Here is a 56765-nt window from a genome sequence, read left to right as displayed (position 1 = left end):
GCCGACCAGGTCCTGCGGGCTGTTGATCCCCGAACCGTTGCGCGCCACGAGGGCTTCGGCACCGCCGATCTGGGTAGCAACGAGGAAGGTTTCCACCGGCACTTTGCGCGTGATCGCTGCGGTCAGCGGGCTGGAACCGAGGTAGCCGATCTGCACGTCGCCGGAGGCGATGGCGGCGATGATGTCGGCGCCATTGTCGAATTTGCGCCAGTCGATCTTGGTGTTGGTGGCTTTTTCATAAGCACCGTCGGCCTGGGCGACTTTCGCCGGGTCCACGGTGGTCTGGTAGGCGATGGTTACATCCGCCGCGTGGGCAAACAGACTGGCACCGGCCAAGGACAACGCCGCCAGGAGGCGCAGTGGGGTCAAAAGTTTCAAAGGGAAGCTCCTCAATCAGGCGGCCGAGGGTCGGCGTGTGAGGAGACTAAATGATCTAAGAATCCGAAAATAAATAACATTTTCGAATTAGCTTATGAGGAGAAGAGTGAATGCGGGTGTTGAGGGCGCATTGGCCAAATGTGCGAGCTGGCTTGCCTGCGATGCTCACGACTCGGTAGTTCAGATCTACCGGGTTGATGCTATCGCAGGCAAGCCAGCGCCCACACGGGGTGGCGTGATGCCTTAGTTACTGATCGCCAGGATACTGGCCTGGTACGACCCGACAAACACGTCAAAATCGCCCACTTCGTTCTGTTCCAGCTCCGCCTGCTGTGCCAGCGACGTGCGCGCCAGCTCTTCAAAGCGCGCCTGCTCTTCGGCTGGCAACGGCTCGCGGCGAAAATGCTCGGCGTGGACCTCGCTCTGATGCAGGGAGAACTGCGCAAAACTCTCTTTGCGCTCGGCCATTGCCGCCAGCACTTGGGCCGATGGCGTCAGGGACGGGTCCTTGACCTTGGCCAGTTGGGCGTCCAGCGCCTCGCTGTGTTCGCTGATGCCGTGGCTCGCATCCAGCAGGGCCGCCAGCGGCGCAATCTGCTCGAGCAATTCGGTGGCCCATTCCTTCATGTCCACTGCCTGGCCCTGGCGCTGCAATTGCAGGCCTGGACGCCGGCCTTCCTTGACCACGCTGAGGAAGTTGGACGTGGCGTTGCCGCATTCGTTATTGGCGAACAATGGGCTGTCGTTTAGCGCGCAGTACAGCAGGAACGCGTCGAGGAAGCGCGACTCCGGCAGGTCGATACCCATCGGCAGGAACGGGTTGATGTCCAGGCAGCGTACTTCGATGTACTGGATGCCACGCGCCATCAGCGCCTGGATCGGCCGTTCGCCGGTGTAGGTCACGCGCTTGGGGCGGATGTTGGAGTAGTACTCGTTTTCGATCTGCAGGATGTTGGTGTTGAGTTGTACCCATTCACCGTCCTTGTGCGTGCCGACTTCGACGTAGGGCGCGTAGGGCGTTGCCACCGCTTCGCGCAGGCTGTCGGTGTAGCTGGCCAGATCGTTGTAGCACGGCGTCAGGCCAGCCTGGGCGTTGCTCTGGTAACCCAGGTCGCTCATGCGCAGGCTGGTGGCGTACGGCAGGTACAGGGTGTCGGCGTCGAGCACTTCCAATTGATGCGAGCGACCGCGCAGGAAGCCCGCGTCCAGTGCTGGCGAAGCTCCGAACAGGTACATCAACAGCCAGCTGTAGCGGCGGAAGTTGCGGATCAGCGCGATATAGGCAGTGGACTGGTAGTCGCGGTCGGTGCCGACAAACCCTTCCGTCTCCTTGAGCAGCGGCCACAACTGTTCCGGCAGCGAGAAGTTGTAGTGGATACCGGCGATGCACTGCATGGTCTTGCCGTAACGCAGGGCCAGGCCCTTGCGGTACACGTACTTGAGCTGTCCGATATTGGAGGTGCCGTAGTAGGCAATCGGAATGTCTTCCTCGGCCGGCAACGGGCACGGCATCGAAGGGCTCCACAGGTATTCGCTGCCGAGCTTGGTGTAGGCAAAGCGATGGATCTTGTCCAGGCTGCTCAGGGTATCGGCCGGGTTGGGCAGGGCTGGGGTGATGAACTCCAGCAGCGATTCCGAGTAGTCGGTGGTGATCTGTTCATGGGTCAACGCGGCGCCCAGGGCTTCGGGGTGCGGCGTTTGCGCCAGGCGACCCTCACCGGTGACACGTAGGCATTCACGCTCGATGCCGTGCAAGCATTGCTCTAGCAGGGAGAGGTGTTCGCGCTTGCCGAGCAGGGCCAGGCGGCGGTTGAGAAGTTCGCTCAAGTTAGATTCCTTCACGCGTCAGTCGCCCCAATATGGGGGTGGGCAAGACGGTCTACAAGGGTGAAGTTAAAACTGGCGTTATCGCCTGGTTTTGAGTCGATTTGACTCGCTTTGGAAAAGCCTACTTCACTCCTTGAATTGGGCTATAGCGCAGCAAGAAAATTCCGACGCTGTTGTCGCAGCGCCGAAATTAACTCAAATCGAGGGCGGGGAGCTATAGGACAGCGAAGGTGCCTTGTGCTTTTGCGACCAGTTTTTCGTCCTGGTACACGTCGGCCTCGACCACCAGGGTGCGTCGACCGGCGTGAATCACGCGGCTGGTGCATAACACGTCACCGTCGGAGACCGCGCGAATGTAATTGATCTTGCATTCGATGGTCGCGCTCTGCTGGTCGAAGCCATGGGAGCTGGAACAGGCCAGCCCCATGGTGATGTCCACGAGGCTGAAAATCGCCCCGCCATGGAGCTTGCCTGCGCGGTTGCGCAGTTGCGGCTCCAGGGTCAGGGCCACCTCGGCAACGCCTTCGTCCAGGCGTTGCAGGCGGCAGCCGATCAGTTCGCTGAAGGCGCTCTGGGTCAAGCCGGCTGGGATTTCCATCAGCGCTTCTTCAACTGTTTGGCGTTGGCGAACAGCGAGGCCATGGCGTTGTTGGACGGCGCGGCGGTCGCGGTTTCCTTGCGCGGCGCGTTGTTCTGCGACTGGCGCGGCGCCGAGCCTGGGCGGGCACCGCGAGCCCCGTCGATTTTCTCGCCAGGGGTGTCGCTCATGCGCATCGACAGGCCGACGCGCTTGCGCGGGATGTCGACTTCCATGACCTTGACCTTGACCACGTCACCGGCTTTCACCGCTTCACGCGGGTCCTTGATGAACTTCTCCGAAAGCGCAGAGATGTGCACCAAACCGTCCTGATGCACGCCGATGTCCACAAAGGCACCGAAGTTGGTCACGTTGGTCACCACACCTTCGAGGATCATGCCCAGTTGCAGGTCCTTGAGGTCTTCGACGCCGTCCTGGAATTCGGCGGTCTTGAACTCGGGACGCGGGTCACGGCCGGGTTTTTCCAGCTCTTGCAGGATGTCGGTGATGGTCGGCACACCGAAGGTTTCATCGGTGTACTTTTTCGGATCCAGGCGCTTGAGGAACGCGGCGTCGCCGATCAGCGAGCGGATGTCGCGGTCGGTCTCGGCCGCAATGCGCTGCACCAGCGGGTAGGCTTCCGGGTGAACCGCCGAGGCGTCCAGCGGGTTGTCGCCATTCATCACGCGCAGGAAACCGGCGGCTTGTTCGAAGGTTTTTTCACCCAGGCGTGCGACTTTTTTCAGCGCGGCGCGGGTTTTGAACGCGCCGTTCTCGTCACGGTGGGTGACGATGTTCTGCGCCAGGGTCGAATTCAGGCCGGAGATCCGCGCCAGCAGCGCTACGGAGGCGGTGTTCACGTCCACGCCGACGGCGTTTACGCAGTCTTCCACGACCGCGTCCAGGCCGCGCGCCAGTTTCAGCTGCGACACGTCGTGCTGGTACTGGCCGACACCAATGGATTTAGGGTCGATTTTCACCAGTTCGGCCAGCGGATCCTGCAGGCGACGGGCGATGGACACCGCACCACGGATCGACACGTCGAGGTCCGGGAATTCCTTGGACGCCAGCTCCGACGCCGAGTACACCGAAGCACCGGCCTCGGAGACCATGACCTTGGTCATCTTCATGGCTGGGTATTTTTTGATCAGCTCGGCGGCCAGCTTGTCGGTTTCACGGCTGGCGGTGCCGTTGCCGATGGCGATCAGGTCCACGGCGTGCTTGGCGCACAGGGCCGCCAGGATCGCCAGGGTCTGGTCCCACTTGTTGTGTGGCACGTGCGGGTACACGGTCGCGTGGTCCAGCAGCTTGCCGGTGGCATCGACCACGGCGACCTTGCAGCCGGTACGCAGGCCCGGGTCGAGGCCCAGGGTCGCACGCGGGCCGGCCGGGGCGGCCAGCAGCAGGTCGTGCAGGTTGTGGGCGAAGACGTTTATCGCTTCGGTTTCGGCGCCGTCGCGCAACTCGCCCAGCAGGTCGGTTTCCAGGTGGGTGTAGAGCTTGACCTTCCACGTCCAGCGCACCACTTCGCCCAGCCACTTATCTGCAGGACGGTTCTGATTTTGAATGCCGAATTGTTGACCGATCATGCCTTCGCACGGGTGCATGGTGCCCGGCAGCTCGTCGCCGACTTTCAGCGCGGAGCTGAGAATGCCTTCGTTGCGGCCACGGAAAATCGCGAGCGCGCGGTGGGACGGCATGCTTTTCAGCGGTTCATCGTGTTCGAAATAATCGCGGAACTTGGCGCCTTCTTCCTCTTTGCCGGCGATGACGCGGGCGCTGAGGGTGGCTTCCTGCTTGAGGTAGGTGCGCAGTTTTTCCAGCAGGCTGGCGTTTTCGGCAAAACGCTCCATGAGGATGTACTTGGCGCCTTCGAGGGCGGCCTTGACGTCGGCGACACCTTTTTCGGCGTCGATAAAGCGCGCGGCTTCGGTTTCCGGGGTCAGCGACGGGTCGTTGAACAGGCCGTCAGCCAGCTCGCCGAGGCCGGCTTCCAGGGCAATCTGGCCCTTGGTGCGGCGCTTCTGTTTGTACGGCAGGTACAGGTCTTCGAGACGGGTCTTGGTGTCGGCGAGCTTGATGTCGCGTTCCAGTTGCGGGGTCAGCTTGCCCTGCTCCTCGATGCTGGCGAGGATGCTGATACGCCGTTCGTCGAGTTCTCGCAGGTAGCGCAGGCGCTCTTCCAGGTGTCGCAGTTGGGTGTCGTCGAGGCTGCCGGTCACTTCTTTACGGTAACGGGCGATGAAGGGCACCGTGGAGCCTTCATCCAGTAGAGCGACGGCCGCTTCGACCTGTTGTGGGCGTACACCGAGTTCCTCGGCGATGCGGCTGTTGATGCTGTCCATAAAACCACCTGAAATTCTTAGAAGCAGCCCGCAGGCCCGGAAAACAAGGCCTTGCGCAGCTGGTTGAGCGGCCCGACTGGCGCCGCTGCCTGGGTCAAGAGGCTGCCTATTGACCCTCGAAATCGAAAAAATCACGACAAGCGGGTGAAAAAAGCCCGGCAGTAAACGGTAACGATCTGACGTTGCCCTGCACGACGGCGCCGCATTATAACCAGCGTTCTGTCCTTGGGGGGTACTGCGCCCGTGGTTGTGGGACGCGGGTTCGCTGGCGGTAGAGGAAAAATCTGCTAACAATGCACACGGTGCGTATAACGGCAGCTACGCCATAATGCGCGCCGAGATAAGAGGAGCATCCAATGAGCAGCACTGCACAAACTGCTGAAGGCGAAAAAATTCTCATCGTTGATGACGATCCGGGGCTGAGCAGCCTGCTGGAGCGTTTCTTCAACTCCAAGGGCTATCGTGCCCGCGCGGTGCCGAACACCGAGCAAATGGACCGCCTGTTGGGGCGTGAAGTGTTCAACCTGGTCGTGCTCGACCTGATGTTGCCCGGCGAAGACGGCCTCACCGCCTGCAAGCGCCTGCGCAGCGCGAACAACCAGATTCCGATCATCATGCTCACCGCCAAGGGTGATGAGTTGAGCCGCATCAAGGGCCTCGAGCTGGGCGCTGATGACTACCTGGCCAAGCCGTTCAACCCTGACGAGCTGATGGCCAGGGTCAAGGCCGTGCTGCGTCGCCAGGCCGCTCCGGTACCCGGTGCCCCAGGCAGCGAAGACGAGAGCGTCACATTTGGCGACTACGAACTGTCGCTCGCCACTCGTGAGCTCAAGCGCGGCGATGAAGTGCACATGCTCACCACCGGCGAATTCGCCGTGCTCAAGGCGCTGGTGATGAACGCGCGCCAGCCGCTGACCCGCGACAAGCTGATGAACCTGGCCCGTGGCCGGGAGTGGGACGCCCTGGAGCGCTCCATCGACGTGCAGATTTCCCGTCTGCGCCGGATGATCGAGCCGGATCCGTCCAAACCACGGTACATCCAGACGGTATGGGGCGTGGGCTATGTGTTTGTGCCGGATGGCACCGCAACAAAGTGACCAATGATTTGCAGGGCGGGCATTCCAGCGTTTGACTCCATGAGGGTCGACGGGATGCCCGGCGTCTGCAATTCTGCGAGCGCCGCTCGTTCCTGCCAGGTGTCCAGCTGTCTTCTATGAAAACCCCTCTTTGGTTCCCGCAAAGTTTTTTCTCCCGCACCCTTTGGCTGGTGCTGATCGTCGTTCTGTTTTCCAAGGCGCTCACGCTGGTTTATCTGTTGATGAACGAAGACGTGCTGGTGGATCGGCAGTACAGCCACGGTGTCGCCCTGACATTACGTGGCTATTGGGCAGCCGATCCCGAGAGTCGTGAAAAAATCGCCAAGGCGTCGACATTGATTCGGGTTGACGGGGCCGGGGTGCCGGAAGGTGAGCAACATTGGCCTTACAGCGAGATCTACCAGCGCCAGATGCAGGCCGAGCTGGGCGAGGACACCGAAGTTCGATTGCGCATGCATGTATCGCCCGCGCTGTGGGTGAGGGCGCCGAGCCTGGGGGATGCCTGGATCAAGGTGCCGCTGTACCCGCATCCGCTGCGTGGGCAGAAGATCTGGAACGTGCTGGGCTGGTTCCTGGCGATCGGGCTGCTCTCAACCGCCTCGGCGTGGATTTTCGTGCGCCAGCTCAACCAGCCACTCAAGCGTCTGGTCTTTGCTGCGCGCCAGCTGGGGCAAGGTCGCAGCGTGCGCTTGCCGGTCAGCGATACGCCCAGTGAGATGACCGAGGTGTATGGCGCGTTCAACCAGATGGCGGAGGACGTCGAACAGGCCGGGCGCGAACGCGAGCTGATGCTGGCGGGCGTGTCCCATGACCTGCGCACACCGTTGACGCGCTTGCGGCTTTCTCTGGAACTGATGGGCAATCATTCCGACCTGACCGATGACATGGTTCGCGATATCGAGGACATGGACGCGATTCTCGACCAGTTCCTGGCGTTTATCCGCGATGGTCGTGACGAGGTGGTGGAGGAGGTCGACCTGACGGACCTGGTGCGTGAGGTGGTAGCGCCTTACAACCAGAACGGCGAACAGGTGCGCATGCGCCTGGAACCGATCCAGCCGTTTGCGCTGCGCCGGGTGTCCATGAAGCGTTTGTTGAACAACCTCATCGGCAACGCCTTGCACCATGCGGGCTCGGATGTGGAAGTGGCGGCGTATGTGTCCGGCGACAGCGCGGCACCTTATGTTGTGCTGAGTGTGATGGACCGTGGCACCGGCATTGACCCGGCCGAGCTGGAAGGCATCTTCAACCCTTTCACCCGTGGCGATCGTGCGCGGGGCGGCAAGGGCACCGGTCTGGGGTTGGCAATCGTCCGCCGGATCGCCTCGATGCACGGCGGCAATGTCGAGCTGCGCAACCGCGAAGGGGGCGGCCTGGAAGCGCGCGTACGGCTGCCGCTCGGCCTGATGTTGCCCCGCGACGCGGTATAGGGGCAGCTTCAAGCTTCAAGCTATAAGCTACAAGAGAAGGGCAAGCCGATTTGCTCTTTCTTGCAGCTTGAGGCTTGCAGCTTACAGCTTGAGACTAGCCTTTGCCCTTGGTCCTGGTCATGTTCGGCCCGCCATTTTTCTCCAGGTGCTGGATGATGATCCCCGCCACGTCCTTGCCGGTGGTGGTCTCGATGCCTTCCAGGCCCGGTGATGAGTTCACTTCCATCACCAGCGGACCATGGTTGGATCGCAGGATATCCACACCCGCCACGCTCAACCCCATTACCTTGGCTGCACGCAGCGCGGTCATGCGTTCTTCAGGGGTGATCTTGATCAGGCTGGCGCTGCCGCCACGGTGCAGGTTGGAGCGGAACTCACCGGGCTTGGCCTGGCGCTTCATGGCGGCAATCACCTTGTCACCCACCACGAAGCAGCGGATATCCGCGCCACCGGCTTCCTTGATGTATTCCTGCACCATGATGTTCTGCTTGAGCCCCATGAACGCCTCGATCACCGACTCTGCGGCAGTCGCGGTTTCACACAGCACCACACCGATGCCCTGGGTGCCTTCCAGTACCTTGATCACCAACGGCGCGCCGTTGACCATCTCGATCAGGTCAGGGATGTCATCGGGCGAGTGGGCAAAGCCGGTGACCGGCAGGCCAATGCCGCGACGCGAGAGCAATTGCAGCGAGCGCAGCTTGTCTCGCGAACGGGCGATGGCCACCGATTCATTGAGGGGGAACACCCCCATCATTTCAAACTGGCGCAACACTGCGCAGCCATAGAACGTCACCGAGGCGCCGATCCGCGGGATCACCGCATCAAACCCTTCCAGCGGCTTGCCCCGGTAGTGGATCTGCGGCTTGTGGCTGGCAATGTTCATGTAGGCACGCAACGTGTCGATCACCACCATTTCGTGGCCACGTTCGGTGCCGGCCTCGACCAGGCGGCGGGTGGAATACAGACGCGGGTTTCGCGACAGCACAGCAATCTTCATGCAGCACCTGGGGCAGAAATAGTAGAGACCGGGAACACCGGCTTGTCTTGAACGTACTTGACGCCGGGATTGACTACCAGGTGGCCGTCAATCAGCGCCTTGGAACCCAGCAACAGGCGATAACGCATGGCCTTGCGGCAGGCCAGGGTGAACTCCACCCGCCATACCCGATCCCCCATCGCCAGGGTGGTGCTGATCACATAGCGCACCTGCGCATGGCCGTTGGAGCTCTTGATGGTTTTCATCGTCACCAGGGGCGCTTCGCAGCGGCGGTGACGCAGTTGCACCACGCTGCCCAGGTGGGCGGTGAAGCGCACCCACTTCTCACCGTCGCGCTCAAACGGCTCGATATCGGTGGCGTGCAGGCTGGAGGTGCTGGCACCGGTGTCGATCTTCGCGCGCAGGCCTGCCACTCCCAGGTCGGGAAGTGCCACCCACTCACGCAGACCCACAACGGTCAAATGGTCAAATGTCTTCAATATGGGTAACCGGTCAATTCGCCCAGGCGCGTGGGGAAACCTCGGCCAGGGCTTTGAATGCGGGCTTGGCGAACCAATAACCCTGCATCAGAAATATTCCACAGTCGGACAGGAAATCGCGCTCGCCGGCACTTTCGATGCCTTCGGCGATGACAGTAACCCCCAACTGCTCACAGATTGTGACAATCCCCTGGACGATCACCTGACGGACACGGTCCTGGTCGACATCGCGGATCAGCGCCATGTCGAGTTTGATCAAGTCAGGTTGGAAATCGGCCAGCAGATTCAGCCCCGAATAGCCCGCGCCGAAATCGTCGATGGCGGTCTTGAAGCCGAATTCACGATATTCACGCAGAATATTGGTCAAATGGCGATAGTTATCTACATGCTCGCTTTCCAGTGTCTCGAAAATTAGTTGGTCCAGCGGAAAATTGTGCGCGCGAGCCGCCTCCAGGGTGCTACGGATGCACAACTCCGGACGGTACACGGCGTTGGGCATGAAATTGATGGAAAGGTGGGTTTGCATGCCCAGTGCGCTGGCCTGGGCAATTGCCTGGGTCCGGCAGCGCTGGTCGAAACGGTAGCGGTTGCTGTCGTTGACTTGCTCCAGTACCGACATCGCGCCTTCGCCATTGATACCGCGCACCAAGGCTTCGTTGGCAAAAATCGTATGGTCGCGCAGGTCTACGATAGGTTGGTAGGCAAAGGCAAAATCGAAACCCAAGGGCTCGCTTTGCTGGCACCCCACGCACCGTTGGTTAGGCGAGGTGAGTGAAATGGGAAAGTCGGTCACGGTGAATCCTCGCGAAATCAGGGTGCTACCTGGCGTATCTTAGGTGAGCCTTGGGGTTTATGCGTCGAAGGGTTTCAACGGTAAAGTTGCGACATTTTTCAGAGCGGGGAATTCAAGTGGCTCAAAAGCAGGAAGAGGAAGAAAAGGTCCGTCTGGACAAGTGGTTGTGGGCCGCGCGTTTCTACAAAACACGTGCCCTGGCCAAGGCTGCCATCGAGAGCGGCAAGGTGCATCATCGCGGCGAGCGCTGCAAGCCGGGCAAAGAGCCACGTGTCGGTGATGAGTTGCAGATTCGTATAGGCTTTGACGAGAAAACCGTAGTGGTCCAGGCGCTTTCGATTGTGCGCCGTGGTGCGCCCGTAGCGCAGGCGTTGTACACCGAGACCGAAGCGAGTATCGCCAAGCGCGAAAACGCGGCGGCCATGCGCAAGGCGGGCGCCACCGGCATGACCACCGATGGCAAGCCGAGCAAGAAGCAACGCCGCGATCTGTTCAAGTTTCGCGGCAGTGGCAATGACGACTAGCTCCGCCGGCGACCCCTATCTGTCCCGGTGCTGCAGCGGACTTGTCGTGGCGAGCGGGCTTGCCCCGCGTTGGGCTGCGCAGCAGCCCCATCCCACCCCCAGTGAGGCGTCTGTTTCCAGGGCTGCTTCGCCGCCCAACGCGGGACAAGCCCGCTCGCCACAGGCGGTTATTGCGGCGAGTTCATGATGCTCAGTCGCCCGATCAGCGGCACCCGCTGAAACAGCCCGAACACCGGCGCTGTCAGCCGCAGCAACCCATTCGACACCTTCGCCGCAAACGGCGTGTAATAGCCCCAGCCCAGTGCTAACAGCGCCAGCAGTACACCGCCGATGTAATCATCCTGGCCCCAATGCGCGCCTGCTACCAGTCGCGGCATCATGAACAACAGCGCCAGGCCCCAGATCACCAGGATCTGGCCGATGCGTTTGGCAAACACGGTCATGAACATCGCCCAGATCAACAACACCGAGGCATGATCCCCCGGGAAGCTCTGGCTCGAGCGGTCCTTCAATTCCCAAGTCTTCTCCAGCCCCGGGAAATAGTCACTCATATGAATCGCGCCGCTGATGACCATCGACGGGCTGCTGTGTTGCCAGCCCATCTGTGCCGCGAGTTTGGAAAACAGCATGCGGATAAACAGCAACAGCAGCAGAATGCCGACAAAACCTAACACTGCCTGGCGCACTTGCACGGCCTTGAATACCCACTCACCGCGAATCAGCAGCGTCAGCAGAATCACCCCGACCACCGCATCAAATGGCCGCAAACTGGCCACGGCCCACACATGCAGCCACGTTGAGTTGCTCGCCAGCGGATCATTGAGCAGATGAAACAGCCACTCGTCGAAAATCACACACAGCATCTGGCCCGTGGGCCACAGCCAAAAACACAGCAGTCCGATAGCGAGTAGATTGCAAAGAGCCCATCGCCGGAGGTTCCACTTGGCTTGGAACAAACCCGGATTGTTCATAAACTGTCCCTCTCGCTCAATTAAGCTCTCTGTTTCCAGGAGAAAGCCGCACCAAGATGGTGCTAAAGCGTTTAATTTTATAAACCTTGTAATCAATTTGTCATCAATTCAGATACCCAGACCTATGACTGATCTACCGGATACCGACTTCACCCAACGCTTTATCTTCGACGAGAACGACGCCCGCGGCGAACTGGTCTCGCTGGAGCGCAGCTATGCCGAAGTCCTTGCCAAGCACCCCTATCCGGAGCCGGTCGCGCAACTGCTCGGTGAGTTGATGGCGGCAGCTGCGCTGCTGGTCGGCACGATGAAATTCGATGGTTTGCTGATCCTGCAGGCCCGTTCCGAAGGCCCGGTCCCGATGCTGATGATCGAGTGCTCCAGCGAGCGCGAAATCCGTGGACTGGCCCGTTACGACGCCGACTTGATTACTCCAAACGCAACGCTTTCCGATCTGATGGCCAACGGCGTACTGGCGATCACCGTCGATCCGACTGAAGGCCAGCGCTACCAGGGCATCGTCGACCTCGACGGCGAAACCCTGTCGGACTGCTTCACCAACTATTTCGTGATGTCCCAGCAAGTCGGCACCAAGTTCTGGCTCAACGCCGACGGCAAGCGCGCCCGTGGCCTGCTGTTGCAGCAATTGCCGGCTGACCGCATCAAGGACGACGATGAGCGTACCGATAGCTGGCGCAAACTCACCGCCCTGGCCGGCACCCTGACAGCTGAAGAATTGCTCGCCCTGGACAACGAAACCATCCTGCATCGCCTGTATCACGAAGAGGCCGTGCGCCTGTTCGACGCACAGACCCTGCGCTTCCATTGCAGCTGCTCACGCGAGCGTTCGGCCAATGCCTTGGTGAGCCTGGGCCTGGAAGATGCGCAGAATCTGGTGGTGGAGCACGGTGGCCATATCGAGATCGACTGCCAGTTCTGCAACCAGCGCTACCTGTTCGATGCCGCCGATGTTGCTCAGTTGTTCGCCGGTGCAGGTATCGACACCCCTTCCGACACCCGCCACTAAAACGTTTAAGCACAGGTAAATCACCTGACGAATGCCGGATTAGCGCTGTTCTGACGGGAGGGCCCTACTCTTTTTGGGCTTTTCTGGCATAATCCGGCCCACTTTTTTCGCGGTAGTAGTGCGCAACTTTCTACTACAAAACGTTTGGAGCACTCGGCCATAGGCCGACGGGGAACCTCATGACGCAAGCCAATAACGCCGTATACACCGATCTGAGTGTTGACGATCTGGTCAAAGAAGCCCTGCAGCGCGGTGAAGGCGTGCTTGCCGATACTGGCGCGCTGGTCGTAGAAACCGGTCACCGTACCGGTCGTTCGCCAGTCGATCGTTTCATCGTTGAAGAGCCTTCCACCCAGGAATCCATCGCCTGGGGCCCGATCAACCGCAAGTTCCCGGCCGACAAGTTCGATGCCCTGTGGGCTCGCGTCGAGGCATTCAACAACGCGCAAGAGCATTTCGTTTCCCACGTTCACGTAGGGGCTGCAGAAGACCACTACCTGGCCGTCAAAATGACCACCCAGACTGCCTGGCAGAACCTGTTCGGTCGTTGCCTGTTCATCAACCCGGCCCAGTACAACCCAGCCGGTCGTGAAGAGTGGCAAGTGCTCAACGTGGCCAACTTCGAGTGCGTGCCTGAGCGTGACGGCACCAACTCCGACGGTTGCGTGATCCTCAACTTCGCCCAGAAAAAAGTCCTGATCGCCGGCATGCGCTACGCCGGTGAAATGAAAAAAGCCATGTTCTCGGTGCAGAACTACCTGCTGCCAGCTTCCGACGTACTGCCGATGCACTGCGCCGCCAACATTGGCGAAGCCGGCGACGTGACCTTGTTCTTCGGCCTGTCCGGCACCGGCAAGACCACCCTGTCCGCAGACGAAAGCCGTTACCTGATCGGTGACGACGAACACGGCTGGGGCGAGGGCGTGGTGTTCAACATCGAAGGCGGTTGCTATGCCAAGTGCATCGACCTGTCCGAGAAGAACGAGCCGGTCATCTGGAAAGCCATCAAGCACGGCGCCGTGCTGGAAAACGTGGTGATCGACGATGCCAAGCACGCCGACTACGCCGATGTCAGCCTGACCCAGAACAGCCGCGCTGCCTACCCGCTGGAGCACGTTGCCAAGCGTTCCGAGCAGAACCTGGGCGGCGAGCCAAATGCTGTGATCTTCCTGACCTGCGACCTGACTGGCGTACTGCCTCCAGTGTCGATCCTCAGCGAAGAGCAAGCGGCCTACCACTTCCTGTCCGGCTACACCGCACTGGTGGGTTCGACCGAAATGGGTTCGGGCGCCGGCATCAAGTCGACCTTCTCCACCTGCTTCGGCGCGCCGTTCTTCCCACGTCCGGCCGGTGAATACGCTGAGCTGTTGATCAAGCGTATCCGTGGCTTCGGCTCCAAGGTCTACCTGGTCAACACCGGCTGGACTGGCGGTGGCTACGGCGTCGGCAAGCGCTTCAACATCCCGACTACTCGCGGCGTGATCGCAGCGATCCAGAGCGGCGCGTTGATTGGTGCGCAAACCGAACACCTCGACACCATCAACCTCGACGTGCCACTGGCCGTACCGGGCGTTGAAACCGGCCTGCTGAACCCACGTAACACCTGGGCTGACAAGGCTGCCTACGACGAAGCAGCGAAAGCGCTGGCCGGTCTGTTCATCGAGAACTTCAAGAAGTTTGAAGTGAGCGATGCGATCAAGGCTGCGGGTCCGAAGTTGTAAGATTCGGTCGCTGAAAAAAAGCCGCCCCTCGTGGGCGGCTTTTTTGTGGGCGTTGGGTCAGTGCGCGATATGCAAAACCACCGCGCCGACCAGCACCAGCACAACCCCGAGCACCTGCAGTGCTGACAGCCGCTCCTTGAAAAACACGAACCCCAGAATCGCCGCAATCCCACCTGACAATGTACTGATCACCGTCACTACAGACACCGACCCTGCCATCGCCCCCCACGAAAATGCCGAGAACCCGCCCAGGTTCATCAAGCTCGCGCCGGTCAATGTCGCGCAGTTTTTCAGCGGCGGAATCTTCAGGCCATCCTTGATCTTCAGCACCATCACCACCAGAACGCAGAGGCCGACCAGATAGCCCAGCCAAAGCATGGTGATCGGCCCCAAGGCAGGCAGTGTATAGCGGCCTTGCAGCCAGAAGCTGGTGCCGTACAGCGTTGCGGCCAGCATGGCGTAGGCGATGGAGTGGTTAGAGCTGTTGTGAGGAACGCCGTTGTCCTTGTGGATGCTGGAGAGGACTACGCCGATCACGCACAGGCCGATGCAGCCGAGTTGGACCAGGCTGATGTGTTCACCGGTCGCCCACGACAGCAGCGTGGTGACCACACCGTAGGACGTCACCAGCGGCGCCACAATGGCGGCTTTGCCCAGCGCAAAGGCCTTGGACAACGCAAGCGCGCCGGAGACCGTGAACAGCGCGGCTGCAATGCCCAGCAGCCAGACGCTCAATGAGGCATCCAGGGATTTGACCAGCAAGGCCGGGAAGATGACCAGCAGCAGGGTCATGATCAAAAAGCCCAGTGCCTGGCCGAAATACACCGCGCGTTTAACGCCCACGGCGCGGGCATTGAGGCCCACCAGAAAATCCGTGCCGCCCCAGAGCAGGGCGGCCAGCAGGCCCATCATTACGTCCATGTAAGGTCCTTGGTATGTAGGCAGTTCACCAGGTTAGCGCATAACCAAATGTGGGAATGGGCTTGCTCGCGAAGGGGGTGTATCAGTGAGAAATACTCTACCTGACCCAGCGCATTCGCGAGCAAGCCCGCTCCCACATTTGATGTTCGGTACTCTCGGGACTAGCTCAGGTTTTCCAGGGTCTGCGTGTCCCAGCTGTTGGTTTTGATGGCCAGGTAGAGCATGCCGATGGTCAGCGGCACTTTCTCACCACGGCCCTTGGCCCGACGCTTGAGAAACACATCAAACACCGGCGGGTTGAAGTAACGATAAGTGTCGTAGTCGCCCAGGTCGAGGGCAAATTCCTGCTCCAGTGCTTCCATGAGTTGCTTGGCCTCACTGCCGTCGCAGCCCAGGTCGAAGTTGAGTGAGGTCTGCAGGCGAAGGGTCTTGTGTTTCGGCAGTCCGATCTCCTCGTGCAGCAGTTGCAGGAGTTGCCGCATGACGGGATCTTCGGGGAAGTTGGGCGCGAGGTTCATGGTGGGAGCACGCAAGAATGGGTGAGGGGAATGGTTGCGTTGGGAGCGGTGTGTGTTTCGGGTGATAAAGAGTGCCAAGCCGATTAAGAACATGAAAGCGGGTAGGAAGGGCATTCTGAGGGTGGCTGTTATGTAGGGTACTAGGAACGCCAAAATAAGGCTCGTTGCGAGGAAAATGGTCGCATAGCGTTTTCTGAGTGCCGGGTCCGCGATTTTGCAATGCAGCACCCCATAAACCACGAGAAAAAAGCTGAGTTGAAGGTACAGGGCCATATGATTATGACGCGTCCGAGTGGACATGCATCAAGAGCGTTGATCGTTGAGTTCCTCGGCCTCCTCTCGCATTGGCGTCCAGACCGAGGATCATGTTTCCCGTGTGATATCCACGAAGCTCGCCGGAAATCGTATCGCCAACTGAGAATGCCTGCCGGCAGTCAGGCAGGAAGATGACGCCGCAGTGGCCGATGTATTGAGTCCTTTCGATGTTCACAGGGGTTTGCCGAAAAAGTTGAGAGGGCGCTATTTTCTTTCAACTGCGGGTAACTTCTGTAGAGGGGCGAGCGGTTGTTTTAGGCAATTTAGGAAGCGGACTTCGAAGCTTTTAGAAGTTTCTTACGGTGGTTTCCGGCATTTTTTACTTTATGGCGATTTGTAAGGAGGGATTAGCAAAATCGTAGGTGTGAGCTTGATCGCAACACACGTTAGGTCACTGCGGGTTTTCTGATCGACCGCGTCCTCGTTGACCTTAAGGCCGCGTATTTCGATCAGGCACTGCCAGGCCGATTGATACACCGCTCAAAAATCGCCTCCAGCCCCCGATAATCACACGCCACTGCGTCAATATTCGCCGGTATCCACGCCGCGTGTTTCACCAGCCACCAATTCACCGAAAATCCCGCATTCACGATGATCTGTTCAAACAGAATCCGCTGCGCCCGGCCGTTGCCCTCACGGAAGGGGTGGATAACGTTGAGGTCGCCATAGGCCTCGGCGATCTTGCTCACCAGCTCAGCCTGGCTCACGCCGACGAACCAGTTCGCGTCCTCCATAGGCCGGATGATTTTCGCGGCTTCCGGTGGAATGCGTTCCGGGGTGCAGAACAGGGTGTCACCTTTCTGGAGATTGACGCTGCGCAGCTCGCCAGCCCACTCGTAGAGGTCACTGAACAGCGTGCGGTGGATGTGTTGCAAGCGTTCGAGGTCGTAGGGCGGGGGAAAGAGGGGGAGGTTGCCTACGGCGATTTCGGACAGTTCGCGCTCGGCCTGGTGCAGGTCAGCTTCGTCGAGCAAATCGAGGCGGTTGCGCAGGACGCTGCTACCGGGATAGCAGTAAGGATCCTGGCCCACCCCGTATTTGTCGAGCATCAGCGCGAATTATTGCGGTACTTGGCGAGCACGGACTCGCGGGTCGGCAAGGGCTTGTCGACGTCGGTCGGTTGGGTGTCAAACCCTTCCAGACGCAGGCTGGCCAAGTAATTGGAACGGCGGATCTTGTGATAATGATCCTGTTTTTGCTCAAACGTCAGTTCGCTCATCGCAGCGTACTCCTGGGTAGCAAGGTTTGATTGTAGCGCAATGCTTGCGTCGCCAGGCGGGATATAAACCACGTCACATTCTGTACAAAAAATCCTCCGGCGGGCTGAATTCAGCGTATGTTTCACCGCAAAATCTTGTAGGGCAATTCCGCCCACTACTTAAAGGGAGTTAAGCATGGGTTTGCTTCGTGTCGCCTCGGCGATGTCTTTGTGTGCAGTGGCCTTTTCCATCCAGGCTGCGCAGTTGCCGATCGAGGTGCTCAGCGCGGTGGTCAAGGACCAGAAAATCGCCGATGCCGAAGTGCTGTTGCAGCGCAACGGCGCACAGAACGTCGTGGGCCGCACCAACGCCCAGGGCCAGGTGACGCTGACCAGCGAAGCCGCTGACGATGCCAGCAACCTGCTGATCATCAAGAAGCCCGGCTACTCCAACCTGGTGGTGAAGTGCCCATGCGCAGGCATGACCTACGCCATTAGCCCCGTGATGGAAAACCTCGACGGCCTGCGCGTCGTGCTGACCTGGGGCAAAAACCCGGAAGACCTCGACTCCCACATGATCTTCCCGGGCAACAATATTTACTTCGAGAACAAGACGGGCACCGACGCCGAGCTGGACGTGGATGACGTCGACAGTTATGGCCCGGAAACCATCACCCTGCAGAAAAAGCACTACGGCGAAAGTTACGTCTACGCTGTGCATGACTTCACCAACCGCGGCAATCCAGGTTCGCGCCAGTTGTCCAACAGCGAAGCCAAGGTGTTTGTGTACATGGGTCAATCGCTGGTGCGCACTTACTACGTGCCGCAAAACCGCAGTGGCAACCTGTGGACAGTCTTCCGCATGACCGGCAGCGGCGACTTCCAGGACATCAACACCTTCAGCGGTGTCACAGTGAATGCCGCGAACGTGCTCAATGAAGTCAAACCCCTGCTGGATGACAGCGTGGCGGTCACGGCGGTGGCTGTCAGCTCTTCCGCACAGACCGATGCGAAACGTCTGAACGTGCAAGGTGAAGCGGCCTACCAGGCTGGCAAGCTGGACCAGGCGATTGACCTGTTCCGCCAGGCTATCGAATTGGACAACGGCTTCGGCAAGGCGTACGGCAACCTGGGCCTGGCGTATCAGAAGGCTGGCAACACCGCCGAGTCGATCTGGGCCAACCGCAAGGCCATCGCCCTGGCGACCGGCGCGAATGCCGCCACCGTGCGTGCCGGTGCTTACTACAACATCGCGCGGATCTACGAAGCGGCGGGGCAGTTCCCGGATGCGTTGCGTCACTATCAGTTGGCCAAGGAGCAGAAGGCCAACCCGGTGTACGACACGGCGATCGAGCGCGTGCAGAACCGCTGATTCAGGCGTAATACAGCGCTAAAAATGTGGGAGCGGGCTTGCTCGCGAAGGCGGTTTATCAGTCAGTTCTCTATCGACTGACACACCGTCTTCGCGGGCAAGCTAACTCCCACTTTTGGTTTGTGATGTTCTTACAAAACCCCGCGAAAAATCCCACTTCGGCCCTAGGCCATCCCTCAGCCTGTGTATCATCCTGTCTCTTTTTTCCATGCGACCTTTCTCGATTCGCTGAAATTTTCGGGCTATGTTTTTGAGCCAACTCAGCGGTCAATGGAGTGACAGCGAATGCACGACACCCTCCAGCAGGTCTTTGGTTATCCACAGTTTCGTTTAGGCCAGGAACAAACGGTCAGCGCCGTACTGGCCGGCCGTTCGGCCGCAGCCATCTTCCCTACCGGGTCGGGCAAGTCCCTGTGTTACCAGCTGCCTGCGGTACTGCTGCCGCACCTGACGCTGGTAGTGTCGCCGTTGTTGGCGTTGATGCAGGACCAACTGGGTTTCCTGCAGCGCCACGGTATTTGCGCGGGCAGCATCGACTCGGCGCAAAGCCGCGATGACGCCAATGATGTGATGGCACGCGCGCGTTCGGGCGAGTTGAAAATCCTGATGATTTCCGTGGAGCGCCTGAAGAACGAGCGCTTTCGCAACTTCCTGCAGAGCGTGCAGATCTCGCTGCTGGTGGTGGATGAAGCGCACTGTATTTCCGAGTGGGGCCATAACTTCCGTCCGGACTACCTCAAGCTGCCGGACTACCAGCGTCAGTTCAATATCCCACAGGCGCTGTTGCTGACCGCGACGGCCACGCCCAAGGTGATTGCCGACATGCAGGCCAAGTTCGCCATCGCGCCGCAGGATGTGGTCACCACAGGCTTCTACCGACCCAACCTCAACCTGCTGGTTGAGCCGGTAGCCGGCGCCGACAAGCGTCGGCGGCTCGTGCAGTGGATGGCCGAGCGCGCCGATCAGCCGAGCATCGTCTACGTGACCTTGCAGAAAACCGCCGAGCAGATCGCCGAGCATCTGAATCGCAATGGCATCCAGGCCGAGGCGTACCACGCCGGTTTACCCAACGATAAACGCGAAGGTATCCAGCAGCGATTCATGAGTGGGCGCTCCAATTGCATTGTCGCCACCATCGCGTTTGGCATGGGCATCGACAAGAGTGATATCCGCAATGTGGTGCACTTCGACCTGCCCAAATCCATCGAGAACTACAGCCAGGAAATCGGTCGTGCCGGGCGTGATGGGCAACCCTCCGACTGCCTGGTGCTGGCCAACCGCGACAGCCTCAACGTGCTGGAGAACTTCGTGTACGGCGATACCCCCGAGCAGGACGGTATTCGCCGTGTGCTGGAGGAGTTGCAGGCCGCGCGCAGTGAGGGGCAATGGGAGTTCCTGCTGCGCTCATTGTCGGACCACAGCAATATCCGCGAGCTGCCCCTGAAGACCCTGCTGGTGCAATTGGAGCTCAGGGGCGTGATCGCGCCGCGCTATGCGTTTTATGCCGAGTACCGCTTCAAGTACCTGATTGAACCGGAGGCGTTGCTCGCACGATTTTTCGGCGAGCGGCAGCAGTTTGTCGCGGCGATTGTCCAGGTATGCAAGCGCGCGAAAACCTGGGCTACCGTGGATTTTGACGCGCTTTATCAACAGCACAATGCCGAGCGCAATCGGGTGGTGAAGGCGCTGGATTACTTCCAGGAACAAGGTCTGATCGAGCTGGAAAGCAAGCAGATGACCGAGGTCTACAGCCTGCTCAATATCGATTTTGACCCACAGGCGCTGAGCGCCGAGTTATACACAGGCTTCAAGCAGCACGAGGTGGGAGAGGTGGCGCGGATTCACGCCATGCTTGATCTGTTCGCCACAGAACAGTGCCTCGGCCAGCGCCTGGCGCAGTATTTCGGGGATGAACAAGCGCCCCAGCGTTGCGGACATTGTTCGGTCTGCCACGGTGACGTGGCGCATCTGCCAGCACCGCCCAGTCTGCCGCCGCTTGTGGATAAAAACTTCATGGGCCTGTGCGGTGACTTTATCCACAGGCATCATGAACATACCGGCCAACTGCCCGGTGCCGAGCGGCTGACGCGGTTCCTGGGGGGCATCAGCGTGCCGCTGTTTACCAAGCTGAAGGCGCGGGGCATTCCCGGTTTTGCTGCGCTTGAGGACTACCCCTACGCCGATGTGCGTGAGTGGGCCCTAGCCCATCTGAATGACTTGTAAATCCACTTTCAGTGAGACCTGCCCATGCCTGAGTCAATGCCACAACGCGCTGATTACCGTCACTTCCAGCCGATCATCACGCGCTGGCACGACAACGATGTGTATGGCCATGTGAACAACGTGACCTACTACAGCTTCTTCGACACCGCGGTGAATACCTATCTGATCGAGCAGGGCGGGTTGGATATTCATGAGGGTGAGGTCGTGGGGTTTGTGGTGAGTTCGGCGTGCGATTACTTTGCCTCGATTGCCTTTCCGGACCGTATCGACATTGGCCTGCGCGTGGGCAAGTTGGGCAACAGCTCAGTGCAGTACGAGTTGGCGGTGTTCAAGGCTGGCGAAGAGGACGCCTGCGCAGCGGGGCGCTTTGTGCATGTGTTTGTTGATCGCGGGACGAACCAGCCGGTGGCCATTCCGGGGACGCTGCGCGAAGCGCTGCAGCGGTTGGTGGTGTGACGCCATTTATGTCGGCGCCGGCTTGCCCGTGATGGTTGGGTGCCAGGCGGTCAGCCTGATCCAACGCTATCGCAGGCAAGCCAGCTCCCACAGTGGACTGATGAGTCCTTCAGGTCGCTGAATTACCGATGACGGTAGTGATGCTTGTTCTTGCGATGCCCGTACGCATGGCCACGGCCGCGATGGTCATCACGGTCATAACGACGGTTATCACGCCCACGGGAGCGACGATCGTCATCATCGCTCTTGTTGCCCATGTAGTTACCCAGTGCGCCACCTGCGCCACCGCCGGCGGCTGCGCCGATCAGGCTGCCGGTGTTGCCGCCCATGCTGCGGCCCACGACGTTACCGCCGGCTGCGCCCAGGGCGCCGCCAATGGCGGCTTCGCCACGGCTGCGTTTGTCGGCACCGACCGCACTGCCGCCCGCACCGCCGAGGGCTGCGCCGATGGCCGAACCGGTGTTACCGCCGATCTGCTGGCCTACAACTGAACCGAGTACCCCGCCCAATGCGCCGCCCACACCGGCTTCGGTGGTGCCACCGGCCATGGCTGCGCCACTGACCAGGCCAAGGGACAACAAGAGAATCGAGGAGAACTTCATAGAGAGACCTCAAGAGGATGACGGCGCGATCCTGAGGTTGTATCGAGGCACTGACAATCGAAAACCGACCAGTGGTATGGGTTGTATACAATTTGCTAAGTTGCTGTTTTGTATGGGGAACTTAAGTAATTTTTGCGAGTCTCTAGTTACTTCGGAACGGCCGCTTTTATGCAAAGGCGGCCTTTTTTGTGCCCGCGATTTGGGCTCTAGAGTGCTTTGTAATGGGGTGGGCGGGCTTGTCCCGTGTTGGGTTGTGAAGCGGTCCCGAGACCAGGTGATTGGGGTCTGACTGGAACTGTGCGCTGTTGCTATTGGGGCTGCTGCGCAGCCCAACGCGGGGCAAGCCCGCTCGCCACAATAACAAGCCCGCTCGCCACAAAAATAAGTCGGCTTGCCGCAGTGACGAGGCCGCTGGAGACAGCAACAGGTCAGCTGGACACAGCAACAAACCGGTAGGACACAGCATGGTGTCCTGTCACAGCACGCGGGCTTGCGCCGTGTGTCAGGCTGAGCGGGCCATGATCAAGCCACTGTCGCTCGCCGCTTCCAGGCAAATCGCCACGAATTTCGAGGTTGGCGTGTGGCTGCCATCGCCGGTGCTTTCCAGCGGCACCAGTGGGTTCACTTCTGGATAGTAGGCCGCTGCCTGCCCGGCGGGAATATCGAACGCGAGCAGGGTGAAGCCTTTCACGCGGCGCTCGCGGCCGTCTTCCCACAGCGACACGATGTCGGCCTTCTGCCCCGGCTTGAAGCCCAGGCGGATGATGTCGGCTTCATTGACGAACAACACGTCACGCTGGCCCTTCACCCCGCGATAGCGATCGTCCAGGCCATAAATGGTGGTGTTGTACTGATCGTGGGAGCGCATCGACTGCATGATCAGGTCCGGCACGCGGCCTGTGGCGTGGGTGCGTTCGTGGATCAGGTCTTTCGGCAGGATATTCGGGCGGAAGTTGGCGCGGCCCGACGGCGTGTTCCAGCGGCGTGCACCGGCGGAGTTGCCCAGGTAGAAACCACCCGGGTGTTTCAGGCGTTCGTTGAAGTCCTTGAAGCCCGGGATGGTGTCGGCGATCAGGTCGCGAATACGGCTGTAGTCCGCCACCAGCCAATTCCAGTCTACCGGTTTGCTACCCAGCGTCGCGGCGGCGATACCGGCGAGGATTGCCGGTTCCGACTTCATCAGCTTCGACAGCGGCTGCAACTGGCCGTTGGAGTCGTGGACCATGCTGAACGAGTCTTCCACCGTCACCGCCTGCGGGCCTTCGGCCTGGATGTCGATGTCGGTGCGGCCCAGGCACGGCAGGATCAGTGCGTCTTTACCGTGGGTCAGGTGGCTGCGGTTGAGCTTGGTGCTGATCTGCACGGTCAGGTCGCAATTGCGCAGGGCCTCGAAGGTGCGCGGGCTGTCCGGCGTGGCTTGGGCGAAGTTACCGCCCAGGCCGATAAACACCTTGGAGCGACCCTCGAGCATCGCGTGAATCGCTTCCACCACGTTGTGGCCGTTGGTGCGCGGCACCTGGAACTGGAAGCGGCGCTCCAGGGAATCGAGGAATGCCACCGGTGGGCGTTCGTTGATGCCCATGGTGCGGTCGCCCTGCACGTTACTGTGCCCACGTACCGGGCACAGGCCGGCGCCAGGGCGGCCAATGTTGCCGCGCAGCAGCATCAGGTTGGCGATTTCCTGGATGGTCGGGACTGAGTGGCGATGTTGGGTGATGCCCATCGCCCAGCACATGATCACGTTCTTGCCCTTGGCGTACATGCGCGCCGCTTGCTCGATCTCGACCAGCGTCAGGCCGGACTGCGCGACAATTTCATCCCAGGAGGTGTCGTCGATCTGGCCCAGGTAGTCGAGCACGTTGGCCGTGTGTTCGTTGAGGAAGTCGTGGTCGAACACCGCTTCCTTGCCTTCGGCCTGGGCCTGGCGTTCCCACAGCAGCAGGAACTTGGCCATGCCGCGCAGGATGGCCATGTCGCCCCCCAGCGCCGGGCGGAAGTAGGCGGTGTTGGTCGGCTTGTCACCGTTGGTGAGCATTTCCAGCGGGTGTTGCGGGTGCTGGAAGCGTTCCAGGCCGCGCTCTTTGAGTGGGTTGATACACACCACCTGGGCGCCGCGCTTAACCGCTTCGCGCAGCGGTTCAAGCATGCGCGGGTGGTTGGTGCCGGGGTTCTGGCCCCAGACGAAAATCGCATCGGCGTGTTCGAAGTCGTCAAAGGTCACGGTGCCTTTGCCGACGCCCACACTTTGCGCCAGGGCTACGCCGCTGGCCTCATGGCACATGTTGGAGCAATCCGGGAAGTTGTTGGTGCCGTAGGCGCGCACGAACAGCTGGTACAAATACGCCGCTTCGTTGCTGGCGCGGCCCGAGGTGTAGAACTCGGCCATGTCCGGGCTGGGCAGCGCATTGAGATGCTTGCCGATCAGGTCGAATGCCGCCTCCCAACTGATGGGCTTGTAGCGGTCGGTCTCGGCGTCATAGCTCACCGGCTCGGTCAGGCGGCCTTGATATTCCAGCCAGTAGTCGCTCTGCTCCAGCAGCGCAGTCACGCTGTGCTTGGCGAAGAATGCAGCGTCGACGCGGCGCTTGGTGGCTTCCCAGTTCACCGCCTTGGCGCCGTTTTCGCAGAACTTGACCATGCCGCTTTCCGGCGAGTCGCCCCAGGCGCAGCCCGGGCAGTCGAAGCCGCCGTTCTGGTTGGTCTTGAGCATCATGCGGATGTTTTTCAGCGCGTTGTCGCTGGTCAGCCACGCCTGCGCCACGCTGATCAATGCACCCCAGCCGCCAGCCGGGCCTTTGTAAGGCTTGTAGCGCGGGGTCGGGGTTTGGTCGGCTTGGTGATGATTGCTCATGGCTGGTACTCCATCGCAGGGCTATAGACCCGCGGCGCGCTTTTCTGCGGCAGGTGGATGAGATTGAGGTTGTGCCGTCGCGCCCATTGCAGGGCGAGGCCGGTGGGCGATGACAAGCTGACGAGGGTCTGGATGCCCGCGCGCAGGACTTTCTGGATCAATTCGAGACTGCAACGGCTGGTGACAATCGCCAGTCCACCGTCAGTCGGAATCTTTTGGCGGATCAGTGCGCCGATCAACTTGTCGAGGGCGTTATGCCGGCCGATGTCCTCGCGGCCCATCAGCAGTTCGCCCTGGTTGTTCATGAACACTGCCGCGTGCACGGCGCCGCTGTATTGGCCCAGCGGCTGGAACGCACTGATGCGCTGGCGCAGGCCGTCGAGCCATTCGGCAGGCGGCAAGGGCGCGCCTGGCAGCACTTGCAGGTCTGGCAGTGCCTGTTCTACCGCTTCTACGCCGCACAGGCCGCAGCCGCTGGTGCCGGCCAATTGGCGGCGCTGCTGCTTGAGGTTCCAGAAGGCGCGGCTGGAGATTTGCACCTGGGCGTATTGGGCTGAACCCGAACCGCTGAGTTTTAGATCATAAATGTCGCTAACGTCGGCGATAATTCCGCTGCCGATACTGAATCCGACAATAAAGTCTTCCAAATCCGTCGGCGTGACCAGCATGACCGCCTGGCTGATGTCGTTATAGGCAATCGCCAACGCCACTTCTTCCGCCAGCGCTGTGCGGGCGACTTCAGTGTGTTCGAGGTTGCAAAACTGATAGCTCTGGCTGGCGGCGGGCGCGGGTGTTTCAGGAGCGGGCGCCGCGCAGACTGGGCGCTTGGCGTTCATGGGGCTGTACCACCGACGGATTGATCAGTGTTTAGACTAGGCGCGACAAAGCGTCGCGTCTAATTGCCAGTACTGATCTACCGATAGATGACGTCGATCAAGGCGTTGTTTGCGATTTCTGATACAGCGCGAAACACGCTTCCGCCAGCGCTGAACGCGGCGCGCTGCGGCGCATGATCAGCCCCAGGCGTGCCAGGGTGTGGGCGTCTTCGATCGGTTGCAGGCGCAGATGCTCGGTGAGTGCGTCCAGGCCGCCGTCCAGTGGCATTACGGCGCAACACAGGCCGCCGTGCACAGCTTGTAACAATTGATGGACGGCGTCGGTCTGCAGCAGCGGCTGCGGGTTCAGGTTTCGGCTGTGGAAGTTATGGTCGATGGACTGACGAAAATGCATGCCACTGGTGAGCATGCCCAGGGGCAGCTCGGTCAGGGCCTCCCAGCTCAACGGCGTGTCGCCGAAGCTGAAATAGCGCTGGTCGTAGAGCAGGCCCATGCGGGTTTCACCGAGGGCAAAGGAGTCGAAGCGCTCGGTGTCGAGGCGCTCCAGGTACGACACGCCAAGGTCCAGGCGATTGCTCGCCAGCTGTTCGAGGATCTGTTCGGAACTGAGCGCCGAGAGTTCGAAGCGCAGGCTCGGGTGCTCCTTGTGCAGTTGTTGCATCAAGGCCAGGGGATCGAAGCTCGACAGCGGCACCACACCCAGGCGCAACGTACCGACGAGGTTGCCGCGACAGGCCGCGGCTTCGGCCTGCAAGCCGTCGTAGGCCGCCAGCACCGTACGTGCCCACGCCAGCACGCGTTCACCAGGCGCGGTAAAGCCCTCGAAGCGCTGGCCGCGGTTGACCAGTGGCAAATCCAGCTCTTCTTCCAGGCTGCGCAGGCGCATCGACAAGGTCGGCTGCGTGATGTGGCAGCGCGCAGCCGCCTGGCCGAAGTGACGGGTCTCGTCGAGGGCGATGAGGAATTTGAGTTGCTTGATGTCCATCTTCGCTCCAGGGCTTATTCCAATGGCGGGGGGATTCTAGCGCGTTTGGGTCTGTGGCCGGGCCGGAACCCAAATCCGTCGGACTGGTCTAGTCTTGAGCATCTGGACATCAACTACCAAGGAGAGCGCACCATGAGTCTTTTTAGCTTTGTTAAGGAGGCCGGCGAGAAGCTGGTCAAGCTGCTGACACCAGGCAATGCCAACGCTGGTGAAGATTTGAAAAAGCATATCGAGGATGTCGGGTTGGGTAACCCTAACGTTCACGCTACTGTCGAGGGTGACAAGGTCACGATTTCCGGCGAGGTAGCGACGCAGGAGGAGAAAGAAAAAATCATCCTGGCAGCGGGCAATATCGCCGGTGTTGCCAGCGTCGAGGACCAGATTACAGTTCCCGGTCCTGCCGTGGCGGCAGCCCGTTTCGTCGTGGTGAAAAAGGGCGACACCCTCAGCGCGATTTCCCTGGCGGTGTATGGCAACGCCAACCAGTACAACAAGATTTTCGAGGCCAACAAGCCGCTGTTGTCGCATCCGGACAAAATCTACCCAGGGCAGACGCTGCGTATTCCTGAGTAATACACAACGTAAAAATGTGGGAGGGGGCTTGCCCCCGATAGCGGAGTGTCAGTCGATATCAAGGTGACTGATCCACCGCTATCGGGGGCCAGCCCCCTCCCACATGGTTCAGAGTCCGACAATGAGATCGCGGTAATCACCGACTGCTGCAAATTCAGCCGTGTCCTTCGGCCCCTTCTGGCTATCCGGCTCCTTCACTGCCAGCAAATGCCCCACGCCAAACGCCCGGGCGCTGCGCAGGATCGGCAAGGTGTCGTCGATAAACAGGCTGCGCGCCGGGTCGAAGGCGATGTCGGCTTGCAGGGCGTCCCAGAACTGCGGGTTTTCCTTGGCGAAGCCGTAGTCGTGGGAGCTGATCAATCGCTCGAAATACGGCGCCAGTTCAATGCGTTCCAGCTTCAACGACAGCGAGTCACGATGAGCATTGGTGATCAGGATCACCCGCTTGCCGGCCTGTTTGATCGCCGCCAGGAACGTGTCGGCATCCGGACGCAGGGCGATCAGGTGGGCGGTTTCCAGCTTGAGCTCGCGCACCGGGATATTCAGCTCGGTGCTCCAGAAATCCAGGCAATACCATTGCAACTGTCCGGCGTTACGCTCGAACAGCGGCTGCAATTCCATCTCGGCCATGGCCCGGCTCACTCCGTGCAGCTCGGCGTAACGCTGGGGCAGGTGTTCCATCCAGAAGTGGTTGTCGAAATGCAGGTCGAGCAGCGTGCCGTCCATGTCCAGCAGGACGGTGTCGATGGCGTGCCAGGGCAGAGAGGGCATGGAGTGGTCTCATGTAAGTAAAGATATCCGACACAGACAATCGGAAAAGCCACGGTATAGTAACCCGATCACGCCAAGGAGCCGCTTATGCGCCAGAAACCCACCGTCCTCGCCCGCGAAATAGTCGCCAGTAGCCGTTTGTTCCGCGTGGAGGAAGTGCAATTGCGCTTTTCCAATGGCGTTGAACGGACCTACGAGCGCCTGGTAGGCCGCGGCGCCGGTTACGGCGCGGTGATGATCGTGGCGATGATCGACGACGAGCACGCGTTGCTGGTGGAAGAGTACTGCGGCGGCACGGACGAGTATGAATTGTCGTTGCCCAAGGGCTTGATCGAGCCCGGTGAGGATGTGCTGGCGGCGGCGGACCGCGAGCTCAAGGAAGAAGCGGGCTACGGTGCGCGTCAGCTGGAGCATCTGACCGAGCTGTCGCTGTCGCCTGGCTATATGAGCCAGAAGATCCAGGTGGTGCTGGCCACTGATCTCTACGAAGAACGCCTGGAGGGCGATGAGCCCGAACCAATGCGCGTGGACAGGGTCAACCTGCACGAGCTGTCGCAACTGGCGCAGAACGAGCAATTCAGCGAAGGCCGCGCCCTGGCCGCGCTGTATCTGGTACGAGATTTGTTGATTCAGCGTGGAGCGTTTATCGCATGAGCGAACTGTTTTTAGGCCACCCGTTTATCGCCCCGGTGATTGAGCTGGCTCGCCAGGCGGGTGAAGTGATCCTGCCGTATTGGCGCGCGGATGTGGCGGTGACGTCCAAGGCCGATGATTCGCCAGTGACGGCGGCAGACCTGGCCGCCCATCACCTGATCCTCGCCGGCCTCACGGCCTTGGACCCGAGCATCCCGGTGCTGTCCGAAGAGGATGCCGATATTGACCAGAGCGTGCGCGCTGGTTGGCAGCGCTGGTGGCTGGTGGATCCGTTGGATGGCACCAAGGAGTTTATCGCCGGCAGCGAGGAATTTACCGTCAACGTGGCGTTGATCGAACAGGGCCGCGTGGTGTTTGGCGTAGTGTCCATGCCCACCAGTGGCCGTTGCTACTTTGGTGGCGCGGGCCTCGGTGCCTGGCGCTCGGATGTCAACGAAGCCCCCAAGCAGATCCAGGTGCGTGAGTCGCCGGCCGTGGGCGAGTCCTTCACCGTCGTGGCCAGCCGTCGGCATACCAGCCCCGAGCAGGAGCGTTTGCTGGACGGCTTGAGCGAAGGCTTGGGCGCCTTGAAGCTGGCCAATATCGGCAGCTCGTTGAAGTTCTGCCTGTTGGCCGAGGGCAGCGCCGATTGCTACCCGCGCCTGGCGCCAACGTCACAGTGGGATACCGCAGCCGCCCAGGGCGTACTCGAAGGGGCGGGCGGTGAGGTACTGGAGTTGAGCGGCGAGCCGTTCAGCTACCCGGCGCGGGCCTCATTGTTGAACCCATTCTTCCTGGCATTGCCAGCCAAGGCTGCCTGGCGAGACCGCCTGCTCACCCTGGCGCGTTCCTGAGTCGGTTGGGGATTCAATGTGGGAGCTGGCTCCCACATTCGAACGGCGCCACCTCGGAGGCGCTGGCGGTGGGTCAGCCAACTTAGCCGGTTCTGATCCACCGCCTTCGCGGGCAAGCCCGCTCCCACATTTTTGATCGGTGTGAAGCTTCGCGTTTGGCTGTGCGGTTGAAATTGCCGGGCCTTGCGCCGCAGCAATGGACGACGCATCCCAATGTGGGAGCGGGCTTGCCCGCGAAGGCGGTATGCCAGTCACCGAACATGTTGGCTGATCCACCGCTTTCGCGAGCAAGCCCGCCCCCACATTTTCGATCGGTGTGAAGCTTCGCGTTTGGCTGCGCGGTTGGAATTGCCGGGTTGCACCGCAAGAGCGGACGACGCATCCCCCAATGTGGGAGCGGGCTTGCCCGCGAAGGCGGTATGCCAGTCACCGAACATGTTGGCTGATCCACCGCTTTCGCGAGCAAGCCCGCTCCCACATGGGAACTGCGTCGGGCGCGGGTTCAGGCTAGGCCGCTTCCACGCTGGTGCTTTTAGCGGTGCAGGACGTACTGCCCAGTAAACGCCACCGCGCGCGCCTCACTGCCCTCATTCACAATCCATGTCTCCAGGGTCAAACGCGCTCGGCCATAACGCTTATAGGTGGCGACAAAGCGTTTCCACACCTTTTCTTCCGGCGCTGCGCACATCACCGTCGCATCCTGCGTCACCGGCAGCGGATAGCTGATCTGCCCTTCCTGGATCACGATATGCCCGTCTTCAATGCCTTCCTCGCGCAGCTGCAGGTGCAGCCAACCCCAGCCCGCCAACACCGCGCCACAATAGAGGCTGCCGCCGAACATGGTGCTCTTGTGGTTGATATTGGCCTGCAAGGGCAGGTGCAGCTGCAATTGGCCGTGTTGCCAGTCGAGCACCTTGAGGCCCATTTCCCGGGTGAGGGGAATGTCGTGGTGAAGGATGGATTCCAGGTAACGGCTGTCGCGGCTCATGGGTGCCTCTTGATGGGTGGGCGGGGTCATTCGTCGTCGGTACTGTGGTTGCCGCTGTCGGCGAAGTTCAGGCCGTGTTTACGCAGCTTGTCGTGCAGGGTCTTGCGCGGCACCCCCAGGGCTTCGGCGAGGCTGCGCAGGGAGCTGTGGGGGCGTGTGAGTTCGGCTGCGATCAGGCTCTTCTCGAACTGTTCGACTTGTTCGCTCAGGCCTCCCGGAGTGGAGGTCAGTACACCGGCCGCCGGATTGTCCGGCGTGTTGTCCAGCGCCAGCTCCAGGCCCAGGGCAAAGCGCTCGGCAGCGTTCTGCAGTTCGCGGACATTGCCCGGCCAGCTGTGGCGCAGCAGCAGCGCGCGTTGGCCCGGTTGCAGCTCGTGCAGCGGCAGGCCGTGGCGGCTGCTGGCTTCGTCGGCAAAGTGCTGGAACAGCATCAGCGCATCTTCGCCGCGCTCGCGCAGCGGCGGGATGCGCAACGGCGCGACGTTGAGGCGGTAGTACAAGTCGGCCCGGAAGCGGCCCTGGTCGGCGGACTGGCGCAGGTCTTCCTTGGTGGCGGCGATGATGCGGATATCCAGTGGAATCAGCTGATTGCCGCCCAGGCGCTCGACCACACGCTCCTGCAACAGGCGCAGCAGCTTGACCTGTACATCCAGGCTCATGCTTTCGATTTCGTCGAGGAACAGCGTGCCGCCGTTGGCGAATTCGAACTTGCCGATACGCCGCTTCTGCGCGCCGGTAAAGGCGCCCGGTTCATGGCCGAACAGCTCGCTTTCGACCACCGACTCAGCCAGGGCGCCGGCGTTGATCGCCACAAACGGCCCGCTGCGTCGGCTCGACAAGTCATGCAAGGCGCGCGCGACCACTTCCTTGCCGGCGCCGGTTTCACCGAGGATCAGCACATCGGCCTTGGTCGCCGCCAATGCGCCGATCTGCTCGCGCAGGCGCAGCATTTGCGGGGAGTGGCCGACCAGCCGCGTGCTCAATTGCTGGCGATCACTCAGGGCCAGGCGCAGACTGCGGTTGTCCAGCACCAGGCGGCGCAGGGCCAGGGCGCGGCGCACGCTGTCGAGCAGGGCGTCGCTGGCGAAGGGTTTTTCCAGGAAGTCATAGGCGCCGGCGCGCATGGCCTGCACCGCCAGCGGCACGTCGCCGTGGCCGGTGATCAGCAGTACCGGCAGCTCCGCGTCCTGGCCGTGCAGTTCGGCCAGCAGCTCCAGGCCATCCATGCCGGGCATGCGGATGTCGCTGACCACCACGCCCGGCCAATCGCGGGACAGGCGTGCGGTAAGGCCGGTGGCTTCGCCCAGTGTCAGGACTTTCAGCCCGGCCAGGTCCAGGGTCTGGCACAGGGCCTGACGCAAGTGTGGATCGTCGTCGATCAACACCACCTGAATCTGGTTATCGATACTCATACACTACGGTCCTCGGACGGTTGCAGACTGACGCCCGGCGAGCCGGCACGCAATTTCAAGGTTAACAGCGCGCCGCCTTCCTTGTGGTTGGCGAACAGCAGCTCGCCGCCAAAGGCACGCATCAGGGTGTCACAGATTGCCAGCCCCAGCCCCAGGCCTTGAGTGCGCGTCTTGGTGGTGTAGAACGGCTCGCTGGCGCGGCCCAGGGCTTCCATGCAAAAGCCCGGGCCGTTGTCGCGAATGTACAGGTTGACGCCCTGTTCGGTGGTTTGGGCACTCAGCCAGAGCTTGCGCGGCGGCCCTTTTTCGGTGAGGGCGTCGAGGGCATTGGCCAGCAGGTTGCCCAGTACCTGGCGCAAGCGGGTTTCGCCGGCCTGCACCCACAGGGTCGCTTCCGGCAAATCGCGGATCAACTCGACTTCCATCGACCGCCGCCGCTTGGCCAGCAAGGCCAGTGCGTCGTCCAGCGCCGGCTGCAGCGCCACGCTTTCCGGGGCGTGGCGGTCGCGGCGGGCAAAGGCGCGCAGGTGCGCGATGATCGAGGCCATGCGCCCGGTCAGTTCGCTGATCAGCTTGAGGTTGCCCCGCGCATCACTGGTGCGCTCGTGGTCGAGCAGGATCTCGGCGTTTTCCGCGTAGCTGCGGATCGCCGCCAGGGGCTGATTGAGTTCGTGGCTGATGCTCGCCGACATGGTGCCCAAAGCCGACAGTTTGCCGGCCTGCACCAGGTCATCCTGGGCGCGCACCAGTTCCTGCTGGGCGTGTTCGCGTTCGAGCACTTCCTGCTTCAAGCGGCGGTTGAGGCCTTCGAGGTCGCTGGTCCGCTCGACCACGCGCATTTCCAGCTCACGACGGGCCTTGGCTTCGAAGGCGATGCGGTCCAGATAGTGGCGGCGGCGCTGCATCATCAGGCCGAGCAACAGCATCAACACCAGCAGCGTGGCGCCCCCCACCGCAACCACTGTGCGCACCGGGCGGTTGATCAGCGAGCGCGGCGCCAGGATCTCCACGTTCCAGCCGGTCTCGGCGATGGCTGTGGATTGGCGCAGCCATGCCGTGGAACTCAGTGCCAATGGCTGCGGGTCGCGGGTCGGGTAGGGCTGGATGGCGATGATGGCCTGGCGTTCTTCGGCGGTCAGTGGCCGAGTGGCACGGAAGCGCCATTGCGGGCGCGAGGTCAGGATCACCACGCCATTGTGATCGGTGACCAGCAGTTGTTCCGGGGTATTGCCCCACAGGCTCTCGGTGTGGTCCAGGTCGACCTTGACCACCAGCACGCCGATGATGGTGGCGCCATCGCGCACGGCGGCGGCGAAAAAGTAACCGCGTTTGGCCGAGGTGGTGCCCAGGCCGAAGAAGCGCCCCAGGCGCCCGGCCATGGCTTCGCTGAAGTAGGGGCGGAAAGAGAAATTGCGGCCGACGAAACTGTCTTGTTTGTCCCAGTTGGACGCGGCGAGGGTCTTGCCGGTGGTGTCCATCAGGTACATCACTTCCACCCCGGCCTGGGCCGCGACGTCCTTGAGCAGCAGGTTGGCGTTGACCAGGTTGGTGCTCACCTGCGGCGCATCCAGGGCCGTGCGCAGGGCCGGCAAGTCACCGAGAATCTGCGGCAGCACTTCATAGCGATGCAGCGTGCCCAGCAGGTTGGCCACGTACAGGTCGAGGGTCTGGCGGTTCTGCCCGGCCAGTTCACTGCGGTAATAGCGCTCGGCCAAGTGCTCCAGCGGCCACAGCAGCGGCGCCAGGCACAACGCCAACAGGGCGAGGCTGCGCCAGCGGGGTCTTCGCGGAAGGGGTGGGTTCATGGGAGTCGTGCGCCTGTGGGTACAGGCGCATTATGCCTAGTGCTGCCTTGCAAGACACTCGCGCAATGCGTCTTGCCACTGCGGCTGGCTGACCTGCCATTGTTGCTGCAGGCGACTGCAATCCAGGCGTGAGTTCAGCGGGCGCTTGGCGGGCGTCGGGTAGGCGCTGGAGGGAATCGCCTCCAGCTCGGCACAGGCTGTGCCGCCGGCGCGCAGCTGCTCGGCGATCGCCGCGGCGAAGTCGAACCAAGAGGTCTCGCCTTGGGCGGTCAGGTGGTAGATCCCCCATTCACCGGCCTTGCCGGCCTGCCAACGGTCGATCAAGGCACGGGTGCTGTTGGCGATCGTGCCGGCCCAGGTCGGCGCACCGATTTGGTCGGCGACGATACGCAGGTGCGGTTTTTCCTGCAGCAGGCGTTGCATGGTCAGCAGGAAATTCTTGCCGTGGTTGGAGTAGACCCAACTGGTGCGCAGGATCAGGTACTCACCCCCCACGGCGGCAATCGCCTGCTCACCCGCCAGCTTGCTCTGGCCGTAGACGCCCAGGGGGTTCGGTGTGTCGGCTTCGGTGTAGGGCGCGGGTTTGTTGCCGTCAAACACGTAGTCGGTGGAGTAGTGGATCAACGGGATGCCCAGGGCCTCGGCTTCCTCGGCGAGGACGCCGGGGGCAATCGCGTTGATGGCGAAGGCGACGTCTGCTTCGCTTTCGGCTTGATCGACCGCAGTGTGGGCCGCGGCATTGATGATCAGGTCGGGGCGCTGGGCACGGACCTGCTGGCGGATCTGGTCGACGTCAGCCAGGTCGAGCTGATCGCGGCCCAGCACGATGAGTTCGCCGAGATCCTGCAGCCGCTGTTGCAGCGCCAGGGAGACTTGGCCGTGTTGGCCGGTGATGAGGATTTTCATGGGAACAGGTCGGCTTCCATCAGTCGTTTGCCTGCCTGGTCCTTGGCAGACAGTTGCGGCGGTGCAGTGAGTTCCCAGTCGATGGCCAGTGCCGGGTCATTCCACAGGATGCTGCGCTCGGCGCTCGGCTGGTAATAGTCGGTGGTCTTGTACAGAAATTCGGCGTAATCGCTGAGTACCACAAACCCATGGGCGAAGCCTTCCGGTATCCACAGCTGGCGATTGTTCTGCGCCGACAACCGAACCCCCACCCACTGGCCGAAGTTCGGCGAGCTGCGGCGAATGTCGACGGCCACGTCCAATACTTCACCGGCGGTCACGCGCACCAGCTTGCCCTGGGTGTGTTCGAGTTGATAGTGCAGGCCGCGCAGCACGCCTTTTTGTGAGCGTGAATGGTTGTCCTGGACAAAGTTGCGCTGCAGCCCGGTGGCGTGTTCAAAAGCCCGGGCGTTGAAGCTTTCGTAGAAAAAACCGCGCTCATCACCGAACACTTTGGGTTCGATGATCAGCACGCCTGGCAATGAGGTTTCAATGACGTTCACTGGTTGTCTCCGGCCAGTGAGTAGAGGTATTGGCCGTAGCCGGTCTTGCCGAAGTATTTGGCGCGTTCGAGCAGGTGGTCGCGATCGATCCAGCCGTTGCCGTAGGCAATCTCTTCGAGACAGGCGACTTTCAGGCCCTGGCGGCGCTCGATGGTCTGCACGTACTGCGAGGCGTCGAGCAGGCTGTCGTGGGTGCCCGTGTCGAGCCAGGCGAAGCCTCGGCCGAAACGTTCCACTTGCAAGTCACCCCGGTGCAGGTAGGCGTTGTTGACGTCGGTGATCTCCAATTCGCCGCGAGCCGAGGGCTTCACCGCCTTGGCGATATTGACCACATCGTTATCGTAGAAATACAGGCCGGTCACCGCGTAACTGGATTTCGGTACCGCCGGCTTTTCTTCGATGGACAGGGCACGGCCTTCGCTGTCGAAGTCGATCACGCCAAAGCGCTCCGGGTCTTTGACCCAATAGCCGAACACCGTGGCGCCCTTGCCGCGTTTGACGGCCGCGTGCAGCTGCTCGCTGAAGCGCTGACCATGGAAAATGTTGTCACCCAGGATCAAGCACACCGGGTCGCTGCCTATGAACTGCTCGCCAATCAGGAAGGCTTGCGCCAGGCCATCCGGGGTCGGCTGTTCGGCGTAGCTGAATGTCACGCCGAACTGGCTGCCGTCACCCAGCAGATTGCGGTACTGCGGCAGGTCCGCCGGGGTGGAAATCACCAGGATTTCCTTGATCCCTGCGAGCATCAGCACCGAGATCGGGTAATAGATCATCGGCTTGTCATACACCGGTAGCAATTGCTTGGACACACCCAGGGTGATGGGGTGCAGGCGCGTGCCGGAGCCGCCGGCCAATACGATTCCTTTCATCATGCGATCAGATCCCTCATGTCGGTGTTGCCCAATCGTTGACCCTGATAACTGCCGTCCTGGACCCTGCGGCACCATTCCAGATTATCCAGGTACCACTGCACGGTTTTGCGTAGACCGGTTTCAAAGGTTTCCAAAGGCACCCAGCCCAATTCGCGTTCGATCTTGCTGGCATCAATGGCGTAGCGTTGATCGTGCCCTGGGCGGTCCTTTACGAATGTGATCAGGTCGGCGTATTGCTCGACGCCGTCCGGGTGCTGCGGCGCCAGCTCTTCCAACAGGGCGCAGATGCTGCGAACCACGCTGATGTTCTGCTGCTCGTTGTGCCCGCCGATGTTGTAGGTCTCGCCGACGGCGCCTTCGGTGACCACCTTGAGCAGCGCCCGCGCGTGGTCTTCGACGAACAGCCAGTCGCGCACCTGCAAACCATCACCATAGACCGGCAATGGCTTGCCCGCGAGCGCGTTGAGGATCACCAGCGGGATCAACTTCTCGGGGAAATGGAACGGGCCGTAATTGTTCGAGCAGTTGGTCAGCAGTACCGGCAGGCCGTAGGTGCGCTGCCAGGCTCGCACCAGGTGGTCCGAAGCCGCTTTACTGGCGGAGTAAGGCGAACTCGGCGCATAGGGGGTGGTTTCGGTGAACAGGTCGTCCACGCCATGCAGGTCGCCGTACACTTCGTCAGTGGAAATGTGGTGGAAGCGAAACGCGCTTTTGTCTGCGGTCTCGAGTGTTTGCCAGTAGCCCCGGGCGGCCTCCAGCAGGCTGTAGGTGCCGACGATGTTGGTCTGGATAAAGTCCGATGGACCGTCAATCGAACGGTCGACATGCGACTCGGCGGCCAAGTGCATGATCGCCTGGGGCTCAAAGCGCGCCAATACGGCGCTGACGGTGGCCTGGTCGATGATGTCGGCCTGAACGAACTCATAGCGGCTGTTGGACGCGATACTGGTCAGCGACTCCAGGTTGCCGGCGTAGGTGAGTTTGTCCAGGTTGAGCACTTCGTGCTCGGTGTGCTGAATCAGGTGACGTACCAAAGCAGAACCGATAAAACCGGCGCCACCGGTAATGAGAATGCGCATGTCGGGGGCCCTTTTCCTTAGACGGACGATTAGCGAATGGAGCATAGCCTGTGTTGTGGCGCTGGACAGGGCGGTATGTGTCCGGGGGTTGCGTAAGCCCCCTGAACAATGGCGATATACACCCCTGAAAAAAAACCGAGGCCACCCCATGTTGCTCGCCACGTTGATTCATCGCGCCAGTCTACCCTGCCCGCAAGTAGGCCCCGATCAGGCGGCGCAGTTGCTTGAGCAACATTACGGCCTCGCGGGCACATTGCAGTCACTGGGCAGCCAACAGGACCTCAACTACAAGGTCGACAGCCCGCGCGGGCGCTTTGTTCTGAAAATCTGCCGGGGCGACTACGCCGCTGTGGAATTGCACGCCCAGCACGCGGCCTTCAACAGCTTGCAGGCGCAAGCCGGCCTGCGTGTACCCAAGGTCATCCCGGCCTTGAGCGGCGACGAACTGCTGAGCGTCAACCTCGACGGGCAAACCCTGCATGTTCGTCTGCTGGATTATATCGACGGGCAGCCGTTGACCCACCTGCCTCACCTGGGGCGTGAGGTGATCGCGGGCTTCGGCAACCTGTGCGGCCGTATGAGCCTGGCCCTCGCGTCTTTTGCCCACCCGGGCCTGGAACGCACCCTGCAATGGGACCCGCGCCATGCACGGGAACTGATCACCCACCTGCTGGCCAGCCTGGAAAACCTGCCGCATCGCGCGGCCCTGGAGCAGGTGGCCGAGCAGGTCGAGCAACGCATCCGGCCCTTGGCCGAGCGCTTGCCGTGGCAAGCGGTGCACATGGATATCACCGATGACAACGTGGTCTGGCAGCGCGATGCCCAGCGCCGTTGGCAAGTCCAGGGCGTGATCGATTTCGGCGACCTGGTGCACACCTGGCGCATCGCCGACCTGTCCGTGACCTGCGCCGCCCTGTTGCACCATGCCGAGGGCGACCCGTTTGCGATCTTGCCGGCGATCCAGGCTTGCCATGCCGTGACACCGCTGCAGCTCGAAGAATTGCAGGTGCTGTGGCCGTTGATCGTCGCCCGCGCGGCCGTGCTGGTACTCAGCAGCGAGCAGCAGCAACGCCTGGATCCGGATAACAGTTACCTGTTGAAAAACGCCGAGCACGAGTGGGAAATCTTCCATGTGGCGACATCGGTGCCGTTCGAGTTGATGGAAGCGGCGATTCTCAGCAGCGTCGGGCAGGCGCCAGCAGCGCTGGTCAGCCAAGGCTTCGCGCCGTTGTTGCCTGGGCTGGTGGGGCGCGAGTTTGCGCTGATCGACCTGGGCGTGCTCAGCGCGCATTTCGAGGCGGGCAACTGGGAACATGCCGGCGCCGATCAACGTTTGCTGCAGGACGCGGCCGCCGTGCATGGCCTGGCGGCCAGTCGTTATGGGCAGTACCGTTTGTCACGGACTCAGCCTGACAGTGCCCATGAGCCGCAGACGTTCCCATTGCACGTCGAGCTGCACGTGCCCCAGGGTACCTCCGTCGAAGCGCCGTTTGCGGGCACTGTGCACCTGGGCGCCAAGGGCGAACTGCGTGTGCACAGCGGTGAAGCCAACGTGCGGTTGTGGGGTGTCAAGGCGTCGCTGCGGCCGGGCGCTGCGGTGCTCAAGGGCCAGGTCATCGGCGAAGTCGAAGGCCCGCTCACCGTGCAACTGTGCCGCACCGAGCTGCCGGCGCCGTTGTTCTGCACGCCCTCACGCGCGCAGGCGTGGCAGGTGCTGTGCCCCTCGCCGGCCGCGCTGCTGGGGCTGGCTTGCGATGCCGAGCCCGAGCTGGACCCCGAGGCCCTGCTGGCGCGCCGCGATGCCAGCTTCGCCCGCTCGCAGAAACACTATTACGCCGATCCGCCGCGTATCGAGCGCGGCTGGCGCAACCACCTGATCGACATGCAGGGTCGCTCCTACCTGGACATGCTCAACAACGTGGCGGTGCTCGGCCACGGCCACCCGCGCATGGCCCAGGTGGCGGCGCGCCAGTGGTCGCTGCTCAACACCAACTCGCGCTTCCATTACGCGGCAATTGCCGAGTTTTCCGAGCGCTTGCTGGCGCTGGCGCCGGCGGGCATGGACCGGGTGTTCCTGGTCAACAGCGGCACCGAAGCCAACGACCTGGCGATCCGCCTGGCCTGGGCCTACAGCGGCGGGCGCGACATGCTCAGCGTGCTGGAGGCGTACCACGGCTGGTCGGTGGCAGCGGATGCGGTCTCGACTTCGATTGCCGACAACCCCCAGGCCTTGAGCAGCCGCCCGGAGTGGGTGCACCCGGTGACCGCGCCCAATACCTATCGCGGCGAGTTCCGCGGGCAGGACAGCGCTCCGGACTATGTACGAAGCGTGGAACACAACCTGGCGAAAATCGCCGCGAGCAAACGTCAATTGGCGGGTTTCATCTGCGAGCCGGTGTACGGCAATGCCGGTGGCATCTCGCTGCCGCCTGGTTATCTGCAGCAGGTGTATGCATTGGTGCGCGCTCAGGGCGGCGTGTGCATCGCCGATGAAGTGCAGGTCGGTTATGGCCGCATGGGCCACTTTTTCTGGGGCTTTGAAGAGCAGGGCGTGGTGCCGGACATCATCACCATGGCCAAAGGCATGGGCAATGGCCAGCCGCTGGGGGCGGTGATCACCCGCCGCGAAATCGCCGAGGCGCTGGAGGCTGAGGGCTATTTCTTCTCATCCTCCGGTGGCAGCCCGGTCAGTTGCCGCATCGGCATGGCAGTGCTGGATGTGATGGAGGAAGAAAAGCTGTGGGAAAACGCCCAAGTGGTCGGCGGGCATTTCAAGGCGCGTTTGGAGGCATTGATCGACCGGCACCCGTTGGTCGGTGCCGTTCACGGCTCGGGTTTCTACCTGGGCCTGGAGCTGGTGCGCGACCGCCACACCCTGGAACCCGCCACCGAAGAAACCGCGCTGCTCTGCGAGCGCCTGCGCGAGCTGGGGATTTTCATGCAGCCTACCGGTGATTACTTGAACATCCTCAAGATCAAGCCGCCGATGGTCACCTCCCGCCGCAGCGTGGATTTCTTCGTCGATATGCTATCGAAGGTGCTGGATGAGCTTGTGTAGCTAGTCGATTGTTATCGGCTATTTATTGTCATATTTATCCACTATGATCGCAGATCGCTTTTAAAGCCGATTTTTATCCGTTATAAAGTCGGCCTTCACCCCATTCGGAGTCCTGAACGCCATGACCACCCTGCACAGCACACCCCGCGCCGATGGCTTCTACATGCCCGCCGAATGGGCGCCACAGACCCAGACCTGGATGATCTGGCCAGAACGCCCGGACAACTGGCGCCTGGGCGGCAAGCCAGCGCAGGCGGCGCACGTCGCGGTGGCCAAGGCCATTGCGCGCTTTGAACCGGTGACCGTGGCGGTGTCCGCCGGCCAGTACGAAAACGCCCGCGCCCGCCTGGATGTGCCGAATATCCGCGTGGTGGAAATGTCCAGTGACGATGCCTGGGTACGTGACACCGGCCCGACCTTCGTGATCAACAACAGCGGCGAAGTGCGCGGCGTGAACTGGGACTTCAACGCCTGGGGCGGTTTTGACGGCGGCCTGTATTCGCCGTGGAACCGCGACTCGCAGGTGGGCGGCAAGATCCTCGAAATCGAGCGCGCGCCGCGCTACCGCACCGAAGGCTTTGTGCTCGAAGGCGGCTCGATCCACGTCGACGGCGAAGGCACCTTGATCACCACCGAGGAGTGCCTGCTCAACCGCAATCGCAACCCGCACCTGGACCGTGGCGAGATCGAGGCGGTGCTGAGCGCCAATCTGGCTGTGGATAAGATTATCTGGTTGCCGGACGGCCTGTTCAACGACGAAACCGATGGGCATGTGGATAACTTCTGCTGCTACGTGCGCCCGGGTGAAGTGCTGCTGGCCTGGACCGACGACCCGCAAGACCCGAACTACGCGCGCTGCCATGCCGCCCTCGACGTCCTGCAAAGCAGCACTGATGCTAAGGGACGCGCGTTCACAGTGCACAAAATGCCGATCCCGGGGCCGCTGTACGCCACCGAGGAAGAATGCGCCGGCGTGGACCCGGTGGACGGTACCCAGGAGCGCAACCCGAGCGTGCGGCTGGCGGGTTCCTATGTGAACTTCCTGATCGTCAACGGCGGCATTATCGCGCCGAGCTTCGACGATCCGCTGGACAGCCAGGCCAAGGCGATCCTGCAGCAGCTGTTCCCACAGCACGAAGTGGTGATGGTGCCGGGCCGTGAACTGTTACTGGGCGGCGGCAATATCCATTGCCTGACCCAACAACAGCCAGCCCCGCACAAAAACTGAGTGCAGTTGTAACAGCATTCGAGCGATGACCGGGCGCTAGCCGGTTTCAGCGCTTTGAGCAAGCCCGCGGCCCAGCAAGGTCGCGGGCTTTTTTGTGTCCATATGCCTATAAACACGGGACATTGGCATAGCTCTTGTATCGGTGTTGTCACAGTGGCCCAGGGTGATGACTGCGCAGTTCTGTCATAAACCTTGAGTAAGTTAGCCGCTCACGCAGTAGGAGAGAGCGCTGAAATGAATGCCGATATCAACCTGATGTACACGCGCACCTTCCACCCTTTGCGGGTCAACGGTGACGCGATCCATGCGCTGGCGCTCTGGTTGAAGGAAAACGGTTCGCGACAGATCCGGCAGCAGCCTGACTTGCGCAGCGTGATGAGTGAACGCTACCCGGCGGGGTTGTTCAGTGAGGAAGAAGTGCACGCGCTGTGTGAATTGATCGCACCCTTGTAGGAACCGGCTCGCCGGCGGCGACGGCCTTGGGCCTGCGCTGATCTCGCCGACGCTATCGTCGGCAAGCCGGCTCCTGCAGGTGGAGGGGGAATTTAGAAGCTGTAGGTGCCTGTGACCACCAGGCTGCGTGGCTCGCCTGGCTGGATCTGCGCCACGCTGGTCGCCGAGGCGTAGTAGGTTTTATCGGCGATGTTATTCAGCGCCGCGCGCAGGTCCCATTCCTTTTGACGGAACCCGGCCAATGCGTCCCAGCGACCATAACCTGGCATGACCACGGTGTTGAGGCTGTCGGCATAACGGTCGCCCACCAGGGTCAGCCCGGTTTCCGCGTACCAACCCATTTCCGGTTTCCAGGTGAGGAACAGGCTGGCATTGCGCTTGGCGACGTCGCTGACGCGCTTGCCTTCAAAGCCGTTGTTGTCCTTCACGACCGTAGCATCCTGCAAGCCGATGCCGCCGCGCACAGACCAATTGCCGACAATCTTGCCAGTGGCGGTCAGTTCCACGCCACGCGAGCGCTGCAGGCCGCTGAGCAAGGTGATGGTGCGGTCCAGCGGGTCGCTGGTGCGGCGGTTGTAGAGTTCCAGTTCGTACACGGCGAGGGTGGTGCTGAGACGGTCGTCGAGCCAGTCGCTCTTGACCCCGATTTCCTTCTGCTTGGTCAGTTCGGGGCTCAGGTCGTTGACGCTGCCGGCGGCGTTCGGGGTGATGCCGATCACGCCGCCCCCCGCCGGGGAAAAGGTTTTGCTCCACGAGGCGTAGAACGAGTGATGTTCCAGCGGCGTCCAGACCACACCGAAGCGCGGGCTGGTGCTGTGGCTTTCGACCGCTTGCCGGGTGTTGAGCAGCTTGTTCTTGGTGTCCACTTCAAATCGGTCGTAGCGCAGGCCAGCGAGCAATTGCCACTGATCATTCAGGCGCAGTTGGTCCTGTACGTATACGGCGCGGCTGTCGACTTCAGTGTGATTGTTGCTCGACACGCTCATTCGCCCGGTGTGGCTCAGGTGGCGATTCGGCTGGTTGAGGTCCAGGCTCGGCACGGCCTGCCCGCCACGGTTGACGGCTGTCGCGGTGTACAGCTTGGGATCGCGACGCTGGCTGCCCAGCTCAAGGCCGCTGAGCAGGCGATGCTCCAGGCCGAAGGTGCTGAAGCCACCTTCGAGCTCAAGGTTGTTGAAGATATTCAGGGTGGTCAGGTCCTGCTGCCAGCGCTGGCGTGTGACGCTGTTAGTCGCAGGCGCGTAGGCGGTCTGGTAAGTGTTGTCGAAATCGCTGTCGAGCTTGAATACGCCCAACGTCTGGCGCAGTTGCCAATTGTCATTCAGTTCGTAGGCCAGCTTGGAGCGCAGCGACTGGGTCTTGTCGTCGATGTAGTCGCGGCTGTCAAAGTAGGTGGTGCCGCGGCTCACATCCGCCGGGCGGCCGTTGACGCCGGGGATGCCACGGTCCGGCGTGCGGTTGTAGCGGCTGTATTCGTATTGCACCAGCCAGTTCAGGTCCGGGGTCAGTTGCCAGCTCATGGACGGTGCGAACAACTGGCGATTGCCGCTGACGCCATCGCGAAAGCTGTTGTTGTCCTGGTTGCCCATGTTCAGGCGCAGGCTGAGGGTGTCGCTGGGGTCGGCGCTGAGATCGGCATACAGGCTGCGCAAATCATTGCTGCCGCCCTGGGCCTCGATGCTCGAGGCGTGGCCGGCGATGGGCAGTTTGCTCACGCGGTTGACGATCCCTCCCTGACCGCCTCGCCCGTAAAGTACGGCTGCTGGCCCCTTGAGCACTTCGATGCGCTCGATGTTATGCAGGTCGCGCACGTATTGGCTGTCGTCGCGAATGCCATCCAGATAGAAGTCATTGCTCGCGTCGAAGCCACGGATGCGCAAACTGTCGAAACGTGTGTCGGCGCCGCTGCTCACGTTGGGGATGCCGCTCAACGCCTGGCCGAGGTCATTGGTGCCGTAGGCGCGCAGGGTTTCGGTCTTTACCGAGTCGATCGCCTGGGGCACATAACGCACCGCAGTGGCGGTGCGGGTAGCGGTGGTGGTTTCCCTGACGCGGGGATCGTCTTCGTCGGCGTCGGCGCTGATCGAGGTTTCGGGCAGGGTGGTCGCCGCACTGGCAAAACCGGCAGACAGCAGAACAGAGAGCCCAAGGGTGAGGGGCATCAGGCGTGGGGCTGGCATGGGGAAATGTATCCGAATTGTTAGGGAGGAAATTGCGCGTTAATGGTAATGCTTTGCATTTGCGCGCGTTATCTATTCCCAAATGTATCGGCTTTGAAATATGTTGCTAAATGTGTTTCAGAGGTCGCCAAAGGCGATTTTTTGTCGTTTCCAGAGCGGCAATAGGCCTTTGCTTAGAATTATTTCGCCTAAATACAGACGATTCACGAAATTGACACATAGTTCAACGCGCGACTAGGATTGCGCCCAACGCCTGTGGCTAACCGCCATGACTCATCCAATAAAAAAGGCCCGCGGCAGTTAAGTCGTCCGCGGGCTTTCTTTTTTCCTGGAAAAGTCGACACCAGAAAAGCGACACGGAGCCTGGTGTCACAGCGCGTACTCAACCAGTAATAAGGAATATAAGAAATGTTGAAGCAACGGATGGGTCTGATCGCTCTGGGGATTTTGAGCGCCACTCAGGCAATGGCCAACGACCAGGAGCAATCCAAGGGTTTTGTTGAAGACAGCCACCTGAACATCGCAGCACGTAACGCCTACATCAGCCGTGACTACAAGAACGGCAAGCAAGACAAAGCCGAGTGGGGCCAAGGCTTCATCGGTAAGTTGGAGTCCGGCTTCACCCAAGGCACCGTCGGTGTGGGTGTGGACGTCATCGGCCAATACGCTATCCGTCTGGACGGTGGTAAAGGTCGCGCCGGCGCGGGCGGCATCGACTTCTTCAAGCAGGGCAATGGCACCACCAACCCTGATGGCAGCAACAACCCAGGCTCGGCACCGCACGACCTGGCCAAAGGCGGCGCTGCCGTGAAGTTCCGCGTTTCCAACACCGTGCTCAAGTACGGTGATCAGTTCCCGGCCGTGCCTGTACTGCAGTACGACAACTCCCGTCTGTTGTCGGAAACCTACACCGGTACGTCGATCGTTTCCAAAGAGATCGCCGGTCTGCAACTGGACGCAGGTCACTTCACCAAAGAAGCGCGCAAGAGCATGGAAGGCACCGACAGCGGTCGCCTGAAAAGCATCGACTACATCGGTGGTAGCTACAAATTCACCGAAAGCCTGTCGGCTGCACTCTACGCTTCCGACATGCAGGACGTGCTGAAGAAGCAATACGTCAACGTCAACTACGTGCTGGCCCTGCCAGAGAAGCAGTCGCTGACCTTTGACTTCAACGGCTACAAAACCAAGCTGGACAAGAGCTTCGCCCTGGAAAACCAGAAAGACGAAGACGCTCGCGACAACAAAATCTGGAGCTTGGGCGCCACGTGGGCTGTCGGCCCGCACAGCTTCACCCTTGCTCACCAGCGCAGCACCGGCGACACCGGCTACCTGTATGGCGGCTACCGCAACGCTGGCGGCATCGGCGACGGCGGCAACACCATCCTGCTGGCCAACTCCTACTGGTCCGACTTCAACGGCAAGGACGAGCGTTCGTGGCAAGCAGCCTACGGTATCGACTTCGCTACCTTCGGCGTGCCTGGCCTGAGCTACAACGTTGCCTACGTGCGCGGTACCAACATTGACGACGGTTCCAACCGCGGCAATGGCACCGAGCGTGAAATCTTCAACCAGTTCAAATACGTCGTTCAGAGCGGCCCGGCCAAAGACCTGAGCCTGCGTGCGCGTGCGTCCTGGTTGCGTGTTTCCAGCAACGCCGACCAGTACAACGTAGGCGGTAACGAAATCCGTCTGTTCGCCGACTACCCGATCAACGTTTTCTAATTGATCTGGCGTCGCGCCTGATCCAAGGCGATAAAAACCCCGACTGGTTCGGGGTTTTTTTATGCCTGCGCAGAGTCCTCCCGGCTCTGCAGGACCTTGCGTGCAACAGACGCATTGACGTAGTCGAGCATCAGCCTCAGGCCCTCGTAGGGTTCGATCTTCTGGTTATCGATACACAGCTGCGCCATCTGCAGCAGCACTTGGCGTTTCTTCTTGTTGATCCGCGCGCCGGGCACCCCAAACGCGGTCTTGCGCCGCTCAGGCAAGGGCGCATCCGGCTTCAACTCCAGCGTTACCCAGATGCCCTGCATGAACTGCAGCGAGACATCGGCGATGTGCTCGATCGGCACCGGCTGCTTCAGGTTGGCGAAGACAAAATGCTCCGGCGTCAGGCGCAAGGCGACCTGCGCTGCGCGTTTGTACCGTCGCACGCCCAGCCCCAGGAATATCAGCGCGACGCTACCGACGGCGGCGCCCACGCCGATTGCCGACAACGGCGTGCCTTTCAGGCGCTCCGGGGCCAGCCAGGGGCGGGCCATTATCCACAGGGCGAACAGCACGAAGGGTATCGTCAATACCGCCATCAAGACGCCGCGCCATGCGCCGCCTTCATGCAGTGCGCGTTCGCCATCTGTCGAAACGACCAGGGTTTCCAGCAGCTGAGTGTGCACGGCATTCTCGGCGACGGCCACCTCGAGCAGGTCGCGAGACAGTTGCTCGCGCAGCGTCTGTGGCGCGCTGAAATAACCATCGATTTGCCCATTCGCCGCGGTGGCGTCGACGGGTCGGGTGGCGGTGCGCAGCGCCTCGTCCAACGGCACCTCAAGCGCCTGCAGGCGTTCGCCATTGGACGGGTGGGAATCGGTCGGATGCGGCTGATGAATCTCCAGAGCCTCAGGCGGCAGATGCAACTCGCAACCGCTCAGCGCGGTGAGCACGGCGCGGGGCAGGTCTTCTTCTGATGCGGCGTCACATAACGCCAGCAGCGATTCCTCGACGTGGGCATGCAGCACCGACACCCGCAACAGGGCCGACGCCGCTGCTCGATTGCCGGCCACGCGCGCACCGGCGGCATCCGCCAGCAGCTCGCGCTCGCGGCTCCAATGGTTCACCGCGTGATCAAAGTGCTGCATGAAAAACACGCCGAACAGAAAGGATGGGCGCATCAGCCAGCCCTGGATCAGGTCGCTCGCCAGCAGGGTTTGCAGCAAGGCCTGCAGGCTGCGATTGACGCCGTCATAGATCGGCACAAAGCGCAGGCTGTAGTCGGTGTCTTCGCCGGCGAAGTGCGCCAGTTCATGGCCGATCACCGCGCCGATTTCAGCGCGGCTCAGCAAGCCAAGGTGCAGCAGCGGCACGTGCAGGGTGCGCCCAGTCAAGCGGGTCTGTGCCGGCAGCACACTGGCCTCGCTGGACGTCACATAAAAGCCCTGGGCCAGGCTCACGACGATATGGTCCGGCGCCAACGCACCCAGTGTGCTCGAAAGCTCATTCACCTGGCGCCACAAGGCCGGGGCCTGTTCGGGCGTCACCACGGCGCCGAACATCTCCAGCGGTTCGGGCTTGAACATGCCCAGCATGTACCGCAACTGCTTGAGCAACAGCCAGATCGAATACACGCAGAACGCCGCGACCACCCCCAGCACTGCCATCAGCTTGATTTCACCGCTGCCTAGCCGGCCGACATGCCACATCGCCAAACTTTCATAGCTCAAGGCGAGGGCGACCGTTGCTGCCATCGCCACCACATGGCTGACCAACACGTAGGGCAGCAAGCGGCTGCCGAGGGTGAACGCCTGCAAGAGTTTGTCCCGCGACTGCTGCGCCCGTTGCCCGGCCCACTGCGTGCCGAGCAGCGCCGCGAGGCCAATCAAGGCCGCCAGCAGCCCGAGGCCGATCACCCACGGTGCCAACGCCCGCAGTGCACGGTTGATGTGATGGGCGGTGGGCAGTTCGGCTTCGATCTTGTCCAGCCGCGAGAGCGCCAGTTGCACGCGGATTTTTTCTTTGCCGAGGTCGACGGTCGCGTCCGGGTCTTGCGCCGCCAGCGCCTGCAGTTGCTGCTTGGCGATCTCGACATTGAGGTGGTAGTCGATCACGGCGTTGCTGGTTTGGGCAGCGCGCTGGTGCTCCCAACCGCCGAGTGCGGCCAACAGCAGCGGGAAAATCACCAGCAGAAAGGTCAGCTTCAGGGCGTTCATGGGAGTCCGTTCACAACGCGTGGGCTTCGGTTATACCGAAAAATACGCCAGCGAGGATAGAGCAATACGGCGCTGTTGATCCATTACACCGCGTCACTAATGAAGTACCCAGCCCCACCTTTATCCGCTCAAGGCGCACGCCTAAATTGGCCCCACTGCCAGCCCATCACCCCGATGGCCGGCGACTGGAGCCATTGCCATGCCCTTTGTCAGCCTGCGCATCACCCGAGACGGCGTTACCCCGGAGCAAAAAGCCCAGGTCATCGCCGAGTTCACCGAAACCCTCGAACGCGTCCTGCACAAACGCCCGGACCTGACCCACATCGTCATCGAAGAAATCGACACCGATAACTGGGGCTACGCCGGCATCACCACCACTGAGTACCGCAAATCCATTACCGGAGCATCATCATGAGTAAAGTCGTTATCGTTACCGGCGCTTCCCAAGGCATCGGCGCCGCCGTGGTCCAGGCCTACCGCGCCCTCGACTACCGCGTGGTCGCCACCTCGCGTTCGATCCAGCCGTCCACCGACCCGAACATCCTCACCGTCGCCGGTGACATCGGCGACTCCGCCACCGCCCAGCGCGTCATCCGCGAAGCGCTGGCAGCCTTTGGGCGCATCGACAGCCTGGTCAACAACGCCGGTATCTTCATCGCCAAGCCTTTCACCACGTACACCCAGGAGGACTACGCCAACGTGCTCGCGGTGAACCTCAACGGCTTTTTCTACATCACCCAACTCGCCATTGCCGAGATGGAAAAACGCGGCGCCGGCCACATCGTCAGCGTCACCACCAGCCTGGTCGACCATGCCGTCGACGGCGTGCCTTCGGTGCTCGCCAGCCTCACCAAGGGCGGGCTGAATTCGGCGACCAAGTCGCTGGCGATTGAATACGCCAAGCGCGGGATTCGGGTCAACGCAGTGAGCCCGGGGATCATCAAGACGCCGATGCACGCCGAGCCCACCCACGCGGCACTCGGGAAATTGCACCCGATGGGGCATATGGGCGAAGTGAGTGACATCGCCCAGGCGATTATCTATTTGGAGCAAGCGGCATTCGTGACCGGCGAGATTCTGCATGTGGACGGCGGCCAAAGTGCCGGGCACTGAGTGCGGGTGGTTGGAGTCAATGACGCCCGCCGACTAGTCTCGATGGCGGGTACCGCTGCACAAAAACCTTCCACCCACTGTTCCGGATGAGATCAAAATCGGCAAGGCTGCGCGCGAACAGTTTTCAGGCGGGTTCGATGCTGACCCAATAGCGGGTCAGGTAGCGCACCCTTACCGGCAGGGTTTTGCTCAGGTTCTCCAGCACGGTGTCGGTGTCGTCAATGCGGAACGCGCCGGAAATGCTCAGGTCCTGGACCTGCGGCGCGCAACGCAGCACGCCTGGGCGGTAACGACCCAACTCGGTGACGAAGTCGCCGAGGCGCCAATCGTCCACGCTCAACATGCCGCGAACCCATGCCGCCGAGCCAGGAGGCAGAGGACGCGCGTTTTCAAGCGCATCGTGATCGAACGTGACCTGTTGGCCGGCCTCCAGGCGCAACGCCTGTTCTGGTTGGCGGCGCGGGCGGACTTCAACGGCGGCCTCCAGCACACCAACGTGGGTGCTGTCTTCCAATTGGCGAACGCTGAACTGGGTGCCAAGCGCCTTGATCGTGCCGTCGTTGGTGCTGACGATGAGCGGGCGCCGGGCCGGGTCCTTGGCGGTCTGCACCAGGATTTCGCCCTGGTACAGCTGGATCAGCCGCTGATGGGCGTCGAAGCGGATATCCAGCGCCGTGCCGGTGTTCAACTCTAGTTGCGTGCCATCGTCGAGCCTCAGCGAGCGCCGTTCCCGGGTGTGGGTGCGGTGTTGTGCGAGCACCGCGCGATACGGCACCTGTTCCACCGCCAGCCACGAACAGCCACCTACCGCGAGCAGCATGCCGAGAATCTTCAACACAGCGCGACGTTGTTTCTGCGCCGCGCCCAGACCGGAAAGCGCCGCCTGGCGAGGCATCTTCGCCCACTGCTGCTGCAGCGCCTCGACCCGTGCCCACGCCGCCGCGTGTTGCGGGCTGGCCTGCAACCAGGCCTGCCAGGCGTGGGTGCGCGCCTCGTCCGGCGTACCGTCATTGAGCTGCACGTACCAGGTGGCGGCGGCCTCCAGCGTCTTGAGGTCCGGCGGTGTAGCCATCAGGTTTCGACCAGCAACAGGCATTGGGTCATGGCGCGAACCAGGTGATTTTTCACCGTGGTCACCGACACCCCGAATCGCTCGCCAGCCGCTACGTAATTCAAGCCTTCCAACTGCACCGCGAGAAAAATCTCGCGTGTGCGCGTGCCCAACTCATCCAGCAGCGTGTCGATGGACACCAGCATCTCAATGATCGACAAGCGCACTTCCGGCGACACCTCCACCGGCTCCGGCCGCAGCGCCAATGCCTGCAGGTAAGCCTGCTCGATGGCCCGACGCCGGGATTTATCGATCAGCAACGAACGCGCAATCGCACTCAGATAGCCGCGCGGCTCCCGGATGGGCGTAGTGTGGCGAGCCGTCATCACACGTACGAACGTGTCCTGCGCCAAGTCGGACGCATCCGCAGCATTCCCCAGGCGCACCCGCAACCAGCCCTTCAGCCAACTGTTGTGTTCGCTGTACAGCTGGTGAAGTGTTGAAGGATCGAGGGTCGACATGAGCGTGCCACCGAAGTGTAAATGGTAATGGCTCTCATTATTGTGATGGCACGTTTATTAGGCAAGGCCTTTGAATGTTCTTTTAGTACGTTCGGTACTATTAAAATGTCGGTCTTTTTAAACTTTCCGCTCGTACGTATCCGCACTTTCCCGCGACTGAACTCGTTAGCGAACGCCCTCCATGGCTCCATTTATGTCGTCAAATAAGTGACGTTTTTGCGCAAAAAATGCCGTTGGGCGGCAGATAAGACAAAGCGTTGACAGTTTGATATTCATCCAACATTATTCGCGACGGTTTTGATGGCTCTAAGCCATTAAAATGACATTAATGACGCGCGTTCGTCCCGCAGTGATTTTTCAAGATAAAGGGATATGGCGGCTCGGATTCAAACGGTCCGGCGGCGTCGGCCAGAGTTAACTAATAAACGCTGTCACTTTATTTAGCAGGCTCGCTTCTACACGCCTGCGCTCGAGTCTTTAGGAAGAAAACTACATGGCTGTTGGACGAATTCTGGTTACGGGTGGTGCAGGTTTCATTGGTTCACATCTGGTAGATGCTTTGCTTGGCAAAGGCTACAAGATTCGCGTACTCGATAACCTGTCGACCGGCAAGGTGACGAACCTGCCCGTCGACAATGCCGACCTCGAACTGGTCGTCGGTGACGTGGCGGACAGCGCCGTCGTTGACCAGGCCATGCGCGACTGCAGCGCCGTCGTACACCTTGCCGCAGTTGCGTCGGTGCAGGCGTCGGTAGACGATCCTGTCGCCACCCACCAAGCCAACTTCGTCGGCACCCTCAATGTCTGCCAGAGCATGCTCAAGGCCGGCGTGAAGCGCGTGGTGTTCGCCTCCAGTGCCGCGACCTATGGCAACAACGGCGAAGGCACGGCCATCACCGAAGACACCCCCAAGTCGCCACTGACCCCTTATGCCAGCGACAAGTTGGCCAGTGAGTACTACCTGGACTTCTATCGCCGCGAGCACGGCCTGGAACCGGTGATCTTCCGTTTCTTCAATATCTTCGGCCCGCGCCAGGATCCTTCCTCGCCGTACTCCGGTGTGATCAGCATCTTCACCGAACGCGCGTTGGCCCGTAAGCCGATCACGGTCTTTGGTGACGGCGAGCAGACGCGCGACTTCGTCTATGTACAGGACCTGGTCAGCATCCTGGTCCAGGCCGTGGAGACCCGCAAGCCGGCCCCTGAAGCCATCAACGTCGGGCTTAACCGCGCGACCAGTCTCAACGACCTGATCGCCGAACTGGGCAAGGCCACGGGCACCCCGCTGAACGTGACTTACCAGGCGCCACGCCAAGGTGACATTCGCCATTCGCGCGCCAACAACACCCGTTTGCTGGAACGCTTTGCACTCCCGGAACCGACCTCCATCGGCCAGGGTCTGGCGCAGCTTTTGCGAAGTTTGTAACTCGCCGGTCAACCTGTCCGTCGTTAACGCAGTATTGGCTCAGTCATTTTTCAAGAGTGAATTATGGAAATCGTTTTCCGCAGGACGCGTGTCCGCGTGATCGCTGAGCGGCTATTAGCTGCTCTTGCCTTGTTCGTCGGCGGGCCAGCGGTCCAGGCTGCTGTGTTACCCCAGCCAGCCAGCGTGGCTTTCTGGTACGCCGACCAGCCGCCACTGCCAGAGTTGTCGCAATTCGACTGGGCCGTGGTCGAGCCAGGCCACATGACACCGGGCGATGTGAAAACCTTGCGGGCCCTGGGCAGCCAGCCGTTTGCCTACTTGTCCGTTGGGGAGTTCGACGGCAACAAGGCGGAAATCGAAAAGGCCGGGCTGACCAAAGCTGTTTCGCCGGTACGCAACAATGCCTGGGACAGCCAGGTCATGGACCTCACTTCACCCGCCTGGCGCGAGCATTTGTTTGGCCGTGCGAAGGCGTTGGAAGCCCAGGGTTATGCCGGTCTGTTTCTCGATACGCTCGACAGTTTCCAACTCGTGCCCGCAGCCTCCCGTGAAGCCCAGCGCGTTGGCCTGGCCAGCCTGCTGCGGGAATTGCACAAACGTCAGCCCAAGCTGAAGCTGTTCTTCAACCGTGGTTTCGAAGTACTGCCCGAGCTGGACGGCGTCGCCGCCGCCGTTGCGGTCGAGTCAATCCATGCCGGCTGGGATGCCGCCGCCAAGCGTTATCGCCCGGTATCGGAGTCCGACCGCGCGTGGCTGGAAACGCACCTGCAACCGCTGCGTGCCAAAGGCATCCCGTTGGTCGCGATCGACTACCTGCCGCCGGAGCGCCGCGAAGAAGCCCGCACGCTGGCCAAGCGTCTGCGCGACGAAGGCTTCATCCCGTACATCAGCACCCCGGACCTCAACACACTGGGCATCAGCAGTATCGAAGTGCAGCCGCGCCGTATCGCGCTGATCTACGATCCGCGTGAAGGCGCGATGGAAGACGCCGCCGGCCATACCAATCTTGGCGGCCTGCTCGAATACCTGGGCTACCGCGTCGACTACCTGCCGGCCGACAGCAATCTGCCGCTCTACAGCTTCAGTGGCTTGTACGCCGGCGTGATTACCTGGATGACCAGCGGCCCGCCGCAGGATGCCCCGGCGTTCAACCGGTTCCTCAATGCGCGCCTCGACGAGCAGGTTCCCGTGGTGTTCTTCAGCGGGCTGCCGGTCGAAGACAAGCTGCTGCTCAAGCGCCTGGGCCTCAAGCGCGATGCGCCGCCGGCGACACAGGTGTTGACCGTCACCCATCAGGACAAGGCCCTGCTCGGCGCTTTTGAAGCCCCTGTAGTACCGCGCTCCCGTGACTTGGCTGCGGTCTCGGTACTGCCCGGCGGTCCGACCCCGGCGCTGTCGTTGAAAGGCGTCGGTGGCGACGTATTCACCCCGGTAGTAGTGGGCAAATGGGGTGGCCTGGCCCTCGCGCCTTATATCCTGGAAATCAACAACGAGCGCAGCCGCTGGATTCTCGATCCCTTCGCGTTTCTCCAGGCCAGCCTGCGCCTGCCGAACCAGCCGCGCCCGGACACCACCACCGAAAATGGCCGTCGCATCGCGACCGTGCACATTGACGGCGACGGCTTTCCTTCGCGCGCCGAAGTACGCGGCACGCCTTACGCCGGGCGTCACACCCTGGACGACTACATCAAGCCCAACCCGTTCCTGACGTCGGTGTCGATCATCGAAGGGGAAATTTCGCCGCGTGGCGCGTTCCCGTTCCTGGCACGCGAACTGGAGCCGATTGCGCGCGAGATCTTCGCCAACCCGAAAGTTGAAGTGGCCACCCACACTTTCAGCCACCCGTTTTTCATGCAGCCGAACAAAGCCAAGAAACGCGAAAACTTCAACGCGGAATACGGCATGAACATGAAGATCGCCGGCTACGACAAAATTGATTTTCGGCGTGAAATCTTCGGCTCGCGCGACTACATCAACCAGAACCTGACCACCCCGCAAAAGCCGGTGAAGATGGTGTTCTGGCCAGGTGACGCGCTGCCATCGTCCGACACGATCAAACTGGCCTACGACGCTGGCTTGAAAAACGTCAACGGTGCCGAAACCATCATGACCAAGGCCAACCCCTCGCTCACGGGCCTCAACCCGCTGCTGCGACCGACCCCGGGCGGGCTGCAATACTACGCGCCGATCATCAACGAAAACCTCTACACCAACTTGTGGAAGGGGCCGTATTACGGTTTCCGCGAGTTGATCGAGACCTTCGAACTCACCGACAGCCCCCGCCGCCTGCGCGGGCTGCATCTTTACTATCACTTCTACTCCAGCACCAAGCAGGCTTCGATCAAGGCCATGCATGAGATCTACGGCTACATGCGCGATCAGCAGCCGATGTCCTTGTGGATGAGCGATTACGTCGACCGCCTGCACGGCTTGTACCAGGCGAGCCTGGCGCGAACTGCTGACGGCGCCTGGCAGATCCGCGGGATGGACGCGCTGCGCACCGTGCGCCTTGACGCGCAAATGGGCTGGCCGGACCTGCTCCAATCCCAAGGCATCGCCGGTGTGCGCGACTTGCCGCAAGGGCGCTATGTGGCGCTGAGCAGCGACAAGGCCTTGCTGGTGCTGCGCCCGGATCGAGACCCCAGGCCCGCCCTGGAGGAGGCAAATCTGCCGTTGCTTGACTGGCGCTACGTCGATGCAAATCGCGTGAGCTTTGCGTTTGCCGGTCAGTTCGACCTGACCTTCTCCGTACGCTCGGCGACGGCTTGTCGCGTGGAAGTCGATGGACAGCGTTTCGCGGGCAAGGCGTCAGCCGGCCTCTGGACTTTTCAATTACCTATGAAGCAGGTGAGTAATGGTCAGCTCCTCTGCAACTAAAAATAGCCGCCTGCTCAATCCTTGGGCATTGGCGGTGGTCGCGGTCGCCGTGGGCGGCCTGCTGTGGGCGACGTTCCAGCGCGAAGAAGTCTTCCAGCCGGATGGGCGCCAGCCGGACGCAGTGTCGGCCAACTACGCCGAGCTGCTGCTGACGGCCCACCCGGATGACGACCACCTGCGCCTGCAGCTGGTTGATTTGCTGATTCGCCTCGGTGACTACACCAAGGCGCGCCAGCACCTGGAGGCCTGGCCCAAGCCGCAGCCGGAAACCCAGGCGTACTATCGCCTGGAACTGGATGCACTGGTCGCGGCCAGCAGCAACGACCTGATTGCGCAGCAGGCGCTGGTCGAGCGCCTGGAAACATTCGATCACCGCAAACTGGCGGTGCCACAGCTGCAGAACCTGGCGAAGCTGGCGCTGACATTGCAGGCACCGGCATTTGCAGCCAGCGTGTTTGAAGAGATCGCCGCGCGCGATCCGGCGCAGCGCAGTGAATCACTCAAAGCCGCTGCGCAGTGGTTCATGGCCGGTGAAAAACCCGCGCGTGCCGCGCAGATCTATCTGCAACTCAAACGCGATGCCCAGCAACCAGCCGAGCGACGTGAGTACGCACAACTGGCGTTCAACAGCCTGCTGTCGGCAGGCCAAGATGAGCAAGCCGCACAGGTGCTCTCCGATGAGTTGCCCGACCTCACCAACCCGCAGACCGATCCGGCATGGCTGGAGCAGGGCGTCGATGTCGCCGTGGCGACCAAGCATTACGACCTTGCGCAGCGCGTGCTCCAACAGTGGCGCGTGCTGCAGCCGGACAACCCGAAAATTGCACTGAAAGAATTCCACGTACGCCTGGCCATCAATGACCTGGCCGGTGCCTGGGAAACCGGCCAGCAATTGACCGTCGATTACCCGGATGACACCGAGCTGCTCGAGCAAATGGCCCGCCTCGGTGAATGGCGCGGCGATAACGAAGCGGCGCTGGACTACTGGGTTCGCCTGCTCAAGCTCAAGGAAGACCCGGCCACCCGCGAACACGCCTGGCGCCTGGCCAGCCAACAGTTCGACTTTGACCGCTCGATCCCGTTGCTTGCCGAGATCATGCAACAGCGCGCACTCACCGATATCGAGCTGGATGCGTTGATCTACGGTCACGAATCGCGCGGTACACCGGCCGAGGCCGAAGCCTGGTTGCGTACTTACCTGCGCAAATACCCTTCGCACCGCCTGGCCTGGACCCGCTTGCTGCAAAACCTGGAAAACACCGGGCAGTTCGCCGCCAAAGGCAAGCTCTACAAGGACTACGCCAAACGCTACAAGCTGACCACGGCCGAACAGGTCGACTGGGCCAGCACCCACATGAAGCTGTTCGAAGAGCAGGCTGCGTGGGACGTGGTCAAGGTGGATGATCCCTCCATTCAGGATCCGGAGTACTGGCACACACGTGCCGCACTGGCTTGGGACCTGGAGCGCGATGAGGATTTGCGTGTGTCGCTGGAGCGCCTGCTCGCCATCAACGGCAAGTTGGTCAGCGGCGACGAGAGTCAGTTGATCTCCCTGTACCGCGTCAGCAACCCCCAGCGCGCGCTGGAGTTGATGGTTGCCAGTTGGCACCGCGCCCAGGATCCTCAACGCCTGGTCGAAGCCCTGCAGCTCGCCCAGGAATTGCAGGACTGGGACCAAGTGATCGCGTTGCTGGATGACGCCCGCAAATACCCGCAGGCCTACGAGCAAGCCCAGGTCCTGGCCGTGCGTGGCGCGCTGGCTATCGAGCAGGGCGACACGGCCGAGGCCGAGCGCCTGTACCTGCTCGGCTTGTCAAACTACCCGGATGACAACCTGTTCCGCGAGCGCCTGACCTGGCTGTATGTCGACCAGGCCGACACCGCCAAGCTCAAGCCACTGCTCACCAAGTGGCGTGCCTATGCGCGTGAAGACCGCTTGCTGTGGCTGCCGTTTGCAAGCGCCAGCCAGTTGCTGGGGCGCGACACCGAGGCCTTGGCGTGGTATCGCATGTACCTCAAGCTCACCCCGAACGACTGGCTGGTGCAAGCGG

General features: G+C 61.3%; 48 protein-coding genes (2 of these 48 only partly in view). 20 read left to right on the top strand and 28 right to left on the bottom strand.

Annotated features, from left to right (window positions below; all coding sequences use genetic code 11):
• The 4 genes from tauA to AC07OJ_RS20195 all read right to left on the bottom strand — a co-directional run.
• On the bottom strand, positions 1-378 hold the 5' end (the start) of the coding sequence (gene tauA, locus AC07OJ_RS20210; protein ID WP_495095041.1) for a taurine ABC transporter substrate-binding protein. It extends 600 nt beyond the left edge of the window; 378 of the gene's 978 nt are visible here — the first part of the coding sequence; the start codon lies at positions 376-378; its stop codon lies off the left edge, out of view.
• 243 nt (positions 379-621) lie between these two features.
• Entirely contained in the window at positions 622-2205 is a 1584-nt protein-coding gene (gshA, locus tag AC07OJ_RS20205; protein WP_065899595.1) for a glutamate--cysteine ligase, read from the bottom strand.
• A gap of 214 nt (positions 2206-2419) precedes the next feature.
• Positions 2420-2803 carry a PaaI family thioesterase gene (locus AC07OJ_RS20200; RefSeq protein ID WP_106805443.1) on the bottom strand — a complete coding sequence of 128 codons (384 nt, stop codon included), beginning with the start codon at positions 2801-2803 and terminating at the stop codon, positions 2420-2422.
• A complete protein-coding gene (locus AC07OJ_RS20195; RefSeq protein WP_065899597.1) occupies positions 2803-5127 on the bottom strand; it encodes a Tex family protein in 2325 nt (774 codons plus the stop codon). The genes AC07OJ_RS20200 and AC07OJ_RS20195 overlap by 1 nt, the downstream gene beginning before the upstream one ends.
• 356 nt (positions 5128-5483) lie before the next feature.
• Between AC07OJ_RS20195 and ompR the strand changes: the two genes are divergently transcribed.
• Together ompR and AC07OJ_RS20185 are read left to right on the top strand one after the other, a co-directional pair.
• A complete protein-coding gene (gene ompR, locus AC07OJ_RS20190; protein ID WP_065899598.1) occupies positions 5484-6224 on the top strand; it encodes an osmolarity response regulator transcription factor OmpR in 741 nt (246 codons plus the stop codon).
• A gap of 116 nt (positions 6225-6340) precedes the next feature.
• The gene (locus tag AC07OJ_RS20185) at positions 6341-7654 is read left to right on the top strand and encodes an ATP-binding protein (RefSeq protein WP_065899599.1); all 1314 of its coding nucleotides are present in this window, start codon (positions 6341-6343) and stop codon (positions 7652-7654) included.
• A 94-nt stretch (positions 7655-7748) separates the two neighbouring features.
• On the opposite strand, the gene rimK is transcribed toward AC07OJ_RS20185, so the two are convergent.
• The 3 genes from rimK to rimA are packed head-to-tail and all read right to left on the bottom strand — an operon-like array spanning position 7749 to position 9926.
• Positions 7749-8654 (bottom strand): 30S ribosomal protein S6--L-glutamate ligase, encoded by a 906-nt coding sequence (gene rimK, locus AC07OJ_RS20180; RefSeq protein WP_003187674.1) that lies wholly within the window; start codon positions 8652-8654, stop codon positions 7749-7751.
• On the bottom strand, positions 8651-9133 hold the full coding sequence (gene rimB / locus AC07OJ_RS20175; protein WP_065899600.1) for a retropepsin-like aspartic endopeptidase RimB: 483 nt from the start codon (positions 9131-9133) through the stop codon (positions 8651-8653). Before rimB ends, rimK begins: the two co-directional genes overlap by 4 nt.
• Positions 9134-9146: 13 nt before the next feature.
• Complete coding sequence (gene rimA / locus AC07OJ_RS20170; protein WP_106805442.1) at positions 9147-9926, bottom strand: S6 modification regulatory phosphodiesterase RimA; 780 nt, start codon at positions 9924-9926, stop codon at positions 9147-9149.
• 116 nt (positions 9927-10042) lie between these two features.
• Here rimA and AC07OJ_RS20165 point away from each other — a divergent pair, with 116 nt between their 5' ends.
• The gene (locus AC07OJ_RS20165) at positions 10043-10450 is read left to right on the top strand and encodes an RNA-binding S4 domain-containing protein (protein WP_495095040.1); all 408 of its coding nucleotides are present in this window, start codon (positions 10043-10045) and stop codon (positions 10448-10450) included.
• 167 nt (positions 10451-10617) lie between these two features.
• On the opposite strand, the gene AC07OJ_RS20160 is transcribed toward AC07OJ_RS20165, so the two are convergent.
• On the bottom strand, positions 10618-11421 hold the full coding sequence (locus AC07OJ_RS20160) for a phosphatase PAP2 family protein (RefSeq protein WP_065899603.1): 804 nt from the start codon (positions 11419-11421) through the stop codon (positions 10618-10620).
• A gap of 124 nt (positions 11422-11545) precedes the next feature.
• Between AC07OJ_RS20160 and hslO the strand changes: the two genes are divergently transcribed.
• A complete protein-coding gene (gene hslO / locus AC07OJ_RS20155; protein WP_065899604.1) occupies positions 11546-12448 on the top strand; it encodes an Hsp33 family molecular chaperone HslO in 903 nt (300 codons plus the stop codon).
• Between the two features lie 179 nt (positions 12449-12627).
• Positions 12628-14169: a phosphoenolpyruvate carboxykinase gene (locus AC07OJ_RS20150; RefSeq protein ID WP_495095039.1), complete on the top strand. Its 1542-nt coding sequence runs from the start codon at positions 12628-12630 to the stop codon at positions 14167-14169.
• Between the two features lie 57 nt (positions 14170-14226).
• Here AC07OJ_RS20150 and AC07OJ_RS20145 read toward each other — a convergent pair whose 3' ends face one another.
• From AC07OJ_RS20145 to AC07OJ_RS20130, 4 genes are all read right to left on the bottom strand, one after another.
• Complete coding sequence (locus AC07OJ_RS20145) at positions 14227-15078, bottom strand: EamA family transporter (protein ID WP_282397569.1); 852 nt, start codon at positions 15076-15078, stop codon at positions 14227-14229.
• Between the two features lie 173 nt (positions 15079-15251).
• Positions 15252-15608 carry a DUF1493 family protein gene (locus AC07OJ_RS20140; RefSeq protein WP_065899606.1) on the bottom strand — a complete coding sequence of 119 codons (357 nt, stop codon included), beginning with the start codon at positions 15606-15608 and terminating at the stop codon, positions 15252-15254.
• Between the two features lie 764 nt (positions 15609-16372).
• Positions 16373-16972, bottom strand: a complete 600-nt coding sequence (locus tag AC07OJ_RS20135) for a putative adenosine monophosphate-protein transferase Fic (protein WP_213552159.1) — start codon at positions 16970-16972, stop codon at positions 16373-16375.
• Positions 16972-17142, bottom strand: a complete 171-nt coding sequence (locus tag AC07OJ_RS20130) for a YhfG family protein (protein WP_495095038.1) — start codon at positions 17140-17142, stop codon at positions 16972-16974. Before AC07OJ_RS20130 ends, AC07OJ_RS20135 begins: the two co-directional genes overlap by 1 nt.
• Before the next feature lie 175 nt (positions 17143-17317).
• On the opposite strand from AC07OJ_RS20130, the gene AC07OJ_RS20125 reads away from it, so the two are divergent.
• The 3 genes from AC07OJ_RS20125 to AC07OJ_RS20115 all read left to right on the top strand — a co-directional run bounded on the left by AC07OJ_RS20125 (position 17318) and on the right by AC07OJ_RS20115 (position 21172).
• Entirely contained in the window at positions 17318-18493 is a 1176-nt protein-coding gene (locus tag AC07OJ_RS20125) for a tetratricopeptide repeat protein (RefSeq protein WP_106805438.1), read from the top strand.
• A gap of 285 nt (positions 18494-18778) precedes the next feature.
• Positions 18779-20716, top strand: coding sequence for a RecQ family ATP-dependent DNA helicase (locus AC07OJ_RS20120; protein ID WP_495095037.1), 1938 nt, complete (start codon positions 18779-18781; stop codon positions 20714-20716).
• 24 nt (positions 20717-20740) lie between these two features.
• Positions 20741-21172 carry an acyl-CoA thioesterase gene (locus tag AC07OJ_RS20115; RefSeq protein ID WP_065899611.1) on the top strand — a complete coding sequence of 144 codons (432 nt, stop codon included), beginning with the start codon at positions 20741-20743 and terminating at the stop codon, positions 21170-21172.
• A gap of 122 nt (positions 21173-21294) precedes the next feature.
• On the opposite strand, the gene AC07OJ_RS20110 is transcribed toward AC07OJ_RS20115, so the two are convergent.
• The 4 genes from AC07OJ_RS20110 to AC07OJ_RS20095 form a co-directional block, all read right to left on the bottom strand.
• Positions 21295-21774: a glycine zipper domain-containing protein gene (locus AC07OJ_RS20110; protein WP_065899612.1), complete on the bottom strand. Its 480-nt coding sequence runs from the start codon at positions 21772-21774 to the stop codon at positions 21295-21297.
• A gap of 502 nt (positions 21775-22276) precedes the next feature.
• Positions 22277-24625, bottom strand: coding sequence for an FdhF/YdeP family oxidoreductase (locus AC07OJ_RS20105; RefSeq protein WP_065899613.1), 2349 nt, complete (start codon positions 24623-24625; stop codon positions 22277-22279).
• Positions 24622-25461 (bottom strand): formate dehydrogenase accessory sulfurtransferase FdhD, encoded by an 840-nt coding sequence (gene fdhD, locus AC07OJ_RS20100; RefSeq protein ID WP_065899614.1) that lies wholly within the window; start codon positions 25459-25461, stop codon positions 24622-24624. Before fdhD ends, AC07OJ_RS20105 begins: the two co-directional genes overlap by 4 nt.
• A 97-nt stretch (positions 25462-25558) precedes the next feature.
• On the bottom strand, positions 25559-26446 hold the full coding sequence (locus AC07OJ_RS20095) for a LysR family transcriptional regulator (protein ID WP_065899615.1): 888 nt from the start codon (positions 26444-26446) through the stop codon (positions 25559-25561).
• A 132-nt stretch (positions 26447-26578) separates the two neighbouring features.
• Between AC07OJ_RS20095 and lysM the strand changes: the two genes are divergently transcribed.
• Complete coding sequence (lysM, locus tag AC07OJ_RS20090) at positions 26579-27019, top strand: peptidoglycan-binding protein LysM (protein ID WP_106805436.1); 441 nt, start codon at positions 26579-26581, stop codon at positions 27017-27019.
• Between the two features lie 108 nt (positions 27020-27127).
• Here lysM and yrfG read toward each other — a convergent pair whose 3' ends face one another.
• Positions 27128-27790 carry a GMP/IMP nucleotidase gene (yrfG, locus tag AC07OJ_RS20085; protein WP_120447393.1) on the bottom strand — a complete coding sequence of 221 codons (663 nt, stop codon included), beginning with the start codon at positions 27788-27790 and terminating at the stop codon, positions 27128-27130.
• Between the two features lie 87 nt (positions 27791-27877).
• Here yrfG and nudE point away from each other — a divergent pair, with 87 nt between their 5' ends.
• Together nudE and cysQ are read left to right on the top strand one after the other, a co-directional pair.
• Complete coding sequence (gene nudE / locus AC07OJ_RS20080) at positions 27878-28444, top strand: ADP compounds hydrolase NudE (protein ID WP_065899618.1); 567 nt, start codon at positions 27878-27880, stop codon at positions 28442-28444.
• Positions 28441-29277 (top strand): 3'(2'),5'-bisphosphate nucleotidase CysQ, encoded by an 837-nt coding sequence (cysQ, locus tag AC07OJ_RS20075; RefSeq protein ID WP_065899619.1) that lies wholly within the window; start codon positions 28441-28443, stop codon positions 29275-29277. The genes nudE and cysQ overlap by 4 nt, the downstream gene beginning before the upstream one ends.
• A gap of 532 nt (positions 29278-29809) precedes the next feature.
• Here the strand turns inward: cysQ and AC07OJ_RS20070 are convergent.
• From AC07OJ_RS20070 to rfbB, 7 genes are read right to left on the bottom strand one after another with little or no spacing between them, the layout of a single operon-like run.
• Complete coding sequence (locus tag AC07OJ_RS20070; protein WP_106805433.1) at positions 29810-30265, bottom strand: YiiD C-terminal domain-containing protein; 456 nt, start codon at positions 30263-30265, stop codon at positions 29810-29812.
• A gap of 26 nt (positions 30266-30291) precedes the next feature.
• Positions 30292-31677, bottom strand: coding sequence for a sigma-54-dependent transcriptional regulator (locus tag AC07OJ_RS20065; RefSeq protein WP_065899621.1), 1386 nt, complete (start codon positions 31675-31677; stop codon positions 30292-30294).
• Entirely contained in the window at positions 31674-33482 is a 1809-nt protein-coding gene (locus AC07OJ_RS20060) for a sensor histidine kinase (RefSeq protein WP_106805432.1), read from the bottom strand. Before AC07OJ_RS20060 ends, AC07OJ_RS20065 begins: the two co-directional genes overlap by 4 nt.
• A 36-nt stretch (positions 33483-33518) precedes the next feature.
• Positions 33519-34388 (bottom strand): dTDP-4-dehydrorhamnose reductase, encoded by an 870-nt coding sequence (gene rfbD / locus AC07OJ_RS20055; RefSeq protein WP_495095036.1) that lies wholly within the window; start codon positions 34386-34388, stop codon positions 33519-33521.
• Entirely contained in the window at positions 34385-34930 is a 546-nt protein-coding gene (rfbC, locus tag AC07OJ_RS20050) for a dTDP-4-dehydrorhamnose 3,5-epimerase (RefSeq protein WP_065899624.1), read from the bottom strand. The genes rfbD and rfbC overlap by 4 nt, the downstream gene beginning before the upstream one ends.
• A complete protein-coding gene (rfbA, locus tag AC07OJ_RS20045; RefSeq protein ID WP_065899625.1) occupies positions 34927-35802 on the bottom strand; it encodes a glucose-1-phosphate thymidylyltransferase RfbA in 876 nt (291 codons plus the stop codon). Before rfbA ends, rfbC begins: the two co-directional genes overlap by 4 nt.
• A complete protein-coding gene (gene rfbB, locus AC07OJ_RS20040) occupies positions 35799-36881 on the bottom strand; it encodes a dTDP-glucose 4,6-dehydratase (protein WP_495095035.1) in 1083 nt (360 codons plus the stop codon). The genes rfbA and rfbB overlap by 4 nt, the downstream gene beginning before the upstream one ends.
• Before the next feature lie 148 nt (positions 36882-37029).
• Between rfbB and AC07OJ_RS20035 the strand changes: the two genes are divergently transcribed.
• The 3 genes from AC07OJ_RS20035 to AC07OJ_RS20025 all read left to right on the top strand — a co-directional run bounded on the left by AC07OJ_RS20035 (position 37030) and on the right by AC07OJ_RS20025 (position 41620).
• Positions 37030-39939 carry an aminotransferase gene (locus tag AC07OJ_RS20035; protein WP_495095034.1) on the top strand — a complete coding sequence of 970 codons (2910 nt, stop codon included), beginning with the start codon at positions 37030-37032 and terminating at the stop codon, positions 39937-39939.
• A 121-nt stretch (positions 39940-40060) separates the two neighbouring features.
• The gene (aguA, locus tag AC07OJ_RS20030) at positions 40061-41167 is read left to right on the top strand and encodes an agmatine deiminase (RefSeq protein WP_065899628.1); all 1107 of its coding nucleotides are present in this window, start codon (positions 40061-40063) and stop codon (positions 41165-41167) included.
• Positions 41168-41401: 234 nt separating this feature from the next.
• Positions 41402-41620: a hypothetical protein gene (locus tag AC07OJ_RS20025; protein ID WP_065899629.1), complete on the top strand. Its 219-nt coding sequence runs from the start codon at positions 41402-41404 to the stop codon at positions 41618-41620.
• A 92-nt stretch (positions 41621-41712) separates the two neighbouring features.
• Here the strand turns inward: AC07OJ_RS20025 and AC07OJ_RS20020 are convergent, their stop codons facing one another.
• Positions 41713-43800 (bottom strand): TonB-dependent receptor, encoded by a 2088-nt coding sequence (locus tag AC07OJ_RS20020; RefSeq protein ID WP_495095033.1) that lies wholly within the window; start codon positions 43798-43800, stop codon positions 41713-41715.
• A 408-nt stretch (positions 43801-44208) separates the two neighbouring features.
• Between AC07OJ_RS20020 and AC07OJ_RS20015 the strand changes: the two genes are divergently transcribed.
• The gene (locus tag AC07OJ_RS20015) at positions 44209-45525 is read left to right on the top strand and encodes an OprD family porin (RefSeq protein ID WP_065899631.1); all 1317 of its coding nucleotides are present in this window, start codon (positions 44209-44211) and stop codon (positions 45523-45525) included.
• A 59-nt stretch (positions 45526-45584) separates the two neighbouring features.
• On the opposite strand, the gene AC07OJ_RS20010 is transcribed toward AC07OJ_RS20015, so the two are convergent.
• Positions 45585-47726, bottom strand: coding sequence for a M48 family metallopeptidase (locus tag AC07OJ_RS20010; RefSeq protein WP_495095032.1), 2142 nt, complete (start codon positions 47724-47726; stop codon positions 45585-45587).
• 199 nt (positions 47727-47925) lie between these two features.
• On the opposite strand from AC07OJ_RS20010, the gene AC07OJ_RS20005 reads away from it, so the two are divergent.
• Positions 47926-48141 carry a tautomerase family protein gene (locus AC07OJ_RS20005; protein ID WP_065899633.1) on the top strand — a complete coding sequence of 72 codons (216 nt, stop codon included), beginning with the start codon at positions 47926-47928 and terminating at the stop codon, positions 48139-48141.
• Positions 48138-48839: an SDR family NAD(P)-dependent oxidoreductase gene (locus AC07OJ_RS20000; protein ID WP_065899634.1), complete on the top strand. Its 702-nt coding sequence runs from the start codon at positions 48138-48140 to the stop codon at positions 48837-48839. Before AC07OJ_RS20005 ends, AC07OJ_RS20000 begins: the two co-directional genes overlap by 4 nt.
• A 124-nt stretch (positions 48840-48963) precedes the next feature.
• Here the strand turns inward: AC07OJ_RS20000 and AC07OJ_RS19995 are convergent, their stop codons facing one another.
• Positions 48964-49911, bottom strand: coding sequence for a FecR domain-containing protein (locus AC07OJ_RS19995; protein WP_495095031.1), 948 nt, complete (start codon positions 49909-49911; stop codon positions 48964-48966).
• The gene (locus AC07OJ_RS19990) at positions 49911-50411 is read right to left on the bottom strand and encodes a sigma-70 family RNA polymerase sigma factor (protein ID WP_065899638.1); all 501 of its coding nucleotides are present in this window, start codon (positions 50409-50411) and stop codon (positions 49911-49913) included. Before AC07OJ_RS19990 ends, AC07OJ_RS19995 begins: the two co-directional genes overlap by 1 nt.
• A gap of 493 nt (positions 50412-50904) precedes the next feature.
• On the opposite strand from AC07OJ_RS19990, the gene AC07OJ_RS19985 reads away from it, so the two are divergent.
• The 3 genes from AC07OJ_RS19985 to AC07OJ_RS19975 all read left to right on the top strand — a co-directional run.
• Positions 50905-51837, top strand: a complete 933-nt coding sequence (locus tag AC07OJ_RS19985) for an NAD-dependent epimerase/dehydratase family protein (RefSeq protein ID WP_065899641.1) — start codon at positions 50905-50907, stop codon at positions 51835-51837.
• A gap of 63 nt (positions 51838-51900) precedes the next feature.
• Entirely contained in the window at positions 51901-54714 is a 2814-nt protein-coding gene (locus AC07OJ_RS19980) for a bifunctional glycoside hydrolase/polysaccharide deacetylase family protein (RefSeq protein WP_201143348.1), read from the top strand.
• A protein-coding gene (locus AC07OJ_RS19975; protein ID WP_495095030.1) for a tetratricopeptide repeat protein crosses the window boundary here: on the top strand, positions 54692-56765 show its 5' portion. Its footprint extends 1535 nt past the window's final position; 2074 of the gene's 3609 nt are visible here — the first part of the coding sequence; the start codon lies at positions 54692-54694; its stop codon lies off the right edge, out of view. Before AC07OJ_RS19980 ends, AC07OJ_RS19975 begins: the two co-directional genes overlap by 23 nt.

Source organism: Pseudomonas sp. GW821-FHT09C08 (genome assembly GCF_059418125.1).
This window is presented reverse-complemented; position numbering and strand designations above follow the sequence as displayed.

What these genes read in the sequence shown, in the direction of transcription:
- AC07OJ_RS20125 (WP_106805438.1), top strand. Translation starts at nt 17,318, where the DNA reads ATGGGTTTGCTTCGTGTCGCCTCGGCGATGTCTTTGTGTGCAGTGGCC.
- AC07OJ_RS19990 (WP_065899638.1), bottom strand. Translation starts at nt 50,411, where the DNA reads ATGTCGACCCTCGATCCTTCAACACTTCACCAGCTGTACAGCGAACAC.
- AC07OJ_RS20035 (WP_495095034.1), top strand. Translation starts at nt 37,030, where the DNA reads ATGTTGCTCGCCACGTTGATTCATCGCGCCAGTCTACCCTGCCCGCAA.
- AC07OJ_RS19980 (WP_201143348.1), top strand. Translation starts at nt 51,901, where the DNA reads ATGGAAATCGTTTTCCGCAGGACGCGTGTCCGCGTGATCGCTGAGCGG.
- AC07OJ_RS20150 (WP_495095039.1), top strand. Translation starts at nt 12,628, where the DNA reads ATGACGCAAGCCAATAACGCCGTATACACCGATCTGAGTGTTGACGAT.
- AC07OJ_RS19985 (WP_065899641.1), top strand. Translation starts at nt 50,905, where the DNA reads ATGGCTGTTGGACGAATTCTGGTTACGGGTGGTGCAGGTTTCATTGGT.
- nudE (WP_065899618.1), top strand. Translation starts at nt 27,878, where the DNA reads ATGCGCCAGAAACCCACCGTCCTCGCCCGCGAAATAGTCGCCAGTAGC.
- AC07OJ_RS20130 (WP_495095038.1), bottom strand. Translation starts at nt 17,142, where the DNA reads ATGAGCGAACTGACGTTTGAGCAAAAACAGGATCATTATCACAAGATC.
- AC07OJ_RS20120 (WP_495095037.1), top strand. Translation starts at nt 18,779, where the DNA reads ATGCACGACACCCTCCAGCAGGTCTTTGGTTATCCACAGTTTCGTTTA.
- AC07OJ_RS19995 (WP_495095031.1), bottom strand. Translation starts at nt 49,911, where the DNA reads ATGGCTACACCGCCGGACCTCAAGACGCTGGAGGCCGCCGCCACCTGG.
- fdhD (WP_065899614.1), bottom strand. Translation starts at nt 25,461, where the DNA reads ATGAACGCCAAGCGCCCAGTCTGCGCGGCGCCCGCTCCTGAAACACCC.
- lysM (WP_106805436.1), top strand. Translation starts at nt 26,579, where the DNA reads ATGAGTCTTTTTAGCTTTGTTAAGGAGGCCGGCGAGAAGCTGGTCAAG.
- AC07OJ_RS20185 (WP_065899599.1), top strand. Translation starts at nt 6,341, where the DNA reads ATGAAAACCCCTCTTTGGTTCCCGCAAAGTTTTTTCTCCCGCACCCTT.
- AC07OJ_RS20010 (WP_495095032.1), bottom strand. Translation starts at nt 47,726, where the DNA reads ATGAACGCCCTGAAGCTGACCTTTCTGCTGGTGATTTTCCCGCTGCTG.
- AC07OJ_RS20020 (WP_495095033.1), bottom strand. Translation starts at nt 43,800, where the DNA reads ATGCCAGCCCCACGCCTGATGCCCCTCACCCTTGGGCTCTCTGTTCTG.
- AC07OJ_RS20005 (WP_065899633.1), top strand. Translation starts at nt 47,926, where the DNA reads ATGCCCTTTGTCAGCCTGCGCATCACCCGAGACGGCGTTACCCCGGAG.
- AC07OJ_RS20145 (WP_282397569.1), bottom strand. Translation starts at nt 15,078, where the DNA reads ATGGGCCTGCTGGCCGCCCTGCTCTGGGGCGGCACGGATTTTCTGGTG.
- AC07OJ_RS20105 (WP_065899613.1), bottom strand. Translation starts at nt 24,625, where the DNA reads ATGAGCAATCATCACCAAGCCGACCAAACCCCGACCCCGCGCTACAAG.
- AC07OJ_RS20135 (WP_213552159.1), bottom strand. Translation starts at nt 16,972, where the DNA reads ATGCTCGACAAATACGGGGTGGGCCAGGATCCTTACTGCTATCCCGGT.
- AC07OJ_RS20060 (WP_106805432.1), bottom strand. Translation starts at nt 33,482, where the DNA reads ATGAACCCACCCCTTCCGCGAAGACCCCGCTGGCGCAGCCTCGCCCTG.
- AC07OJ_RS20160 (WP_065899603.1), bottom strand. Translation starts at nt 11,421, where the DNA reads ATGAACAATCCGGGTTTGTTCCAAGCCAAGTGGAACCTCCGGCGATGG.
- aguA (WP_065899628.1), top strand. Translation starts at nt 40,061, where the DNA reads ATGACCACCCTGCACAGCACACCCCGCGCCGATGGCTTCTACATGCCC.
- AC07OJ_RS20195 (WP_065899597.1), bottom strand. Translation starts at nt 5,127, where the DNA reads ATGGACAGCATCAACAGCCGCATCGCCGAGGAACTCGGTGTACGCCCA.
- hslO (WP_065899604.1), top strand. Translation starts at nt 11,546, where the DNA reads ATGACTGATCTACCGGATACCGACTTCACCCAACGCTTTATCTTCGAC.
- rfbD (WP_495095036.1), bottom strand. Translation starts at nt 34,388, where the DNA reads ATGAAAATCCTCATCACCGGCCAACACGGCCAAGTCTCCCTGGCGCTG.
- cysQ (WP_065899619.1), top strand. Translation starts at nt 28,441, where the DNA reads ATGAGCGAACTGTTTTTAGGCCACCCGTTTATCGCCCCGGTGATTGAG.
- ompR (WP_065899598.1), top strand. Translation starts at nt 5,484, where the DNA reads ATGAGCAGCACTGCACAAACTGCTGAAGGCGAAAAAATTCTCATCGTT.
- AC07OJ_RS20000 (WP_065899634.1), top strand. Translation starts at nt 48,138, where the DNA reads ATGAGTAAAGTCGTTATCGTTACCGGCGCTTCCCAAGGCATCGGCGCC.
- AC07OJ_RS20025 (WP_065899629.1), top strand. Translation starts at nt 41,402, where the DNA reads ATGAATGCCGATATCAACCTGATGTACACGCGCACCTTCCACCCTTTG.
- AC07OJ_RS20065 (WP_065899621.1), bottom strand. Translation starts at nt 31,677, where the DNA reads ATGAGTATCGATAACCAGATTCAGGTGGTGTTGATCGACGACGATCCA.
- AC07OJ_RS20015 (WP_065899631.1), top strand. Translation starts at nt 44,209, where the DNA reads ATGTTGAAGCAACGGATGGGTCTGATCGCTCTGGGGATTTTGAGCGCC.
- AC07OJ_RS20095 (WP_065899615.1), bottom strand. Translation starts at nt 26,446, where the DNA reads ATGGACATCAAGCAACTCAAATTCCTCATCGCCCTCGACGAGACCCGT.
- AC07OJ_RS20110 (WP_065899612.1), bottom strand. Translation starts at nt 21,774, where the DNA reads ATGAAGTTCTCCTCGATTCTCTTGTTGTCCCTTGGCCTGGTCAGTGGC.
- AC07OJ_RS20200 (WP_106805443.1), bottom strand. Translation starts at nt 2,803, where the DNA reads ATGGAAATCCCAGCCGGCTTGACCCAGAGCGCCTTCAGCGAACTGATC.
- rfbB (WP_495095035.1), bottom strand. Translation starts at nt 36,881, where the DNA reads ATGCGCATTCTCATTACCGGTGGCGCCGGTTTTATCGGTTCTGCTTTG.
- yrfG (WP_120447393.1), bottom strand. Translation starts at nt 27,790, where the DNA reads ATGCCCTCTCTGCCCTGGCACGCCATCGACACCGTCCTGCTGGACATG.
- rfbA (WP_065899625.1), bottom strand. Translation starts at nt 35,802, where the DNA reads ATGATGAAAGGAATCGTATTGGCCGGCGGCTCCGGCACGCGCCTGCAC.
- AC07OJ_RS20070 (WP_106805433.1), bottom strand. Translation starts at nt 30,265, where the DNA reads ATGAGCCGCGACAGCCGTTACCTGGAATCCATCCTTCACCACGACATT.
- rimK (WP_003187674.1), bottom strand. Translation starts at nt 8,654, where the DNA reads ATGAAGATTGCTGTGCTGTCGCGAAACCCGCGTCTGTATTCCACCCGC.
- AC07OJ_RS20115 (WP_065899611.1), top strand. Translation starts at nt 20,741, where the DNA reads ATGCCTGAGTCAATGCCACAACGCGCTGATTACCGTCACTTCCAGCCG.
- AC07OJ_RS20140 (WP_065899606.1), bottom strand. Translation starts at nt 15,608, where the DNA reads ATGAACCTCGCGCCCAACTTCCCCGAAGATCCCGTCATGCGGCAACTC.